Here is a 57,516-nt window from a genome sequence, read left to right on the forward strand (position 1 = left end):
GAATTCGTCCAGGGGGATAGTGGCTTTGATCTCAAACATGACTGACCACTTTTACTTATTGAGGTCCGGGGCCGGTGCGGAGAGGTTTGCGGAGGTTTGCCCCGTTGATTTGAGGGCTGCGAGTTTTTCTTCAATCAGGTTCATAATATAGGTCTGGAAATCTCCCATGGTCTCTTGGACAACCTGCAAATAATCCGGCTCCAGGGTTCTGATGATTTCCTCATAGGCCTCATAGGCAAGACTTTGGAAAACTTCTTTGCCGACAGAACCTTCTGCTACCGCTTTCAGCAGCTGTTTTTTGGTTGTCTGTTCAATTTTGTTGACTGATTTTCCGGCCACATCGTCCAGACGGGCCAGAGCATCATAAAAGAGCTTTCTGGTTGTTTCCTCCTGGACCTTAGCCGTCTCGGCCTGAAGCTTTTTGATCCCTTTTTGCAGATACATGCTGCCCAGTGCCCCAAGGAGGGTCAGCACTCCCAGGAGCAGGTTGACCATCACTTCAGTGGCCAGGTTTGTGATCTCGGTTGACATAACTCTTCCTCCTTAAACTTGGGTAAACAAAAATCCCAGTGGCTTATACTGGGATTTTAGCGGATGATGGTCCAAACCATCTACGAAAGTACTTTAGAAATCTAATTAATGACATTGGCCATGGTTCAGTTGGCAAGGCTTATTGCTTTGCCGGTACCGCCTTGGCCGGCCAGGATCTTCCGGATCCAGACTTCCGACAATCCATATTTGCGTGCTAATTCTTTATGGTTATGCCCTTTGAATTCAGCCTTAATCCGTTTGTTGCGGACTTCCTGGACCGCCGAATCCAGCTTGTGAAAATAAAAGGGACTCCCTTGGTATTTATCCGCCAGCTTTATGGTGGCTTCAAATCCTATGATCTCCACCATCTCCCGATAGCAGAAAGGCAGGTCCTCTGGTTTTATTTCATCCATCCATTCTTCATAATTCAAGCGCACCGGATTCCCTCCTTTCCCCTTACACGTCCCCCGTCCTGATGGCCTGGAGCACTGCCTGGGCAGTTTCTATCCGGCTCTCACCGCCATAGAGCTTGTAGAGTGGGATCTTCCTGCCTTCAATACTATAGGCCTCCTCGATACTGCCTACACCGTAAATTTTCCGGGCGGCGTTTATGACTTGAGGAGTAATGAGGGCAAGCCGGAGGGCGGGGGCTTGGAGCTTTTCCTGGAGAAAGGGGACGACTCTCTCTTCAGCCTCGCCGTAGTAGATAATTAAGGCGGGAAGACTCTGGCGTGAATCAGATGGAGGAGTTTCCTGACTGTTCCCCTCATCTTCCCTTCCCAAATAGCTGCAAATCCCCCTAATGTGAGCCTTGGCGATAGCTTCCAGCCATTGGTCCTGCCTGAGTTTGCTGTGATCCTGTTCATGGTCGATAAAACCGTTTTCCGTCAGGATAGCCGGCATCCTGGTTTCCCGCAGCACATAGAGGTTTTGAACCTTGACTCCCCGGTTAGGCCAGGCTCCGGCTTCGGCAAGGAGGGGCGCCATAATGTTGGCGCATTCCTCTGCTTTTCCGCCCCTGTCGATAATGAGGACCTCCGAACCGGTCCCTCCGCCTGCATTGACATGAATGGACACCATCAGATCGGCATTCCCCTCATTGGCAATCCGGCAGCGGGTACGCAGTGAGTCCAGTACCGTGGCACAGGGCCCGTCCACTTTATCCCCATCCCGGGTCATCATCACTTGAAATCCTCCTTGCTGCTCTAATCCCTGCCTCACCATTCCGGCCATCTTAAGGGTCAGGGTTTGTTCCAGCAAACCCTTAAAGGCGGCCCCTGTATCCGGGCCAATCCCGTTATGTCCCGGGTCAATACACACTTTTAACATTCTCTTTCCTCTCTTTCTTTTTCATCTTTCTGCCCCACCCTCTTCATAACGGCGCAAAATGTTGGTATAATAAAGTTGCTTCATAGATAACGAACATTGCAGCTATTTTGCCGCAAAAATTGCTGCCCGGGCGGTGGTATGAGAACCTTTCTTTGCCGATCCGGTAAGCTGTTCTCCCTTCACCAGACCTGTTCTGGATTGTTCTGTGGAAAGGTTTCCCAAAACCATTATACGCGTTATTTTTGACGTAATCAATATAAAAATTATCATATTTGACGCTAACGGGTTATACTTATACAAGTGGGGTGATGGTATTGTCTTCTTTCGGTGAGCGCCTGAAAAAACTCAGGGAAGAAAAAGGTCTTTCTTTAAGGCAAGTGGAAGCTGCCACCGGTATTACCAACAGTAATTTGAGTAAAATCGAACGAAATAGGGTAAGCCCTTCACTGGATGCCGCCTTATTGATTTCAGACTACCTTAATGTATCACTGGATTATTTAACAAAAGGCATCGTCAAATATAACGATGCCGGTGGTGAGCAAACGCAGGTATTGGAAATTTACACTTCTCTCGACGAAAATAATCGCTATGCCCTTAAAACCTATGCAGCCTTTCTCTTATCCGGCACCCGGCATAATCTGTGGGGAGGAACTTCAAGGCATAAGCACACCGGTATAGAACCGGAGGCTGAATCCTTAAAAGAGGAGCGCAGTGTGTATTTACCCCTCCTGGGCACTGCAGCCGCCGGCTTGCCCATCATGAGCGATGAATTATTGGAAGGATTTGTCCCTGTCCCGGCAGCAAGGATCAAAAAGAACACTTATTTAATCAAGGTGAAAGGTGACAGTATGATCGAAGCCGGCATCAACAACGGCGATCTGGTCATCGTCGCCCCCCAGCCTGGTGTGGAAAACGGCGAAATTGCCCTGGTAAAAATTGACGGTGAGGTGACGATCAAAAAGTTTTACCGGTACGATTTTGAAGTGAGATTAAAACCGGCCAACAGCTCTATGAAAGATATGGTTGTCACCGACCTGGCTAAGCTGAGGATCCTGGGCAAAGTGACCGGCATAATCTCTGCCGAAGAAGCCCGGCAGACTATCCAGCAGGAATTTAATGCAGACTGAATTAAATACTGACATAACCGGAGCCGGCCCCCATTTGGGAGCCGGCTCCTAAACTTGCTCTGCCTGACAGCAGCCAGCTAAAGTCTGCTGACACTTTCGGAAAAGTCTCATTAAGTCATTGAGAATAGTGATACTCCGCAACTTATTCCTTGTTTCTCTCCATATAATACAGAAAAGAATGGAGCCTGTCTTTCATGGTGGCAACACCTGATTCATCAAAGCCCAGCCTTAGAACCAGGCCATCCTCCTCACCCCCCAGCAAGTGCAGGACGGTCTGAGCATTTTCATAGAGGGAGGCCACTTCGATACAGGGAATCCCCTGCCTTTGCCAGTCCATGGTTTTGACCCGGCGATAGCGGCCATTGGCCCCGGCGAAATCAGGAATAAGGTCATCCGCACTGGCTAAGAGATCAGCAAAGCTGGGGGCAAAAGGGGTATTTTCCCCTAAGGCAGCGGAGAGCTGCTCCATTTGTGAGATATATCCGGCCACCACTCCCCGCTCTTTTTTGTTCTCACAGCGGGTGTACCACAGAAAACACAAGTATTCACTCAAGGGCATCGTGGCAATCTTTTTGCCCTTTTTCTCAACTTCTTTAAATAGTTCACCATTTAAATAGGCATTGTAGAGCACATAGGGTTCCCCCAGGACGGTTACCTTCCCGGCTTCCGGCTTTAGAGCCTGAACATCCCGGAGAGACTGAAGATCCTGAACTTCCCGGAGATCCCGACCAACCTCATGAGCGGCCTCCAGCAGATCTTCCATGGATAGGGAGGCAAGGCTCTTCAGTCTTTGGCGAAGATCTTCTCTGGTTGCCGCGGGGGCGGCCAGGATTAAATCCCCGGCCAGGATGCTGATAAAAAGCTGGGGGCATAAAGACGATTGAAAAGGCAAGGTTTCCAGGGTGGGGGAAATAATCGTGACGTGGTCCATATGCTCTCTGGCCAGGATATCGTAAATCACCCGGCTGTAGAGTCCGTCGATCTCTCCCCCTTCTGTGGCGGGGAGAATCACCTGCATCTTTTCCTGATCCTGAGCTTTGTGCAGCACATCTCCCAGCAGAGCCGTAAAGGATAAATATTCCTTGGCCAGGGTTTTGCTTTTCCCCAGATTAAGGCTGGAGACCGTGGTTGGCGGGAGCTCATGCCCCTCATAGCCATGCTTCTTCAGCGTATCCCCCAGCAAATCGGCATAAGGATACAGATGGGGGAAATAGACCGGTACACCCGGCTCAGGAGTTTTTCTTAAGGAAACTTCCCGCCTGGGCAGATCTTTAAGAAAATCCCGTTGCACTTCCCCGGGGGCGGGCCGATGCTCAAGGGTATTGATAAAGGCTTCAATACGGGTTATGACTCCCACTTTGGAATAATGTTCATCCACTTCAATATTCAGGTAAGGCTTATCTCCCATCTCCTGCCGGAAAAGATGGGAAATCATCGTATCCGGACCGCAGCCGTGGTTATTAAGATAGACTGCATAAAGATTGGGATGGTTCTTGATAATTTTGGCGCCACCGATAATGTGCTGGCCAAAAGGCCAATAGAGATTCTCATACTCATGGGACAGATCCAGATCATGACCGGGAAGATGTCCCAAAGTGATGACCTTATATCCTCTTTTGATAAACTCCTGGGGTATGCCCATATTGAGCACCGGATCACTGATGCCATAATTCCTGGTCATGATGACGATGACCTTTTCCTGATCCGGCAAAGAATCCAGCAGTTCCCGGCCGGCCTTTTCCACCTGAGCGGTATACCTGCGCACCCCCATGGCTCCTTCCGCCAGGGCTTTGACACAAAAGGGCTTCATTTTTCCCAAAGAAGTGCCGATCTCAATCATGGCTCCTGCCATAGCCGGCTTGCCGTAATCAAGGTTGAAGACAGGGTTGAGGAGCTGAATCCCCTTCTCTGCCAGTTTCAAGGTCTTGAAGACAAATTCCGGAGCCTTTTGCATATAGACACAGCTATAATTGTGATGCACCTTGGAGGTTTCATGTTTCATGGTCAGGATGCTGGGCAGGAAAATATAATCCACCCCTTTTTCCGCCAGTTCCTCCATATGACCGTAGATCAGCTTAACAGGATAGCAGGTTTCCGCCTGGGCATAGTTTTGAGCCAGAGCAATGGTCTTTTCATTGCTTTCAGCGGATAAAAGGACATTGAAGCCCAGGGATTCAAAGAAACCTTTGATCATAGGGAAGAATTTATGGATCACCAAAACATAGGGAACCCCGATGGTTTTCTTCTTCGGATCAATCCTTCCGGTATAATCCCCCAGCAGCATCTTTTTGGCCTCAGCGAAGTAGTTATGATGGCTAAAATCCTTATTATGGCTGCTGAGGCTGATTTCTAACCTTTCGGCCTTATCTTGTGCGGACTTGACCTTATTCTGCGGGGACAAGTCAAAGCCTTGGAAGCGGCTGGGGTTCACCCCGATACTTTCACCGGCCAGCAGGGCCACTCCATAGGCTCCGCTCACCGAGAAACAGGGAGACACCTGAACCCTGTCCCCGAAAATTCCCTGGAAGGCGGCCACTACCGCCGGGTTATAGCAAACCCCTCCCTGGAGAACGATCTCTTGGCCCACGGGCTTGTTCCCCACTACCTTATGGAGATAGTTGCGGATGACGGAGTGGCACAGCCCTGCCAAAATATCCGGTTTCTCCTCGCCGTTGGCCAAAGCCGCCCCGATATTGCTTTCGATAAATACAGTACAGCGTTCCCCCAGATCCAGAGGGGACTGGGCTTTTAAGGCGATCCCCCCATACTCTTCAATGGGGATGCCCAAGCGCAAGGCCTGTTCCTCGATGAAGGACCCGGTTCCTGCCGCACAGATTTTATTCATCTGAAAGTCGCTGACTTCTCCCTTCTGCAGGGAAATATATTTGGAGTCCTGCCCTCCGATCTCAAAGACCGTATCTGCATGAGGATTGACCTTCAAGGCGGCCTTTGCCTGAGCGGTGATTTCATCTTTAATCGTATCGGCCCCGATCATTTCCCCGATTAAATGACGTCCCGAACCGGTTACGCCTACAGCATCAATGATCAGTCTGCTTCCTAATCGCTCACCAAGGGAGGCCAGACCCTCCCGGACCATCCTTTGGGGATCCCCCTGGGTTCTCAGGTATTGAAAATCAAGGAGACGGCCTTCCCCATCGGCGACCACCAGGTTCGTGCTTGTGGAGCCCACGTCGATACCGAGGAGACAATGGGTCCCTTCCGCAATTTCCTGACATTGGGGATCCTCAGTCCTCGTCCCCTCCCTGAGAGCAAGAGGGCTAAGCCGGGGAAGTGAGGTTCCCAGTTTGACCTGGGCCTCTGTCCGGTGGAAGGAATGGATCAGCTTAGAGGCGGGCACAAGAAGCTGGTTGGCCGAGGCATACCGGGCTGCTCCCACAGCCTGGACAAAAATCAGGTCTTCGTCGGCGATTAACTCCTCATCGGTTAAGCCGAAAACATTCTTTACCCCTTGAATGACCCCTTTGTTCTTAAGAATTCCACCGCACAAGGCCAGGGGCTTTTCAATGGGCATCCCTTTGACAATGGTGGCTTTAAAGTTTTTGACGGCAGCATAGCATAAGCCTAAAAGGATATCGGCAACGGGCACCCCTTCCTGTTGCCGATGGATCATATCTGTTTTGGCGAAGACTGAGCAGCGGCCCGATAGTCTGGGAACTCCTTGAGCCTTGGCGATGATGGGGGAATAATCTTCAAGCTCAAGGCCTAGGCGGCGCATCTGATCCTCAAAAAAAGACCCTGTGCCCCCGGCGCAGCTCTCATTAACCCCATACAAGGGCAAAGCATGGCCGGAAAGCCTGGTTAAATACCGGGCATTTTGGGAGCCCATTTCAATCGCGGATTTCGCCTGGGGGCAGAGAACTTTCAGACCCAATTCAAGAGCAGGAATATCACTTACCTGACCAAACTCATCCCCGAGAACCTTGCCGTAAACTCCGGTCAGTGCCCCATACAGATGTTCTTCTGGATAGATTTCAGTCATTTCTTTAAGAATCCTGGCTGCCGCCACAAGGGCTTTTCCCCCATGGAGTTCATATCTCCTATACAGTATGGTTTGGGTTTCGGAAAGCAGGACAACTTTTACCGAAACATTCCCTATGTCTATCCCTAGACTATACATCGTCTATCTCTCCTTAATTTCGTGCCCTTATGGGTTGAACGAGACTTAATTCAGGGGGATTCATCCCCTTGATTATCAGTCGGGCCCATACTGGACTTACCCGCCCTTTGGCCCGCCGCCTATCGGGGCGGGGGACAAAGGCGGGTTAGCTCAGGGTTAGGAATTCTTAACCACCGTCAGCAGCATCTTAAAGGAAGTTATGGACTGTACCGCATGGGGAATTCCGGCCGGCATAACTATCCCTTCTCCCGCTTTAAGCCGGCAGCGGGTCTCAGCAATGGTGATTTCCGCTTCTCCGTCCATAATATAGACCATGGCATCTCCGGGAGCCGCATGGGTGCTCACCCCCTCCCCTTCCGCAAAGGCCAGAATGGTCAGGCCCACGCCGGGTTTTTGCGCAAGGGTCAAACTGGCTACTTTGCCTGGTTCGTATGCAACTAAGTCCAGAAACTTAAATGGGGCGGAGTGCTCAATATTTTTAATAAGTTTTTCAGTCATGTTTATCTCTCCTCATTGATCAATGTTATCTGCAGCATTTTAAACCGGCCTTTGCCTGCTATGGCATGGATTTTGTGAGCCGGAACCATCAACACATCCTCAGGGACTAAATCAATTTTTTGATCGTCAAAAGTGATGACTGCTTCACCCTGGAGGATAAGATACAGGGTATCGCCGAAATACTCCTCTTCACTGACGGATTCCCCATCAGCGAAACTAAATAAACTGATTTGTACACGGTCGCTCTGAGCAAGAGCCATGCTGAGCACTTGGTTTTCACGGGCTTTGATCAACGAAGCCAGGGGTAGGGGCCGCTCCTGGGGCAAATTCTTCAGCCTTGCCATGTGTTCTCCCTCCTTAATTTGCTTAATTTGCTTAATTCGTGATTGCCGCAATAATCTCACGCCGGATGTCCGTCAGCTCAGGTGAACCCGGATCCCGTCCTTCCGGTCCCGGCAGCATAAATTCTTTGCTGATTTCACTGGGCCTGGGGGATAAGACGATGATCCGGCTGGCAATGGTTAAGGCATCATCGATCTCATGGGTAATAAACAGCACTCCTTGTTTATGCTTTTGCCAAACTTTTAAGAGCAGATGGAGCATTTCCCTGCGCAAGCAATAATCAAGTCCCTGAAAGGGTTCGTCCATCAGGAGCAGATGGCTTTCATAGTAAAAGGAGCGGGCGATTCCACAGCGTTTTTTCATTCCTCCGGAAAGCTGGGCGGGATAATAGGTCTCAAATCCCCTTAAACCCACCGTATCGATCAGTTCCTGAATCACGGACCGATTCTCCTTGTCCCTGACCAGCCGGATATTGTCCCAGACGGTCCGCCAAGGCAGGAGCCGGTCATCCTGGAAGACATAGGCCATGGCCTCCGACCCTCCGGAAAGAGCTCCCTCATCGGATGTTTGGATGCCGGCAATAATATTGAGCAAGGTGGATTTTCCGCAGCCTGATGGTCCGATTAAGGCAACGATTTCACCATCTCTCACAGTGAAACTTACCTTTTTGAGGACCGGAAGGGTGCCGAAGGATTTACTGATCTCATGGAGTTGCAGCATAATTCTTTTCCTTCCTAAACAAGAACTTACCGATGAGGAAATCGGAAAGATAAAAGAGGAGCACAACGAGGATGGACCAGGCGATGATGCTCTCCGGTTCCACATTGAGCCGTCCCAGTTTGATCATCCCGCCAATCCCATCGCTGGTGGTCAGCACTTCGGCCATGACCGCGATCTTCCAGCCGCTCCCTAAGGCAATCTGGAAAGCGGATTTAAAATAAGGGAGTATGGAGGGAAGGATCACATGCCTTAACCTTTTCACCTTGGAAAAACGATAGAGTGAGGCCATTTCCAGCAGGTTTTTATCGATGCGCCGAAATCCTGCGCAGACGTTGATGGTGATCACCGGCAGGGTGGAAATGATGACGATAAAGACGGCAGGCTTGCCGTTGAACCCAAACCAGACCAGAGCCAAAACCACCCAGGAGACGGGGGGCACTGTCTGCATGATCCCGATCAGGGGGGACAGCACCCCTTTAACCTGCGGGAAGTTCCCCATTAAAATCCCCAGCACCAATCCCAGGCTCACCCCCAAAGATAAGCCGGCCAGGAGCCTTCCGGCGGTCAAGGGAATCATGGCATAAAGATCAGGACTTGTCAGTATTTTATGGATCTCCGCCAGGACACTGCCCATAGTGGGCACGATCAGGGGTGAAAAGTGCAACGTCAGCACTTTCCACAAACTGATGACCATGAGGAAAGACAGGAGTTTGTAACCGGAGTCCTTGGTCAGCAATCCTTTACTTTTCACCGTGCGCTCCCTTACTTACCATCATAATACAAGCCGTCGTCGGCAACCTTTCCCCCAATCATGGAGGGTTCAAAATCCCGGAGCAGCTCATAGAACATCTTCAGTTCTGTTTTGGAATCCTGGGCGCTTTGGAAGGTCAGCCCCATACTGGGCAAGGCTTTGGCCACCAGCTCTTTTTTCAATCCCAAATACTTTTCGGCCAGTTCACCCATTTGCTCAGGATGCTCATTAGCCCATTGGGTGGATTGGGCATAGGCTTCCTGGAATTGGGCTGTTAATTCCGGATGAGCGTCGATGAATTTCTGGGTTGTTCCGAAACCGGCATTAGGTATTTTGGTCTCTGTAGCGGTTACCCTTTGCCATTCCTCTTCGAAACTGAAGGCAACCCGCAATTGGGGGTTAGCCAGCAAGGCTCTTGTCACCTGGGGTTCGATGAGGGTTGCATAGGCAGCTTTGCCTGAAGCAAGGAGTGTGGCGATTTCCGGAGTTGAAGCATAGATGATCTCCAGGTCTTTACCTACTTCCAGACCGGCTTCATGGAGGAAATACTGGGTTAAAGCATCCGGCGGTGAGGACTGCAAGGGCACATACACTGTTTTCCCTTTCAGATCCTGCCATTCTTTTAAATCAGGGTCGGAGGTCAAAAAGTAAGTGACTCCCCAGGTGTTGACATTCATTAAACGCACGTCCAAACCTTTGTTATAGAGCTTGGAGACCACCGTCAGGGGAAAAGCAAACAATGCATGTTCGCCATCCTGAACCATAGCAATTAAGGTTTCCGGTTCATCCCAGATGGACAGCTCGATGTTCACATTCTCACCCAGGGCCTTGGTTTCTATCATATGCAGAACAGGCAGGGCCGGAGGTGCGGTGGGCACACCTACTTTAATGGTTATGGGTTCTGAGGCTGTTTCCTGAGTTCCTTGAGTTTCCTGGTTTTTGGGTCCTTCCGACTGGGCCGGCTGGGCAGTGCCGCAAGCCACTAAGGTCAAAATCAGGAAAAACATGATCAGTATTGGTATAGTCCTCGATAAGGTCTTTTTCATTGAAAATCCTCCCTTTTTGATATATACTAACACCAGGTTAGCTAAAGCTAACCCAAAGCGGTAAAATACGGTTAGCAAAAGCTAACCTCACTATAGTTTTAGCAGATTTTTGCCGGTAAATCGGTTGCTATAGCAACCCGGAGGAGGTCATATGAAAAAAATTGATTCCGTATTGCAATCAATGCCTCTCTTTAAAAATATCCAACCGGATAAATATACTAATGTTCTTTCCTGTCTGAACGGACGTATTCAAGACTATGCCAAAGGTGAGATCATCTATAGCCTGCAAGATCCCCTGAAAAGTGCCGGCATTGTTCTTGCCGGCCGGGTCAATATGTCCATGGTCAGTGTGACCGGCACCGAGCATTATGTTCAGCAATTTGATCCCGGAGATATTTTCGGTGAAGCTTTGGCTTGCCAGGCTGATCCTATGGACAACGGCGTATTGCAAATAACGGCTGTCCAGAAAAGCAGCGTCCTGTTTGTCTGTCTTTCCCAGCTTTATACGGAAAAGGCCCTGACTTGCCCCTATGCCTCGCAAGTGGCTTTAAATCTGCTTAAAGAAGTAGTGGATAATAATATCTTTCTGAGCAGAAAAGTAGAGATTTTATCTCAGAAAAAGATCAGGGACAGGATCTTCATTTATTTGCAATCCGTGGGCCGCTCCGGAAATACGGTGAATATCCCTTTCAACCGCCAGGAGTTGGCTAACTTTCTGGGGGTGGACCGCAGCGCCCTCTCCCGGGAGCTTTGTCTGATGCGGGATGAAGGGATGATCGATTTCTATAAAAATGAGATCATTCTTTTAAGAAATGATTTGATTTCTTAAAAGATACCGCTCCTTAGGCAAAATGGTGGAGGGACTGCCCCGTATGAGGCAATCCCTCCACCATTTTTAGCGGTTTCTTAAAAACATCTTCAGCTCAGGCCGCCCATCCACCATGGACCATGTGGTATCAAAGTTCCAGCCGGGGCCAAGCTCTTCATAGGTTGCTTGCTCGCTCAGCTCAGCAGCAGTCTTATTCTCTCCATCCAGGTTGTTGCTTCCGATTGAATCGGGCATCCTGGGAAATACTGTGGAGCCGTTGTCACCTGGGGTTAACTTATAAAGCATTCCGTCGTAGGCCAGATTTTTATCTATCATACCCTGAGGATAAATAGATAACGCCATCCTGCTGATATCCTTGCCTGAACCGGTAATTGCTGAAAAATCAGAAACATTCCCGCTAAAATACCCGGCCCCTAGGGTTAAACCGCCTATTTTGTCTGTACCACTGATCTTGCCGGAAGCATAACAGTTAGAGACGTCCCAGGCGTTTCTTACCAGGCCGCTGGTTTCATCGCCTCCGGAAACAGCCGCCCTGACCATGCTTCTGCTGATCTGCATTACATCGTCAGCGATCCCACTCACCTGATGCTCACCGGAGATATTTCCCGTAACCAGAACAGACCCGATAAATTGAGTACCCATCGTGAGGGCTGCAACATGTTGACGGCCTGTAACCTTTACATCAAGCAAGCCAACATTTTGGATTCCTGACCCGACCCGGCGGAGCAATGCCTGATAATCTTCATTGGGCCTGTTGATATACAGATTGCGGATCAAATGCCCTTTTCCATCAAACTTCTTAATGGATGCCTCGATGGGAACCCACCCTTCACCGGTATTATAAGGATAAACACCCAGATCAATATCCCCACCCAATTCAATATACATATCCTTTTCATCCACATGGTAACGCAGCGCATTTAATTCCTCAGCCGTAAAAATGATATAGGGATCAGCTTCAGTCCCTTTGCCATGGGAATAGCCTCGATACCCGGCTACCTGGAATCTAAGGGTGTGCGAACCTAAACTGGTAAGACCTTTCAAGGTGAACCATACTTCCTGCTCGACCCGGGCATCGCCTGTGGGGCCTTTCCCATGGTTAAGAACCAGATTCACCCTTGCTTTTCCCTGTTCAAAGGTTACGGGAATGGTGATGCCGGCCGTATAATCTGTCCCGGTAATAGCAGCTCCATTGACGGAACCGTAAGTCCCATCACCGGCTTCGATGACGTTGGCGACGGTGAGCTCCAAAACTCCGTTAACATCCGCGGCTGTCTTCCCGGCTTTATCTTTGAGCGTCAACATCAATGGATTGACCTCACCAGCCACCGGATACGGAGTTCCCTCCGGGTCAACGGCAATGGCATAAGAAACCGCTGTAAATTCCTTGGCACCGGGGACGGGAACGAACTGAGGGCTATTTAGTCTTATGCCGTTGACTGTACCATAACCAGACATAACACTTTGGGTTCCGGCAGCTTCAGCATGAGCAACAGAAGTATGGGCATCTGTTCTTAAAACAGCATTGCCTGTTATTTTTAAATGATCGATCTTACTCATCTGCGTCAAGGATAATTGATTCGTACCGGCCGCAAGCACATTTTTCAGCACGGCCTGGTTGTGCACACTGACACCGGCATCGCCAAGGAGGGAGATTTCATCATATACTCCCCCATCCAATACCAGGTTCAACCGGCTGTGGACCTTGACCTGCTCAAAGTAACCCCTCAGCGTCAATAGTTGACCGTTTTCCGCCCATATCTCCAGCCGCTTGATGGCGTTGGGAGCCGAGGTAATGTCCAAAGGCATATCCGGCTTCAAATAATCAGGGATTGCTTCTGAGCCATGGTCATAAGCCATCTTATCCACCACCACCGGCTGATTGAATATCCCGGAAAACGTCAGCTGCCACTGCCTGCCAAGCACCCTTTCCACTTGAATCTGCCCCACGCCATTGCCGGAAGCGAATTCGATGGCCGCAAGCTGTTCTCTGGCATTCTCAGCTTTCAGGCACCCTTCAAAATCCAGATGAATGCCCTCCGCTTCCTCTTTCGTATAAATTGTCAGACCATATTGGCCGTTGCGATCGATATGAATTCCGTTGTCGCTATAGGACTGAATCACCATCCTCTGGCTTTGAACCATATCGATCCGGGTATTGGCTGCGTTTTCAGGATTGGTATAGATTTTTCCCCGCACCGTGACATTTTCCAGAACAGCTCCCTGTCCCCTGATAAACAGATCCCGCTCGATGACCGCATTTTTTATGGTTATGCTGTCACCCTGCAGCAGGACACTGCCCTCAAAAACCTGGATATCTGCTGAATCCGGTGAACCAAGGACGCTCCCCGGCTCCCCATAGCTCACCAGGGATGGGGTCTGTTGGAATCTTGCCGGGAGCGATGAGTCGATCGCTCCTTCCCCGCCGAGAATAATCGGTTTGATTATTTCCGGATGACCATCCAGATAAGACCCGACTGTCGGACTAAGGGTTTTCTCCGTAAGGATGAGCGGGGAGGATGTTCTGGCGATCAAACTTGAACCGACCAGAGAATCCACTAAATGTTCATTAAGTCCGTTGGCAAAATAAGTGCCTTGACTGAAATCGAGCTGATGTTTAAAGTTCTCAATAATTCTAAGATTCGTCTCAAACCGGTTGGCTCCCCCGATTCTCGTCGGATCAGGCAGGGCCTTCTCCACTGTTGGGGAAACGGCACCCACGCCGCCGATGACATAGGTTTTGGCGATCTGCTCCTGATTGATAAAACCGCCGGTATCAGGTGATAGTGTATTGGCAGCAGTCAGCAAAACCGGCCAGCCGTTGACGGCTGCAATCGGTGCGATAGTCAGAGCATCGGCATTGGATAAAGATGTAGTTACCACTACAGTGTCCAATTCCCTGGTCTTCTTAATCTCCTGAGCGATATTAACGGCCGTTTCATAACGGTCAGCACCGCCTAATGGGACGATGTTGATCTTCAGTGCCGAGAGTTCATCCAGAACCGCTTGTTTAATGACTCCCTGTCCGCTGGTGATATAGACAGTTTTTGTTTCCAGCCTTTTGAGCTGCTCTCCGGCAAAACTGTTTAGGCTATGGCCGGAGGTCAAAAGAATGGGCATATCCTTGGTTCGTGCCAAAGGAGCCGCTGTCAATGCATCCACCAGGTTGGCATCCATACCCGCGGAAAGAATGACGGAATCAGATTTGTCCCAGCCTCTTTGCGCGATCAGAGCCGCTGTTTCATAGCGATCCGCTCCCGAGATCCGAGCCTGGTTTGATTCTTTGCCGGCGGTATTGAGCGCCAACATATTTGCGGGGAATAGTGATAAAAGGATAATCATAACCACTAAAAACCTGCATCCGGCACGAATTTTAGTCATTTTTTCCCTACTTTCCTCAATCTGAATGAGAGCCGCAAATATTAAAAGCCACTTAAAATTCTAAAGAAATTTAAGCAGTTTTCATAGGCTATATTTATTCCATTTGATCCGTCATTAACTGCAGCACCCAAATTATGCAATCTGCCTGTTTCCCCTAAACAAGACTATCCTCCGGCAAAACCCCTTTAAGCTTCTGCCAGCCTGTTGTAAATAAAAGCCCCTTAAAAATAATCAAAAAATAATTTCGCATTAATAATTTGCTAATATTTACCTTTCGTCCAACACTACTATATTAATATTTTTATATCAGCATTTGTGGTGATAGTTGTCACAATCCCATAAAATACACTAAATTAAAAGGAGGGCAGAGTATAGAATCCGGTTAAACCGTTTAAGTGACGATTTAGAATCAAGGAGGTTATTAAGAAATGGCAAGTCTTTTCGACAGAATCACCCATTCCAGAATTAGCCGCCGAAGGTTTATCCAGGCAAGTGCTGCCGCAGCAGCCGGCTTATCCCTTGCCGGTTGTGGAAATTCCTTAACAACGGCAAACGCTGATAAAATGACGTCTCAGGAAGGGAAATGGATTACAGCCGCCTGTTGGCATAACTGGGGCGGACGGTGTCTCAACAAGGCCTATGTGGTGGACGGTGTGGTGGTGCGGCAAAAAACCGATGATACCCATCCGGACAACCCGAATTATTTCCAGCAAAGAGCTTGCCTGAGAGGGCGTGCCCAAAGAAATCAGGTCTTTGGAGCCGATCCGGGAAAAGGAGATTTAAAGCATAAAGATGGACTGCCTCACTTTAAAAAGGCAGTCCATCTTTTGCTTTAATTCAGTTGCAGAATTTTGATCTATGGATTTTAGCTGAGGGCATCCTCCAGCAAAACGCCTTTAAACACATAGGCTGCCGGCCCGGTCATGTACACCCGGTTATCCTCTCCCCACTCAATCAGGAGATCACCCCCCGGCAAATGAACAGTGACCTTGCGCTCAGTCCTGCCGTTGAGGACGGCGGCCACTACTGAAGCGCAGGCTCCTGTTCCGCAGGCCAGCGTCGGGCCCGCTCCCCGCTCCCATACCTTCATGGTCAATTCCCGGGGGCTGTTGACGATGATAAACTCCACATTGGTTTTGCGGGGAAAGAGAGGATGTTTTTCAATGGCCGGGCCGATCCGCTCAAAATCAAGGGTTTCGTAATCTTCCACAAAGATCACGCAGTGAGGGTTGCCCATGGACACTGCCGTAAATTCGAATTCCTGCCCATCCACATCGAGCTTGGCTCCCACTACAGGATCGCCCTGAATAAGTACCGGAACCTGTTCCGACTTCAGGATCGGCTCCCCCATATCCACCCGCACCCCGGTGACTTGATCTCCGGTGATGATGAGCTGCAGGGTAAGAATCCCGGCTAAGGTCTCCACCTGGAGGGGGTTTTTGGTAACATAACCCTGATCATAGATATAACGGGCAAAACAACGAATGCCATTGCCGCACATCTCCGGCTCTGAGCCATCCGAATTCAGGATGCGCATCCTGGCGTCCGCTTTTGCCGAGGGCAGGACGACAATCAGCCCATCTCCCCCCACTCCGAACTGGCGGTGGCAAAGCCTGCGGGCCAACTCCGGATAATCGGGAAACTCGGCAGGGGTACCCTGAAAGTGATCGATAAAGACAAAATCATTGCCCAGGCCGTGCATTTTGATGATTTCCATAGCTAACTTCAACTCCTTACCCATGATCTTGGGCGGTTTTTTCCTAGGGGAGGATGATGGAGGCGAACAGATCCGGCACCAGGTAATAAGCCATGATCGTGATTAATACAAAAATAAGGGCTAATTTGAAGACTTTTTTTATAATTAAGGAAACCGTGAAGATCGCTAATAAGCCAACGACAATATAGGATAGTGTATCAATATTATCTGCCAAAACAAATCCTAACAAAAATTCAAACATGATCGTCCTCCTCTTGCCTTGAATAGTTTATCCTGAAATCAATGAAATAGTTACATCATGATTCTTCTAGGTATTCTGCATTACGGACAAAAATCCTTTTTAAATGCGGGCCTCACTCGGGCACTTTCTATTTTACAGCAGAAGACGGCCTCTGGCATCTGCCAGCCGCCGTCTCATGTTATCCCCGGACTGTCTTACTGCGACAGCCCCCCATAGGCAAGTAGATATTAACGAGGAGAAGAATCATACAGGATATACATGCACTTTCATGCCGTTATTCCGGGTCTCTACGTCCATCTGTAATTTATGCAAAGGGAGTTCCTTTTCAAACCATTTGGGAATATGGCTGCAGGTGATTTCCAGCCGGGCAAAAGCTGCTTCCTTGAAAAAGGGTATTAATACTTCCCGGGAATTGAGGGGCTTGTTATGGGCCATGACATCTCTTAAATCTACCGAATAATATCCTGCTTTGCCGGCAATGGGCTGAATCAGCTCTGAGGTTCCATCGCGGTCTTCCTGCCGGTAACAATAAAAATGTTCAATCTGAGGAATGAAGTCCTGAGGGCGTCCTTCGATCATCCACAGGGCGACGCCGAAACCTTCAAAAATAACGCGATAGAAACCATGGGTAGGTCCGGCTGCTATTACCTTGCAATCTCCCAGCCAATGTACCATTTGACTAAGGCGGAAGCGCAGTCCGGCCATGGATTCGTGGTTGCCCGGTGTCCAATCAAATTTTTGATCGGCAACCCAGGTATCACCTGTTCTTTCGTATATATAAAGCTCTGCTTTTTCAGAGAAACCGGCGGTAACGCCGGTTTCATTGACTAATACCGCAATTTTCATAGTCCCTCCTTGGCCGGAGCATTCCTGAATCAGCAGGAACACCCATTACAATCTCCCGTGCAATTAAAACCCGACCGATCAAAATCGGGCAGAATCAGGAACTTACAATCCGCAATGTCATAAGTGAACCGCTCCACTCCGTCATCAATCGTCACCATGTTACCCGCAAAAGACAAGGCCAGGGGCAGCTTGGCAACCGTATCGTCCATAAGCCCCATTCTGGTTCGTGAGGAGATAATTTTTCTGCCCGCGCCGGCACTCTGCACCACAATATCTCCTGATGTCTTAAGCTGAACAAGCTTCCCTTTCCGGTCAAAGCGAATGGAGTTAAAATCGGCATCCACTGCCAGGGCGTTGACGTCAAAAGCCGGAACCGGACCAATGGGTGTATTCAGTACAACAGGTACCGCCGGTTCAAAAGATTCCAGATTGCCGTTGTCATGCAATCTCACTCCAATCCGGCCTGAAAAATCTCCCCCGGGGGTATGCAGGGGAACCACTGCGCCCGGCCAAAAAATCAGGCTTTTCAGCTTACCGTCAGGATAGAAGCGCAGCCCGTTCAGTTTCACCGTAATCCTTCCGAACGCTAAGGGAAATTCATAGACCTGGGCCAACTCCCCTTCTTCCTCCTCGGACCAGGCAAACCCGATTTGCCCGTTCAGCGGAAATACGCTGTCGATAGCTCCATCTTCATAAAATGTCACCAATTCGGCAGGGAAGGGGCCGATGGGAGTCGGGATTTCTGTCTGGGCTTCCAGATAAATGCTGCGCAGGCTGCCATTGGCATAAAAGGAAAGGGACTTCAGCTCTTTTTCACGCACGCCTGGCCGGGAATACCGCGGCACCAGCGCACCGGCCGATGTCTGAAGGACATTTTCTTCGTTTACCCTGCATTCGCATACATTGCCGTTGGCATAGAGGGTGCAACTGGTTATTCCGTTCAGGACCGGTGCTTCATTCACTGGGATTCATCTCCTTTGCTTATCCTTTGCTTACTTGCTGCAAACCGCCGTGAAACAGTGCCTCCGGTTCAGACCGGTTCTCTTTGGCGGTCAGGAAATCCGGCTTCATCTTGTAAACGGCCACCGGATTGTCATCCAAGGCGGAACGGTATTTTTCGATCAAGGCACTGCCCGGCATTGGCTTAAAAAATCCGGGCATCAATTTATTCAGAAGCTGCTGCAAGGCGGCCGCAGACTGCTTAAAATCCTCTACCCGCTGAACTGTACCAAACAGCATCACACTCATGTAGGCCGTATCCACCTTGCAGGGAACAGGATCGGTTACCGTACCGGCCTCTTCATACACTGTAAAGCACACCTTGGGATTTTCATCAAGAAGCTTGACCTTTTTGCCCGAACCCATCCCGTGAAAGTAGATGCAGCCGTCCATCCACACAAAATTGACCGGCACGGCATAAGGGTATTCCCCCGCATTCATTCCCACGATACCGACCCGGGAGTGCCGGAGAAACCCTTCAATCCGCTTCGGATCGGTACAGATCCTACTGGTATAGCGTATTTGTTCCATATTAAAGCTCACCCCTTTTAAAGCTCACCCCTTTGCCACAGGGTCATCAGCCGGGATAGAAACTGCTCCATCCAGATCTGATCCTGGGCAATATATTCGGGATGGGCCAGGAGCTCCTCAGCCGGTTGTACTGTATCGGCCGGAACCAACTCATCACCGCAGTTCTCGATCAAACCCCCGATGATGTCCTCTGTGTTCTCTAAATGATATTGGAAACCGAATACCCGATCCCCGTAGAGAAATGCCTGGTTGGGGCAGGCTTCGCTGGTTGCCAGAAGTACCGCTCCCTCAGGCAGGGTACTGAAGGTGTCTCCATGCCACTGAAACACCATCGGATGTTCAGGAAAAAAGTCAAACAGCGGCATTTTCCGGGCTGTGTCCAGCAAACGGACAGGCAGCCAGCCAATCTCCTTCTGAGGATTGGGAGTTACCTTTCCCCCCAGAGCACCCGCAATCAGCTGAGCGCCCAGGCACAGTCCGATGACAACCTTGCCCCTCTCCACCGCCGCCCTGATGAACTTTTTTTCCGCAATCAGCCAGGGGTACTCTGCTTCTTCATCAATGTTCATAGGGCCGCCCATGATGATCAGCCAGTCCAGGTCCTCCAGCTCCGGAAAATGAGGATCGGCATAGACATGGGTGGCGGTTACGGTGTGTCCATGGTCCGCTGCCCATGTCAAAATGCTGCCTGGGTTCTCAAAGGGAACATGCTGTATATAATGCAGCTTCATAGATATCCTCCTTCTCAGATCCGCCTACCAGACATTGAGGATCCATTCTTTGTTCTTCTTGTGCTCCATATCGGCAAATAAGGCATTGGCCATGCTCTCTGCCAGATGGATGGCCCCTGCGTAACCCACCACCGGGTGCCGGTACATTCCGGCCCGGTCGTAGACAGGAAAACCGACCCGCACCATGGGGATGTCGTAATCAATGGCAATAAACCGCCCCTTGGAATGGCCCAGGATAAGATCGAGCTCCAGACCCTGGTTCTTGATCCGATCTTCCAAGGTCCATAGATCGGCATTGGTTACGATCTCCAGATCATAATAGACATTTTTTTGCAAGGCCTGGATTCTGGGATCATGCTTGTAATTGGAATTATCGTCACCCAGCAAAAGCAGCACCGGCTTCATTTCCAGATCCAGGCAGAACTCGGCCAGGCCCACCACCAGGTCGGGATTGCCATAGATAGCTACCCGTTTTTCCGCAAAAAACATATGGGTCAGATCCGTAAGGGCATCCAAGGCAATTCCCCGTTCCCAGGCCAGGCTTTCCGGAATGGGTTTTCCGGTCAGCCTACTAAGGTTCTTTAAAAAGGTATCCGTATTGCGGATGCCGATAGGGGTAGGGCCGATGACGGCCGGGACCCCAAATTCTTTTTCAAGATACTGAGCGGCTTTTCCTCCTTCATAGCGGTTAAGGGCGATGGTTCCTTTGGCATTGGCCGTCCCTCTGAGATCCTCCACTGTCGTATCTCCATGGGAAACTACATTGCCTGCAGGCATCAGTGGGGAATCGAAATTCTCAATTTCAAACAGTACGGTGGCCTCCACCTTCATCTGCTCCAGCAAGTGCTTAAGGGCCGTCACATCCCCCGGATTGGCCCAACCGGTGATCAAATTGATCTTCTCGCTGGGCTCACCTTTTTCCGCAAAGTAGCTGACGAAATCCTTCAGAGCCACATCGTAGCCGGTAATCATGCTGCCCACAAAGCTGGGGGTATGGATGGGAATCAAATGGACTTCCCGTCCCGGATATTTTTCCTGCAAAAGTCCTTCGTTGAGTTTACGCACCACGCCGTCGATATCATCCCCGATGACCTCGGTGGAGCAGGTGGAAATGATCGGAACCACTTTAACATGAGGATAGCGCATCAGCAGCACGTCTACCGCTTCTTCTACCCGGTTCAGCGCTCCGAATACCGCACCGTCTTCATGAACCGAGGAGGATGCCAGTTCAAAACTCTCTTTAAAGTGCTGGGAAAACAGCAGCCGGACAAACATGACGCATCCTTGTCCTCCATGGACAATGCCGATGCAATCTTTGATACCGATGCTGACGTATTGGGCACCGGCCGGCTGGCAGGTAAAAATCGGATTGATAGTCCCGGCGCGTTCTTTTGCTTTCAATTCACAAACCATCTTTTCTCCTCCTCTCTTCATCAATATCAATAATGAATGTCTTTAAGCTCCAGGTTCAAAGAACCGTTGATGGTCAGAAAATCCAGACGCTCTTTCAAATCCTGCATGATTTCTTTCTTTTGCCGGGTATCCATTTCCGCAAGCCAGGCAAAACGCTCCGTAAAGGCATCGGCCATGCATAGGGCATCCGCCCAGTAACACCGCTGCTCAGGTGTGTCAAGGACAATCTCTTCATCACAGAGCAGCTGAGAAGTGATTTTGAGGATATTCTCGTTTTGCCGCTCCCGGTCCCAGGACCGGGAGTGAAATTGCCACAGGCATTTTTTCATGATGTAGTCCAGAAGCAGCTCCATGCGTTGCCTTTTTAATTCGTCGCTCATCTGATCACCGCCTTATATTGCGGATGCCAGGGATTTTTCCCTGGGGAACTCCGGATAGACCTTCTTTTCCAAGTCTGGGAGACTGTCATACTTCCCGGTATATTCTCTCAACACTGGAGAGTTTTTGATTTCATCACTTAAGTTGGCATCGGAAAGCATGCGTTTGGTCACAAATCCTTGGTCTGTCGGAATCTCATCCTTGGTTATGTCCAGCATGGACAGTTGATGAATGGGGGAGTAAATCGCATTATAGACATCCCGGGCAAAGCGCACCCACCCTTCATATCCTTTCCAGGGGCCATTGTGGTAAGCATGGGCATTGAGATAAGGAACCCGGACCTTCTTGGCAACTTCCCCGGGGCGTTTTCCGGTAAAGATCACGTCAGGCTGGAGCATTTCCATGGCTTCCAGACCTTCCAGTTCATTGGGATCGTCAATGGCCAGGGCGCCTTCCTCGCAGCGGGATATTCCCTTTTCCATGTCTCCCTGATGGCCGAATTTGGTATAGACCGATACGACCTCCACGCCCATTTCTTCATGAATAACATTAGCCCAGTGCCAGAGCTTGGAACCGCCCGGCCATAAACAAACTTTCTTGCCTTGCAGACGCGCTTTATACCAATCCAGCTCCGGTTTCCAGCGTGCCGTTTCTTCCTCAATGATGGCCTTGGCCCGCTCCTCAATCCCGAAAAACAGCCCTATTTTCCGCAGCGAGCCGGACAGCGGCTCAAAGCCGAACCCGTCAATGTCCAGACGGGGGATACCATAACGCACCCGCAGCTCGTTACAGATATATTCGGCGGAGCGGGCGCATTCCAGGACATTGAGCTGGGCTCTGTGCATAGCGCGCAGCTCGTCATAAGAGCCGTTGCCTGTAAAGGTGGAAAGCACCTGGATGCCCATACGTTTAAAATAATCTCCCATGACGACCTGATCGCCCTGAATATTATATTCACCGACATAGTTGATCACATAATCACTGGTGATCTCAGGCTCAACCGTGCCTACTTTCTGGTTCACCCAGGCGATGTTGATTTTATGGTGCCCCCCCGATTGGCTGGGTCCCCCAAAACCCGGTGAGTTACAGACAAAGATATCCACTTCGGGCATTTCTTCCATGATTTCATTGGCCAGTGCATTGATATCATCCCCAATCAGAGCGGAGGCACAGGTTTGATAGATGGTCATTCTCTTGATATGGGGGAAGGCTTTGAACGCCTCAATAATGTTCTTCCGCAGCAGATCTTCCGCCCCAAACACAATATGCTTTTCCTTCATATCGGTGGCAAAGGTATACTTGATCTGAAAGTTATCGTTGTCACTGATATAACGCTTGGTCTGCCAGGTATCATAGGTGCAGCCCACCGGGCCGTGACTGATATGGATGACATCTTTCATAGGAGTGCCGATCACGTGTTTGGCACCGCAATAAGCGCAGCCACGCTCGGAAATTGTCCCTGGTATGGTGTTGAGGTATCCCAAAGGCAAAGCCATCGACAGGTCTTCACCGGGTCCTTTGATCACGGCATGCTTCTCCCTTTCGGGGATGCATTCGCTGCATTTAAAAAGATGATATGGCATGAACAGCCCTCCTTTTTGCTAGAGTATGGCCTTGGCTCCTGTTTCTCCGGTACGCACCCGCAAGGCCTCATCAACAGGACATTCAAAGATCTTTCCGTCTCCAAACTGGCCGGTTTTATTAACCTGAATAATGGCCTGCACCACGGTATCCACCTCTTGATCCTGGACAACCACGGATATCTGGCGTTTAGGTATATATTTCATTCCCCGGCTTGGGGCCTGTTCCCCAATCTGTGGCCGGTACTCAATATCCACCTCACCCATGATTCCCCGCTGCTTGCCCCGTCCCAGTACCGGAATGGCGGTGATACTATTGATACCGATGGCTTCCAGGGCCGCTTTAGTTTTGGCAACCATTTTAGGCCGGATAATGGCAATCACTTCTTTCATACTCCGTACCCCCTATAGCTCTTCGGCACTTGTACGGACGGTAAACACCCTGTCTACCGGAGAAACGAACACTTTACCGTCACCGAAGCTGCCGGTATAGGCTTTATATTGGATGATCTTCAACACGTGTTCCACTTCCTCATCCTCAACAACCGTCATCAGGATGGTCTTCGGCAATTCGTCATAATGCACCGAGCCCCGCTGAATACCCTTTTGTTTACCCCGTCCGAAGGCATTGACCTTTGTCATTGAGATAAAGCCGGCATCCGCCAGGCTGTCGGCTATGCTATCCACTGCCTCGGGACGAAGGATCGCTTTGATCATTTTCATACGCTTAGCCCCTTTCCCCCTGCCGTTTAATCCGCGATTCCGTACTTAACCACCATCTTCTCCAGCTCATCCATGGTGAGCGGCTGCGGAATAACAAACTCTTGGTTCTCAATAATTTTCCGGGCTAATTCCCCATATTCCTGAGCCTGGTTCTCATTGGAATCATAATCCACTACGGTTTTTTTATTAAACTCGGCGATTTGAACCACGTTATCACGAGGAACAAAATGGATCATCCTGGTCCCGATAGCCGCTGTAAACTCTTCCAGGAATTCCCGCTCTTTATCCACTTTACGGCTGTTGCAAATGATTCCGCCTAAGCGGACCCCGCTTTGTTTGGCGTATTTAAGCAATCCCTTGCAGATATTGTTGGCGGCGTAGATTGCCATCATCTCCCCTGAAGCCACAATGTACACTTCCTCAGCCTTACCGTCACGGATCGGCATGGCAAATCCTCCGCATACCACATCACCCAGTACATCGAAGAAGACAAAATCCAGGTCGCTGGAATAAGCTCCGTTGGCTTCCATGAGATCAATAGCAGTGATGACTCCACGGCCTGCACAGCCAACTCCCGGCTCCGGACCACCTGATTCTACACAGTGAATGCCCCGATAACCGACTTTGATAACCTTGTCATTGGTAACCTTCTCCGCCCCTTCCTGACGCAGTACATCCATTAAGGTTTCCTGGGGTTTCCCCCCCAATATCAGGCGGGTCGAGTCCGCCTTGGGATCGCAGCCGTGAATAAAGACCTTCTTATCGTAAAAATGGGCCATGGCTGCCGCCGTGTTCTGCTGGGTCGTGGATTTCCCGATACCGCCTTTACCGTAGAATGCGATTTTTCTTGTCATGTCTCTCTACCTCCACAGATCAGATTTTTATAAAAAAGGAGTTATTCCGCCACAGGCCTCACGCCTGGCATGGAATAACTCCTTTGTTACCACAACCGTTTTTATTTTTATGCAGAAACTCTTCCCAATAAATAGTTAGAGACGATTATTGAGTTTAACGTTTATATTAGTTTGTCACAAAACACCATTCATAAATCTAAATGTTTATTATGTTTTTATCTTGTTTTGTTTATTCTACACATTATCATTACTAATGTCAACCCTCGATTTAATATTATTCACGACTGTTTTTGTCATTTTGTTTACGTTTGTTCACTTTATGTATTTCTAATAATTTCTTTTTACCGTTACACTGCGTTCATCACCTTGTGTCGCACTATTTCATGTGATAAAATAAATAAAACAAATATAAACGGACATTAAGGAAAGGATCGTCACTATGGAAGATATACTTCTAAGCGCTCAAGAAGTTGCGGATATGCTTAAGATAGCCCGCAACACCGTCTATGAACTGATCAAGCGCGGGGAACTTCCTTCTTCAAAAGTAGGAAAGCAAATGCGGGTCCATAAGCAAGAAGTTGAGAACTATCTCTCCCGGACCAAAAACGTCTCTCCTTCCGTTGCCGCCATTGCTTCGGCAACCCAGGACTATCCTAAAACCCAGCCCAACATTATTCCCTATCCTCAACCCTTTATTGAAACTACGCGAGGACATGAATTTATCATTTGCGGACAAGACACTTCTCTTGATATCTTGATCAGCCACCTGAGCATCAACGATGATATGCTGCAGATTTACCGTTCTTACCTGGGCAGCTATAACGGTATCTACGCCCTCTATCAAGGGCGGGTTAATGTTGCCACCTCGCATTTATGGGACGGGGACCAAAACGAATACAATGTTTCTTATGTCAAAAAGATGATGCCCGGTATTCCCACTCTGATCATGCGGATCGGCGAACGCATGCACGGCTTCTACGTAAAAAAAGGGAATCCCAAAGGGATCACGGGCTGGAAAGATTTAAAACGGGACGATATTATCATGGTTAATCGGGAAAAAGGCAGCGGCACCCGGGTACTTCTGGATGAAAAGCTGCGCTTGTCTGGAATACGCTGTGAAAACATCCAAGGATACACCAACGAACACAAATCCCATGTTGCCGTCGCCATGGCCGTTTCACAGGGACTTGCTGATGTGGCCTTGGGCAGCGAGGCGGGGCACAGAAAAGTAGGCGGAGTGGAATTTCTCCCCATGCAGCCCGAATGTTATGATCTGATCATCCATAAAGCTGATGCGGATAAGCAGCCTTATCGGCGGATTCTGGATATTATCGGTTCGTCTTCATTCAAACGGGATCTTGAAACCTTGGGCGGCTACAATACTTCGGAAACAGGGAGAATCATCTGGTAGTTGATTAAAAAGCACTTGGCTTCCCTGGATACGGATAACAAGAAAACGACCTTATCCCACTTTTGTGGTAAGATGAGGTCGTTTTCTCATTATCCATTATACACGAATTTCCACAAAGACCAGGATAGGATCACTGGGATATTCAGCACCTTATCCGAACCTTATCGCTGGGTGATCTCGCTGTAGCGATAGCCTCTATCCGCCTCAACTCTTGTATAAAGGCCCACGCCCTCAACCTGCCTGGCCGTGAGAATATCCAGAGCGGTCTCCATCTCTGCGGCGGGTATGCGCAGACAGATCCCGCAGCCGGCGCTGATTTGGGCGGGCAGGGGCATGACTTTCACCTGGAGTTTTTCCGCCAGCAGATATTGCTCAGACTTGATCGCCCAGTTGGTGTTTTTAAAGGTAATAATATATTCCATGCTTATCAACCATACTCTTCCGCAATAGTTTTCAGGGCCCTGCTCCCGGCTTCAATTTCCTCCTCAGTATTGAAATAGGAAAAGGAAAATCTGACCATCCCCGTTTCCACGGTCTTGAACCGCTGATGGAGAAGGGGAGCGCAGTGGCTGCCGGCCCGGGTGGCGATCCCGTATTTTTCCCAAAGCAGCCCGGCCAGGTCAGAGGCCAGGAGTCCGTCTATATTCAAGGCAACCACCGGCAGCCGGTCACCGCCGGAGAAATCCCCGTAAAGCCTGAGGCCTTTGATCTCTTGGATGCCGTCCACAAACAATTGGGTCAGGCGGTTTTCTCTGCTGTGAATCGCCTCGATGCCTGTATTGAGAATAAACTCCACCCCTTTTTGCAGGCCGTAAAGGCTGTGGCTGTTCAGGGTTCCCGCCTCAAAGACGTCGGGCATCTCACTTTGCTGGAACTTGGCAAAGCTGTGTACCCCTGCGCCCCCGGTCTTGACAATCTCAAAGGGCAGCCGGCGGTTGACAATGATCCCCCCCGTGCCCTGAGGGCCGAACAGGCCCTTATGGCCCGTAAAGCAGAGCACATCGGCCATGTCCCCGCTGACGGGAATCAGCCCCATGGTCTGGGAAACATCCAGAATCATGGTCAGATCATGAGCCCGGCAGAGGTCATAGAGCTGTTTGACTTCCGTAACATTGCCGGTAACATTGGACCCATGGGTACAGATCAGAAAGCGGGTTTCCGGCCGGATCAGCTCCTCAAAAGCATCCCATTGCAAAACCCCGTTTTCATCACAGTTGATGAAATCCAGCCGGCATCCTTTGAGATAGAGGGGCCTTAAGACCGAATTATGCTCCGTCACGGTGGTAATGACGGCGTCCTCCTGCTTCACCAGGCCGCCGATGACCAGATTGAGACTCTCGGTGGAAGAGGAGGTAAAGGCTATATTCAGGGGCTCGTCGGAGCCGACCAAAGCGGCGATGGCCGCTCTGGTCCTGTAGATTTCCCGGCTGGCCGTCATGGCGGCATCGTAAAAGGAACGGCTGGCATTGCCAAAATGATTGATGGCGTAAGCTACCGCTTCACCGACTTCCGGCGGCTTGATGAGGGTTGTCGCGCTATTGTCAAAATAGATCACAGCCGGTCACACCCCGCTTATCGAATAATTGGATTTTTGAGCGGCACAGACGCAGGCCCCGATGGCTCCGGCGTATAAAGCCTGGGAACAGGATTTAACCTCATAGCCGATATATTGGGCTATGGTCTCTACGAGCAGCCCGGATTGGGAGAGGCCGCCGGTCATCAGGATCGGTTTGCCTGCTGTGAACTCCAGCTTGCCCGCCTGCTGCTGTATTTTGCGGGCAATGGATTGGAGAACCCCGGCCATGATTTGGGCCCGGTCCTTCTGCATGGCCAGGAGTCCGATTATCTCCGATTCCGCAAAAACTGTACACATGCTGTTGATGGAGACCGCCTGGTGGGGATCGGTGAATTCATCGATCTGGTCCAGGGGGATCTCCAGGGTATCGCAGGCCATTTTCAAAAAACGGCCTGTTCCGGCGGCGCATTTATCGTTCATCAGAAAGTTGACCGGCTTCCCGGCCTGAATCTGAATGACCTTGCTGTCCTGGCCGCCGATGTCGATGATGCCCTGAATATCCGGCATCAGATAGATGCCGCCGTAAGCATGGCAGGTGATTTCCGTCATGGTATAGTCGGCAAAATCGATGGCTTCCCGGCCGTAGCCTGTGGCTGCAACCAGGATTTCCCGGCTGTCCAGATCATTTCTTTCCTTTAAAACGGCCAGGCTTTCCTCGGCGGAGGTTTTGGGGTTCCAGCCGGTTTTTACGGCCAGAGTATCAAGGAGCCCCTCTTCGCTCATCACCACGGCTTTACACTGAGTGGAGCCTGAATCGATGCCGACAAAGATCTTTTTCACGAAAGCATCTCAATGAACGCAGCCAACCGGGTTTTAAGCTGGGCGGCGTCCGAAGTGGAATAGTCGGTCTCCACGCTGATAAAGGGCACATCCTCTTTTTGCATGTGCTTGCGGATCTGAGTGGTTTCCAGATTGTAGGTGTGGCAGGCCTGGAGGGTCATTTCCACAACGCCGTCCACCTTGAATTCCCGGACCAGCCGGCTCAGCAGCTCCAGGCGGTTGGGGTTAGGGGTCATGACGGAGCAGCCGATCTGCAGATAACGGTCGGCGATCGCCCGGTAAGGATCGATGGTTTCGTCAACCAGGCGCTCCACGGGTTTAACCCCGATACAGTTTTCATAAGCCACGACCACGCCGCCGGACTCTTCGATGGCTCTGACCACCTTCTCGGTGACTCCGGCCAAAGGACAGCCTGTGATCAGGATTCGTTTGGCGGCGGGGGAAACATTTTCCACGCCCTTAGCCTGATCGGCTTTGACTTTGTCAATGGTTTCCCTGATTTCCCGGTTTTTGACCTCCGGGTCGAACTTGAACTGGGAGCCGTAGAGGACTTTAAGCTGTTCCGCCCCGGTGATGGGAGGAGGACAGGATTTGCTGAGCTCGTAAAATTCTTTGAGGAGCTTACGTTCCTCATTTTTTACCTTGATGGCCTTTTTGATACCTTCTTCGGTGATGGTTACTCCGAAATCCTGCTCGATTCTGTCCTTCAGGCGCAGAACTTCTTTATACCACAATTCCTGGGAGGCTTCATCCTGTTGGGTCTGAGGAAGCTGCATGACATGGAGGTTTTTGAATTCCCCTAAAAGCTCATACATTTTTTTCTTGCCGTCGCAGGTGGTTTCACCGATCATCAGATCGGAAAAAAACATATAAGGACATTTGTCGGTGATGGCAAAGCCGTAGCTGGATTTGACCAGGGGACAGAGGTTTCTGGGCAGCTCTTTTTCTGCTTCAGGGATGGTTTCGTCGCTGAAAGCGCAAAGCCCGACAGGCACGGCTCCCGCAGCGAGGACCAATTCCACCGGGGCGTAGGTACAGAACACCCCTGCCACTTTCTTTCCCTGCTCTTTTAAATTTTTGACCGCAATGAACCCTTGTTTCCGCGCCTCAGCAAAGCTTTCAAATTGGCTAGGCAGCTGAATTTCACTCATATTTAGACCGCCTTTCGTTTATTTTTTTGAATATTAAATCGTCTATCCTCCCTAATCATAAAGACGGGTCTTGGCCCATGCAATACTTATTGACATAGTGCTCCAAAATACTATAGGAGGATGGTCATCTATAGGAAATATCAATAGATGAAGCTAAAGCAGTACCTATGAGCCTATCAACGCTCATTTTCTCATTTGTTTCACCGCCCTTTTGCACTACAACCCCCGCAAAATATTAAGTCCGCAAACCCTTGTATTTACAGGGCTTGCGGACCATTCTCTTCTTCTTTGCTTCCGAAAACAAGATCCAGATCCTCCGGTCGGTTCCAGCCATCGACTAAACAAGTCATCCCGCCATTGGTTTAGAGATCGGCAAACACACGTTTAAGCTCTATCGCCAAGTCCGGGAAAATACCGACACTGATATTGTCCTCTTCCGTATAGGTCTCGGGCCTGCCGTAGCTGCCGTCCTGCAGCTTGAAGACACTGACCACTTTCTGTTCAGGCTCCACAATCCAATATTCGCGGACGCCGGCCTTTTCGTAAGCGTTAAATTTTGAAACTTTGTCAAATTTCCCGGTGGAGATGGACGATACTTCAACCACAAGCTCCGGCACCCCGAAATAGCCCGTCCCTTTAAGTCTGGTTTTATCGCAGATTACGGTCAGGTCAGGCTGAAAGACATAGGTTGCGTCTTCATCTGCTTCTGCAGCCAGCGGCAGCCGCAGATCGAATGGTGCGCCAAAGATATGGCAGGGTTTATCTGCCAAATAATTACTGAACTGCCTGAACAGTTCCCCGGAAATCGCCTGATGCTGCCAAGTGGGTGCGGACTGCAGAAGAGGAGTGCCGTCAATAATCTCCCAGCGTTCCTCTCCGGGCCACGTAAGATAGTCGGCATACGTATGCTTTTTATTCGCCTTTGGTATGGACATAAAACCAGCCCCCCTGAAAACTTGTTCTTGATCATTATTATATACTTTATTTTATTTAATTTAAACAGAACCGTTCAGGAGCACTTGCCGCTGTTTTTTCAGTCATGAATCCAAGCGCGCTTAACCTACCCTGTCAGTCAGCTAAATGGTATTTTCAGCAAGCTCAATGACGCGCACATCCAGTTCTTTTGCGGTAGCCATTCGGATCATTTGTGCCGTATTGCTTTTCGGGTTGCCTCCAGAAACAGCCCGGGGATTTCTTGCTTCTTTTCCGCCGCCAGCATTGTAAATTCCGAATTTGTTCCTTTGTCCATGTCACTGAGAAAGCCGGTAAAGCCATCAGCAATGGCCTGCTCAATTTCCCGGCGAAGGGCTTGTCGAACGTACTGGATTTTCTCCATGGGTATTGCGCGGGGTCCGGTAATACAACAAGCTTTCATACACTCCATCCTTTCTGGGATTATTCTTACTTATAATCATAAATATCTATATATAATACAGATTATTCTATATCATAAGCAGTTCGTCTCTTTTCTTCAAGTCTGTAAACTTATACCAAGAGGTGATGATATGTCCAAATCATGGGATATTAATGATAAACGCTTTATCCAAATCGGCTTAAAAATCGCGTATTATCGAAAACTGAATGAAATGACCCAGGATCAGCTTGCGGAGCGGATCGGAATTACGTCGAAATATTTATCACAGGTGGAAACCCCATCCTGCGTACAGCCGATTTCTTTAAAAACTCTGTTTGCCATAGCGGATTTATTCCATGTTCCGCCTCACAAGTTTCTGGAATTTGATAAGGACTAACCAGAAGAACAGTTCAATTACTATCTCTTTTTATAAAAAAACCATGATCATTCCTATATTGAAGTATGGCCAACAGCTTACCGACATGTTCTATCTGAAAAAAGTATTTTACTGAAATTATTGAAAAAAAATAAAAAACGGTGCTCAAAACTGGTCAAGCCAATGTTTTTGAGCACCGTTTGTTCTGTTATCATGTTAGTTTTTTGTCAGATGCTTAAAGGGATGAGTTCCTCAGAAAACTGTTGCCTATTTTCCACCCACCATGATTTCTTTGCCCCGCCAGGTATTGCGTACTAAACGGTATAAGCCAATCAAAATGGATGGACCGCCGGCTACCGCTAAAATCAATGCCCATTGCCAGCCCATTAAAGGTGTAGTTTTAAAAATAGCCTGAAGGGATGGGATGTAAATGACACTGAGCTGCATCAGGGTGGAGCCGATCACTGCCGCTACCAGATAAGGATTGGAGAAGATTCCCACTTCGAAAATGCCCCGGGTTTCCGATTTGCAGTCAAAGACATGGAAGAGCTGGGAGAATACCAGGGTGGTAAAGGCCATGGTCCGGGCCGCCAGCATATTCACTCCTAAGAACAGGGCAATCACAAAGACCAGCAGGGAGCCTAAACCAATGATCAGACCGCGAACCATGATCTTCCGTGCCAACCCCCGGGCAAAGATACTCTCTCCGGGTTCCCGGGGCTTGCGGTTCATAATATCTTTATCCATGCCGTCCACACCTAAAGCCATGGCCGGCAAACCATCGGTCACCAGGTTAACCCAGAGAATCTGGATAGCCAGCAAGGGCAAGGGCAACCCTACCAAAGCGGCCAGGAACATGACCAGGACTTCACCGATATTACAGGAGAGCAGATAGCGGATAAACTTGCGGATATTATCGTAGATGGCCCGGCCCTCTTCCACGGCGGCCACAATAGTGGCGAAATTATCATCGGCCAGGACCATGGCCGAGGCTTCTTTGGTGACGTCGGTCCCCGTCTTGCCCATGGAGATCCCGATATCCGCCTCTTTGACGGCGGGAGCATCATTGACTCCGTCCCCGGTCATGGCCACCACTTGATCGTTCTTCTTGAGGGCACGGACGATCCTGAGTTTATCCTTGGGTGTAACCCGGGCGTAGACGGATATATTCATGACTTCCTTTTCCAGCGCTTCATCGGACATCCGGTCCAGATCGGAGCCGGTCAGTATGCCATCGCCATTGCCTTTGAGAATTCCCAGTTCCCGGGCCACAGCCTCTGCTGTAAGGCGGTGATCCCCTGTGATCATGACCGGCTTGATGCCGGCCCTTCGGCACACTTTAATCGCTTTGGCCGCGCTGGCCCGGGGCGGGTCAATCATCCCCATAAGCCCTACGAAAGTCAAATCTTCCTCTACCCGTTCGTCAATCCGCTCGTTTTCCTGCAAGGGTTTCTCGGCTAAGGCCAGGACCCTTAAAGCTTTTTTAGCCATCTCATCATTGGCCCTCAGAATAGCTCTTCTTCTCAGCTCATTCAATTCCACAATGCCTTCGGAAGTCAGCTCATGGCGGCAGCGCCTCAGGATCTCATCAGGAGCGCCCTTGACATAGGCCTTCTTTTCCCGTTTGCCCTTATAGATCACGCTCATGCGCTTGCGATCCGAGTCAAAGGGAATTTCCCCAACCCGCTCTTCCTTGCGCTCCAGGGTTTCCCGCCAGATTCCCGCCTTGGCGGCGGCAACCAGCAGAGCGCCCTCCGTAGGGTCTCCTTCGATTCCCCAGGGGGAATCCTTGCCCGCAGCCCGGAACATCCCCGCCACCTGCACCCCCTTGCGGTTCAGGGAGGAATTATTGCACAGGGAAGCAATTTTCAGGGCGGACTGTAAGGGGCCTTTTTCCTTGGTGGGATCCGCCCCATGGAAGTCTCCTTTAGGATCATAGCCTTGTCCGGTTACGGCAACCATTTTGCGATCTGTATAGATTTGGCGTACGGTCATTTCATTTTGAGTCAGGGTCCCGGTTTTATCGGAACAGATGACTGTGGCACAACCCAGGGTCTCCACAGCAGGGAGCTTGCGGATGATGGCTTTGCGCTTCACCATTCTTTGCACCCCGATGGCCAGAGCCACGGTGACAATAGCCGGCAGCCCTTCCGGAATGGCCGCTACAGCCAGGGAGACCCCGGCCAGGAACATCTTATAGAAGCCTTCCCCCCGCAGAACCCCGGTCAGGACCACAATAGCGCAGACGATAATACTGATAATGACCAAATATTTGCCCAGCTGGGCCAGGCGCTTCTGCAGAGGAGTCTCTTCCTCTTCCACACTCTGGATCATACCGGCAATGACGCCCATTTCTGTCTCCATACCTGTAGCCACTACCACGCCGGCTCCCCGGCCGCTGACCAAAGCGGTGCCCATATACCCCATATTCACCCGATCCGCCATGGGGGTCAGCTCATCGGTCAAAGGAGCCAACCGCTTGGCCACCGGGTGGGATTCTCCGGTCAAAGCGGATTCCTCCACTTCCACATTCACGGCCTGAATCCAGCGGATGTCGGCAGGAATCCGATCCCCGGCCTCCAGAAGAACGATATCTCCCGGAACAAGGTCCGCCGCGGGAATTCTGCTTTCCAGCCCATCCCGCAAGACCCGGGCTTCCGGGGCCGTTAAGGATTTCAAGGATTCAATAGAGCGTTCCGCCCGGAATTCCTGGATAAAGCCCAGGACTGCATTCAGGACCAGGATGGCCATAATCGTTACGGCATCGGCGATTTCTCCTAAGAGTGCGGAAACGATGGTCGCAGCCAACAGAACCAAGACCATAAAATCCTTGAATTGTCCGAGAAAGAGAAAGACAGGATGAACCCCTTTTTTGGTCTCCAGAATGTTTCTCCCCACTTCGCCCAGCCGCCGGTTAACCTCCTTCAGGTTTAACCCTTTGCCGGGATGCACCTCCAAAGCCTTAACCACATCCAGCCAGGGCAAAACATGCCATGCTTGCTGCCTCATTTCTCTATCGTCCTCCTTTGGACTGTTGTCCAACCTTTTTGTACATGCTTATTCAGGAGGAGCAGGAAAAATACCCAAGATTTGTGTTATACTATGGACAATCCGCATTTTGTTGCCCAGAAGCTTAGGGGATGCCGAGCATGGCTCCCTTAGCGGTTTGAGTGAAACCTTCCAACTCAGAGAGGAGATTATATATGGCCTTAGACGGCATTACCCTGCATCATTTGGTTCAGGAATTAGCCCCCCAACTGGCGGGGGCCCGCATTGATAAGATCACCCAGCCGGAGAAAGAGGAAATCCATCTCCAGCTGCGCAGCCAGGGCCAGTCCTACCGGCTCCTGCTCAATATCTCTGCCACCGCGGCACGGCTGCATCTTTCCCAAACAAGCAAGAAGAACCCTGCTTCCCCTCCCATGTTCTGCATGATCCTGCGCAAACATATCGAGGGAGGCAAGATCCTGGCCCTGGAGCAGTTAGGGTTGGAACGGATCGTCCTGCTCACCGTGCAAAACTATAACGAGTATGGGGATTTGGCCACCCTTCATCTTTATCTGGAGATCATGGGCAAGCACAGCAATCTTATTTTAGTGGATCCCCAAAGCGGCCTGATCCTCGACGGATTAAAGCGCTACTCCCATGCTTTAAGCCGTCATCGTGAGGTGCTGCCCGGACGCCTTTACCTTGCCCCTCCTTCTCAAGGAAAGGCCGATCCTCTGGAACTTGAGGAAGAGTGGCGCACCATTCTCTTCCGGGATGGACTCAGCGAAAAAGTTGTCGATTTGCTGGTCAGGCACTACGCGGGAATCAGCCCGGAGCTGGCCCGGGAAATCATGACCCGGTCCGGATTGGCGCAGACGATCACCCTGGATCAGTGCGGGGATATTGACCTCTCCCGGATTTTCCAGGCTTACACCCTTTTAGCCAATCCAGCTCATACTCCTCCTTTGGTGCCCACCCTCTATTATCAGGGAGCGATTAAACTCAACCGCCCCACCCCTCTTCCCACTGCCTTTACCCTTCTGCCCTTCCAACAGTACCAAGGCCTTCCTGCCCAGAGCTTCGCCACCCTGGCTGAAGCCGTGGAGAGTTTTTACCAGAGCAAAGCCTCCAGCAACACCCTGGAGGCCAAACGGGGTTCCCTGCGCAAAATCATTCAGGAGCAGCTCCAGCATCTGCACAAGAAAAAAGGCATCTATGAGGATACCTTGGCCACGGCCGCCAAAGGACTGAACTATCAGCGCTGGGGAGAGCTGCTCACAGCCAACCTTTACCGTCTTGAACTGGGGATGAAGGAGATTGTGGCGGAGGATTATAATGAGGAATCCCTGCCCCAAGTAACGATTCCCCTGGACCCTCAGCTCACAGGTATCGAAAACTCCCAACGCTATTACCGGCTTTATAATAAGGCCAAAGCCACCATTCAAAAAACAACGCCTCTTAAAGACGCTGTGGAGGAGGAAATCGCTTATCTTAATTCCGTTCTTTTAAGCCTGGAGCAAGCCACTGTACCCTCTGAGCTGGATGAGGTTCATAAGGAACTAATTGAGGAAAACTATTTGTCCGGCAAACACCATGGCAAGCCCTTGGCAGGGGAAGGAAAAAGCCTGAGCAAAAATAAGCAGAACGGCAAACCTCATAAAAAAGGTAAGCAGGGCCAAGGCGGCAAGGATGCCAAAGGGGCTAAGCAGGGAACTAAACAAGGCTCTAAAGCAGAATCCCCCCAACCCAAAATCTACGTTTCCAGTCAAAACCGCCCCATTCTGGTGGGCAAAAACAATCGTCAGAATGATTGGCTGACCCTGAAAAAGGGCCGTCCCCAAGACCTCTGGCTCCACACCAAGAACATCCCCGGCTCCCATGTGCTGATTCCCCTGGAAGAGGGTGAAGAGTTCCCCGATGACGCCACTTTGGAAGAGGCGGCTGCCCTGGCCATCCATTTCAGTCAGGCCAAAGGCTCCACTTTGGTTCCGGTGGATTATACTCATGTGAAGAATATTAAAAAACCCAATGCCGCCAAGCCGGGCATGGTTATCTATGATAAGAACTGGACCCTCTATCTGACCCCCCAAGAGGAGATTGTGGAACGTTTGCTGGCCAGCGAGGGAGAGGAAATGCCTTGACGGCCAGGCAGCTTCACTTATAGTTTCATTTATAATGAAACATTTCAACAATAACGACTAAAATTGCGAAAGCCTGCAGAATCCAAAACATGGAGCCTGCAGGCTTTTCCCATTCATTTTACTTGTTCACAGTGTAGCGCAGCCACACACTTCCCCCTTCTTTGATTTCGGCGCTTTTTAACGTAAAACCGACGGGGATATCTGAAGCCAGACCGCCTCTTGTCTCAAATAAGGCGGGAGTTTCCGAGGAACCGTCAGCGGCCGCAGCGATCAGAATACTCAGCTCGTCGCACATGCCGGCCTGAATAAAGGACCAGTTCAAAACGCCCCCACCGCCCAGCATCAAGGTTTGAATACCAAAGAGGTTTTTGAGCTTGGCCATGGCCAGGGCATAATCCAGAAAATCCTTACCGGCGATGATGTAGGAGATGCCCAGCTTGCGCAGCAATGCTTTATAGGCATTGCCGGCCTTTTCGGTCAGCACTTCAAGCACATGAGCAGTCGTATCCTCATAAGCAAGTTGGCTGCTTTCCCAGCCCAGCTTACCGGAAGGATCCACCGATACATAATACATGGGCGCATTGGGCAAAGCCACAAAGTCTCCTTCCGGGAGCGGGGGAGCGTCTTCATCCAGAACAGGTTGCTTGTAGAAGGTAAAATTATCATCTGTGGTCACACGGCCGGACAGCCAACCTTGATGCTGGTAATGGGGATTGCTGCCGAAAGCAATGTTGTAAAACGCTTTACCGGCGGCCTCTCCTTCAGGGGTATCCATATATGCCCCCATAATTTTACCGTCGAGAGAAGTCATCATATGGCAGAAAATATAAGGTCTGTTCATCATCTTGCTTTCCTCCTTCCCTTTTCATAAATACCATTGTCTAACGGCCAATCCTCATATTAATGATCATGATATGGTTTCCACCGCCGGCCCTGTCAGCGATATGATTTTCTATAAACCTCCACGCAGTCCTCATGAGTCATTTCATAGGGATTTGCTGCGAACAGCCCGCCCATGGTCTCACGGGCATTGGCTGCCAATTTGTCGAACTCATCGGGAGTCATGCCGTAATCGCTCATTTTCAGGTCGGCCACACCGCAGTCCTCCTGAAGCTTAACCAGCATGGTGATAAAATCTTTCGGCCTGGCAGCATCCTTCATGCCCAAGGCCTGGGCCATACGGATAAAGCGCTGATCGCAGGCATGTTTTTCGATAAAGAATTCATAAAAGGCCCGGGAAATCATAATCAGTCCCGCACCGTGAGGAAGCTCGGGGTGATAGGCGGACATGGCGTGCTCCAAAGAATGTTCTGCCGTCGTCACGCTGACCGTCATCACCACACCGGAGAGGGTGTTGGCAAAAGCCATCCCTTCCCGGGCCTCCATGTCCCTGCCATCCCGGCAGGCACGGACCAAATAGTTCCCCACGTTCTCAATCGCCGTCAGGGCATACATATCGCTCATCGCACTGGCAAATTTGGAAATATAGCCCTCGGTGGCGTGGAACAGGGCATCAAATCCTTGGTAGGCGGTAAACTTGGGGGGCACGGACACCATGAGTTCAGGGTCAATGATCGACAATACCGGGAAGCTGGAATCATAGCCGCCGACACCGATTTTTTCATTGGTTTCCTCGTTGGTCACAACGCCCCATTGGTCCGCCTCGCTGCCGGTTCCGGCCGTGGTCGTAATGCAGACGAGGGGCAGGGGCTCATGGCGGAGGGCCAGCCCTTTGCCTGTTTTGCCCCCCACATAATCCCACAGGTCGCCGTCGTTGGTCGCCATCATAGCTATGGCTTTGGCCGCATCCATGACACTGCCGCCACCTAAAGCCACGATAAAATCACAGCCGTTGTCATGAGCAGATTTTGCCCCCTCCATCACGACGGTCTTGGTGGGGTTGGCCCCGACTCTATCGAACACAGCCGTTGCCACCCCGGCGAGGCGAAGCTGCTCCTGTGTGCGGTCCAGGGCGCCGTTTTCCCGGACAGACTTGCCGTTGGAGATAGTAATCAGCGCTTTTTTACCGGGCATTTTTTGCTGATGCAGCTCCCTCAGGCGACCGCTGCCAAAGACAAGACGGGTAGGTACGTACATATTAAACATGGTTATTTCCTCCTGTTGCTTGTTTATATTCTTCATCCGTCACGGGCAAAAGCCAGGTTGCCCCGCCCTTCCGGGTGTTAGGGCTGATACCGATATGGGTGAATGAACTATCCGGTGCGGCCCCATGCCAATGCTCCACCTGGGGCGGAATTTCCACCACATCGCCCCGTTGCAGCCGCCGGGCCGGCTGATCTTTTTCCTGATAGTAGCCGATGCCGTCGGTGCAAAGCAGGATTTGCCCACCGGGATGACTGTGCCAGTCATTCCGGCAGCCGGGCTCAAATATTACGTCATACACCTGGCAGTTATAAGTGCCGCTTCTATCAGGCACGAGCATGTTAACAAAGGCTGCGCCGGTGAAATTGGCGGCAGCCTGACTGCCCTTTGGGAAAACTTCCTTGTTTGGCATACGAATTCTCCTTCTTTCCTGTTCCATGAAGCTTGACAGAAATCCACAAATTCTATACTGTCTATGATAGAACCTAAAGTCAGGTTTAGATCAAGTAAGATTTCAAAAAAATTTCGGGAGGTTCGATCATGCAGCAGTATTCCATCGGGGAAGTGGCGGACATTGCCGGTGTCGCCATCTCCACCCTGCGTTATTATGACCGTGAAGGCTTGTTCCCAAATTTGGACCGCAGCCACGGCGGGACCCGGAAATTCACCGATACGGAGATCGAAACCCTTGGCATCATTGAGTGTTTAAAAACTTCCGGATTATCGATCAAAGAAATCAAGCTGTTTCTGGATTGGTGCCAAGAAGGCAACCGCTCTTTGCAGAAAAGGAGAAATCTATTTTATGAGCGTCTTGAGGTTGTAACCAAGCAAATGGAGGAACTGCAAAAGACCCTGAACACCCTCCGCTTTAAATGTTGGTATTATGATACGGCCCTGGCCGCCGGGACCGAAGAGGTGCCGAAAAATTTGCCGCCGGAGGAAATCCCGGAGGATATCCTGGCCTATCAGCGTTCCGGCTGCCTGAACAACAGCGGTCATAAGCACCTTTAGGACCTGCATTTTATGGCCTTTCATGCTAAAGCCTGCTCACCTTAATCCTAAGAAAGAGAAGAAAGAGCAAGCCCTTGATGATGCCCACCTTCCTGGATAGTGGGGAGACATCATGAGGAACTTGCTCATTTAACTTAACTTTGCTCATTCGACTTAACTTTTTTCTCTTCCCAGCCCTCTTTTTTTCCAGCCGGCTTCCCTAAACAGCGGAATGAAACCCCCAGTTAAGAAGGGCGACCAGGGCCGCAGCATAGACAATCATCTCGATAACAATTAAGGTGATGCTGTTTTTAAATCTGGATTCGGACATCACGTTCACTCCTTAGTTTTATCCTTGCTGAGTACATTGGGCTCCCTCTCGATTCTTTCCAGCTCAATGGGATGGTCTTCTTCCATTTCCTCACGGGTCAATGTTCCCACATACCAGGCTTTGCTCATAGGAAAGTATCTGTTATTGAAATGGACATTGTAGAAATGCCAGATAAAAATCGCACTGATCGCTAAAATGGCTTCATCTGTATGAGCATAGCGGGATGAATCGATCACCCAGCGGGGTAAGAACAGGGTGAAGAACTGAGGATACCACATCATCAGGCCCGAACCGGCCATGATAACCATTCCCCAGAACACTGCCCAATAGTCGAATTTTTCCTTATAAGAATAACGGTCAAATCGCGCCGGTTCCTTTTTGAAGCCGAAGAAATAACCGAGATTCTGGATCAGATCCTTGAAATCTTTGAAGGTGGGGACGATGGCCCAGGATTTCTTTTTGCCTCCCAGGGGGACCACTACCAGATAAATCAGATGGTAAACACTGGCGAAGATCATGAGCACCCCTCCCAGCAGGTGCACGTAAAAGAGATTATCAAAACCGCCAAACAAAGAGACAACGCCCTGGGATAGTCTGCTTTGTTCAAATTTTATAGGCAGCCCTGTTATGGTCAGGACAAAAAAACTGATAAACATGCCCATATGCTGAATACGCTGATGGATATCAAAACGCTGATAAACCTGCTCCTTACCCATTCCGATCAACTCCTCCTGCGCTTTTGCAGTATGGTTCGCAACTCACGGTACAACTGCAATTCAATATGAATCACCAATAAGGTCATGGCAATCATGGTCAGCCACACAAAGAACTTGGCCGTATAATACATGGGTTTTCCCGGACCCATGGCCGACAGCTCGAAATGCTCCGTCCCTTGGGCAAAACCCGGAGAAGGGTTATCATGGCATTTAGCACAGGTCTGGGGGACATTCTCCTTAGCCACTTGAGAATTAGGGTTATCCTGGCTTAATACTTCATGGGCACTGTGGCAGTCCACACAGCTGGCGGAGCGCTGGCTGCCCAGGAATACGGCTTTGCCATGAAAACTATGCTGATAACTATCCTCTACCCGCCCGGTATGGCAGGTGGTGCACATGGCAACGCTTTTCTTCTTATCTACCTTCGCGCTTTCCGGGTGAGGGTAGGTCGTCACATCACTGTGACAGCTTGTACAGCTCAGGGAGCTGTGAACAGAGCTTTTAAACTCATTGGCTACATCGGCATGGCACTGATTGCAGTTGAGTTGAGCAAGGACCTCCGCCCCATTGGCAAACAACCAAAAACTAAAGAAAAATGTAAAAATAATTCCCTTAAACGCCCATCGCTTTTTCTTGTTCATCGTCCCTACCTCGTCTTCCGGATTCTGATTCCATGGGCAGCCCCTTGGCTGTCTATGCCCACAGCATCGTTAGTTTACCTTGAATTCCCGATGAATATGCACGGACAGCTATTTAAGCTGTTTAGGGCGCCAAGCCATCTTCTTCGACTCTTTGCCCCGCTAAACGAGGCGGCGGGACTGCCTGCCGCGCACGAAAAGCCGCCCCTAAGGACGGCCTCTGGTCATGGTTTAAATTCCTGGGGAGGGCATCTCAGACCCGTGGCCAAGGACAGGCCAAGACTGCCGGCAACAGATTTTACCGGCAGTCCGACAGATAGGACCATGGATGAGAACAGCCCCGCAGATAGGGACTGCTCCGCTAAGCAGGATCCCTTACACCTGAGGCGGGTCATAAAGGTCATTGGTTTGGGTATCAACGACCTTTATATCCCTGATCCCCAGCAGAGAACCGCCGGCAGTTAAAAACAGATCACTTTCAATCAGGGAATTCATAACAGCCACCGCTTCGGCCTGCTGCAAATCATCTTTGGGATTAGGGATGGTTATGGAAAACGTCTTTCCTCCCGTAGTGGTAAAGGTTAATCTCACCACCTTAGTGGTTGTGATCGCCATGGTCTCACCTCCTCCCCACCTGGATTTTTCCCGTACTCTTTAAGCTTTTCTTACTCCTCAAGGAGCTCGAAGGTTTTCCGGTTCAGGACATCCAGCACCGAGTACTGGGATAAACTGAACAAGGCGTGGGCCGCATTATAAATCGCCTGTTCATCAGCGTCGAACCGCAAACCGTTCAGGCTCTTCTGCCTGGTTACCGGGGCTCCCAAGGGGGTGAGCCCGGCTTGGTATACGATGACCAGGGCTGAGCTCAAAGGGGTGGATGTTACCGCCATGCTATACCGCCTCCTTTCCGGTGGATTGATGCGGTTTAGACCGCCTCTACAATGTATGGGCCTGCTTTGTCCGAGGTTACCCGGAGCGGCAAGTTTTTTCTGAGGGGCGGGAGACTGACGGGCTTAGCCTTGTGGCAAAGATAGGCGTGACAAGGCTAAGCTGCGCCCCCAAACTTATCTACCGGTTCTTTAATGCCAAAGGACCTGTCCGAAATAGGTACGCGCGTACCTATTTCGGACAGGTCCTGCCTTTTCTGCCAGTCATTGGGGTCCTTCTCTGCTCATATGATGTGAAAGAAGGAAAAGAAAGGAGCGGTGTAGCCATGAATTCTGCTGTCCCGGAACGCACCTCCCTGATCATTGCCGTGGAAATCAACAGCATCAAGGACCAGACGGAAAAATTAGTGCTGCATAATTTTATTGAGATCGGCCGTCGTCTGCATGAGGCCAAGGCTTTGCTCCCTCATGGGGAGTGGCTGCAGTGGCTGGAGGAATCGGTGGACTTTTCCCCTAACAGAGCCGCCAAGCTGATGCGCCTCTATGATGCTTACGGTCTCCCTCACTCCTCCCCGCTTGACTCCGACGCACAGGATCAGGTGCTGTCCAAGTTAAGCTATACCCAGGCCCTGATCCTTCTGGGCGTCCCGGAAGAAGAACGGACACAGCTCATCCTCGATCTGGATATTGAAAACATGAGCACCCGGGAACTGAAGAAGGCCGTGGACAAACAAAAACAAATCCAACAGGAAAAAGAACAGGCCGAGCAGGAAAATACGGCCCTCCGGCAAGCTCTGGACGGAGTCAAGGAGGAAAACACCGAGCTGGCCAAGGAGCGGGACAGCCTGAAGCAGGAAGCGGTAGAGCTGCGCAAGACTCAGCAGGCCTTGCAGGAGAACGTAGAGAAAGCCGCACTTCAGAATAAAAAGCTCAAAGAAAACATGAATTATAAGAGCTATCAAAGGGTGCGCAACGACCTGGCCGCCGCCCAAACCAAGCTGTTCACCAGCCAGGTCGCCTTCAAATACGAAGCTCTGGAAAGAGCCTTTAAGGAACTGTCCTATGAGCTGGATCTGCTGGCCAATCTTGATGCTCAGGTCCATGCCGGATATATGAGCAAGCTGAATGACTTTTTGCTCAAAGCCATGCGGGGGAGAATGCAGGGCTGAGGTTCAGCCCAGTGAGCCCTTTTTTCACGTTGGTTTCACAACTGCCGAATAGGGATGATCTTCCCTGTCCTTTGCCCAGCGCTCTGAGCTATTTTGGTGGTACAAAATGAAGGTAATGGAATTTACAAGCCGCGACTCATCGTCCAGCTCTCCCGCTCCATCTTGATACTTCATAGACGGGTTTTTTCTCAAAACCTTTTCGTGCCATTGCCCCTGCTCCGGGGTGAGCGGTAGAGGATGACTAGATTTAGACCTCCTGCCACGTCATTTTATCTGTTACAATTTTTTACTTTTTCATCAAATAAGAGTCTGTCCGAAATAGGTACGCGCGTACCAATTTCGGACAGACTCTTTCCTCCGCATAATTACTCTTTCCTGTATTACATATTTTATTGAGCCTTTAGCATTGTGATCTCTCCTGGGCAACAACTACCGCCGACGCAATCACATCAAGTTTTCGATGTATAGATTTATTATCCATCTGCAATGATAGAACATCAATTTCCAATCTTTCAAGATTGGCTTGTATCTCTTTCTGTCCGGCTTTTAGCCGTTCCTGCTTCTCCCTAATCTGATTGGCTTCAATCCCTTATATGTGAGCTAACAACAGTGACGTTAGGATCTTCTGTCTCCAGGACTATCTGTTTCAATCCCTCATAGGTAAGCTAACAACGGAAAGACATTGGAAAATAAACAAGTAGAAGTTGTGTTTCAATCCCTCATAGGTAAGCTAACACCAAGGACTCGGTTAATAGCAGAAGAACATGAAAGAAGTTTCAATCCCTCATAGGTAAGCTAACAACGCAATTTGTCCCCCTCATCCTTGGCTACCCCAACAGAGTTTCAATCCCTTATAGGTAAGCTAACAACAATCCACGGTGGCTTGCTGCTCGGCTTCATTGAACATTGTTTCAATCCCTTATAGGTAAGCTAACAACTCGGGATTAGAATTACCATTGGAGTTAGATATTGAGTTTCAATCCCTCATAGGTAAGCTAACAACTGGGGATGTGTTGCGGGAATCTTCGCCGTTAGTCGAGGTTTCAATCCCTCATAGGTAAGCTAACAACGCTGGTGTAGATGATGGGGAGCTGCTTACGGTAGCGGGTTTCAATCCCTCATAGGTAAGCTAACAACAATGGCAATTGCGCTATTTTTGTCCGCTATCCGGAGTTTCAATCCCTCATAGGTAAGCTAACAACCAAAGACGATTATGGCTACTGCAATTGACGAAGTGTAGTTTCAATCCCTCATAGGTAAGCTAACAACCTAAACTCCCGGCGTGAGAAAGGATGGATGAAGATGAGGTTTCAATCCCTCATAGGTAAGCTAACAACAGGATTCCCTTGCCAGCCTTTCAGTGTGGCTGGAAAGGTTTCAATCCCTCATAGGTATGCTAACAACCCTGGATAATTGGCTCACTGGGTTGGTTTCCAGGGTTGAGTTTCAATCCCTCATAGGTAAGCTAACAACTTTGTTTTGGGGGAGGGGCGAATGCTTAAATCATGGTTTCAATCCCTCATAGGTAAGCTAACAACCAGTATTAAAAAAGCAGTATTGGACAGGCGGGAGATGTTTCAATCCCTCATAGGTAAGCTAACAACTCTGTTGTATCCATCAAGTCGGGCGCGGAGTTCAGTTTCAATCCCTCATAGGTAAGCTAACAACCTCCTCATGCGGTCTTTGCCTTGAACTTATTTACGAAAGTTTCAATCCCTCATAGGTAAGCTAACAACTATCAAAGAGATGCGCGAGGATGCCGTTGATTATGAAAAGTTTCAATCCCTCATAGGTAAGCTAACAACCCAATCCATCCATGAGCCAATGCCGACACTAACCGTGTTTCAATCCCTCATAGGTAAGCTAACAACGTGAAGTTTTGATAGGTCAGACCCGCCGTACCAAGGTTTCAATTCCTCATAGGTAAGCTAACAACTAATAACCAAAACTCGACGATGCAGCTGAGTGTGACTGAGTTTCAATTCCTCATAGGTAAGCTAACAACCCATTTTTCCCGCATAAAATCAACATCTACAGCTCCCTGGAGCCGTCTCAAAAATTCCACTATTCTCTGCAGGCCGCTTACTAAGCGACATCCCTTGTCGTCGATCTCCAGGGATTTTTACCTTACTGCACATCGACGACAATTTCATATGATTAAATTCTGGCCTCCTTTTCGCAAGCCCATGATCTCCCGCTCAGAATAGCGGGTCGTCCTCAGTGTATAAATAATAACCGAATCTTCTTCCGGCACTATAATCCTGTCCAGCTCCATCTTCAGCTTTGCCAGATTGCTTTCCGAAATCTCTCCCTCAAAGACAGAATTCTGCACCCAGTTCAGGTACTTTCTGCACCGCTTCAGTGCTTTGGCTACCCGCTTTTCCCCCATATCATAGACTAAGATCACAAACATAAGTATACCTCATCTTCCGGATTTTCTCTCCCCCAAATTTATGCCTATCCCTTTCAAAAGTCGCTGCATACCGTCTATTCGATAGTGTGCTCTCAACTCTTCACCACTGGCTGACAAAAGGCTCGTAGTCTTTCTCACCCATGAGATGCTTTTCCAGCTTGTACAGCTCAAGACGAAGCAAGCGCCGATAAGACACCGGGGTGCCTATATCCCGGTGGTTGATGGTGGTTTTCAAACGGTTTTCCAGCTCCTCAACAAAAACCCTCCGTCCGTTCTCCTTCAGCATCAAGCCCCCGGACTCCTTTTTAAAATCGCTCTTTTTGAGCATCTTTTTCCCGATCAGAGTAAAAATCACCCGATCCACCAAAATCGGTTTAAAGATTTCCGCCACATCCAAATTCAAACTAAACCGGCGAAAATTAGTGGTATGAAGATAGCCGATGCGCGGATCCAGATGAGTTTTATAAATTTCACTCAACACTGTGGAGTAAACAATGGAATTGCCGAAGCTGATCAAGGTATTCATTGCATTTTTAGGAGGCCGCTTTGAACGCCCCTCGAACACAAATTCCGGGTGGCCATGAATTGCGTCAAAGGCCTTATAATAATGTTCCCTGATATTCCCTTCAAAAGCCATCAGTTCAGGAATCGTGCCGGCAGCTCCTATACCTTCACTCAGTTTTTCTATCTCTGTTAACCGTGACCCCACCTCCTTGCCCCGATTGGCATAATATTTGAGAACCTGCCTGATATTCAAAAAAGCACCGGTCACAAATTGCCGCGCCAGCAGCAGCCTTCTTTCCTCATTCAGGTAAGCTTCAGCCTGCTTCAGTATCATATACCCTGAGTTATAGTGTTCCCGGGGATAAAAGGTACCGCTGTAATAACCATAATTATTAAAGTAATGAATGATAATCTCCTTTTGCGTGCAGAACTCCAGAAATCGTTTATTAATATCCACCTCCCCAAAGACCATCAACTCGGAGGTATCTTCCACAGGGATATATTTTTGCTCCCCCTCCTCATTGACGAAGAAAATCGTATTATCCTTCCGCCGGAGCTGACCATTGGAGAAGATATATAAGGTTTTTTTCACAATTCCACCTCCATTTTAACCAAACCAAGTGCCGCTGACTCAAGTCTTGACAGCACTGTGCACACGCACTAAGCCCAGCAAAATTCCTTATAGGCACAATTTCTGCAGAAATGAATCTTTTGGGGCTGGGGAGGCCTTTCCAGAAGGGCGATCCCTCTGATCTTTTCCATGGTTTCCAGCAGTTCCTTCTCCATGTCTTCTGTGAGTGCCACCTCTTCTTTCTTGCGCTCTTTGGGAAAAAATAGTTCCCCTTTGGCTTCGATACCCCGCTCTTTCAGCTCTAAAAGATAAAATCCCAATTGCATCCTGGCACTTTTGGCGTATTTGGAGCTTTTCTTAACTTCTCCAATGACCAAACCCTCTTTATCCTGACGTACGATATCCAGCCGGATATTGCCCAAGGAGATCTCCTTGTTTTTATCCCTGGCATAACTCATCTCATGGATGAACCGTCCCAAATCCAGATTAGGGTCGTCCTCATCCGGATTGACCTGGTGGAGCATCAGCCAGACCTCCCTGGGGCAGCAATAATAATACCAAATATGGGTCCCGGTAAGATTAAACTCCGGATGCTCCATAAACCCTCTCCCTCCCCACTGCTTAAATTATGGCGTCAAACCCTTCCACAGCCCGTTTGGCCAGGCCTGCCACCGGATCATAATCATTCCCGCTCCACAAGCAGGGTATCCTGTTCTTTAGATAGAGTTCTTTGCCCACCAAGGAAAAAGCCAGCTTAGCCGGAACATTGACCACATAATGATTCAGCAGGATCATAAATTCTTTTCTGCCCTTGAAGGACAGGCGGGAATAATAATCCCTGTCTTCGTAGCAAGCATAAACATCTTCCGCCTCATAAAGTCCCAACCGCTCCTGCAGCTCTACAAACCGCTGCGGGAAATAGGCTTGCTCCTCTTCTTCGGTCTGCCAGGGAACAAACACCGGCAATTTAAAGTAATCCTCCCCAAAGGGTTTGAACTGTTGTCCCAGCAAGGGCCAATTCCCTTCATAAGCATCAATAATCGCCTGCTTGCCCGTCTCGTAAGAGTTGCGGGCGAACATCCTCCTATAATACTCCTTGATCAGCTCCAACAGTTCCGACTCCAGCCATACATCCTGCTTCTGCAAAAGTTCATCGGTGAGCTTCTGCAGTTCAGAGGGGTAAATGAAGCCGCGGGTATTTTTCTCTCCTCCCCTTAAAAAGGTCATCAGAGTCAAAATCCCCCGCCTCCCGGAACCATTGCGGTTGACCCGTCCTGCTGCCTGAATAAGGGAAGGAAGGATAGGCAAGGCCCGCATGATATGATCAAAGCTGAGATCAACCCCCGCTTCGATAATCTGTGTGGAGACCACATACTGGCCTTCCCGCTTGTTCTCCGCCTGAAAGTGCCTGATTTTCTCGATTTCCACCCGTTTATGGAGAGGAATCATCATGCCGTGCAACAGCTTCAGTTGAGACGGCTCTACCCTGGCGGCCAATTGTTTATAGACCAGATAGGCATCGGCAATGGTGTTGAGAATGGCTGCCTGAGATAAGCCCCTTTCATCCGCTGCCAGGATTTCGCTTCGCTTCAGCAGGTAGTCGGCCACTCCCTGTTCATCCATCTTCCTTTTCTGCTCCACCTGATAACGTTCAATTTGCTGTACAGGGTTTACAGCCAGGCAACCCGGCTGTTCCGACAAACCGTAATCAAAAGGAGGCATGGTGGCGGACAAAAAGAAAATGCGCAGATTATATAATTGGGCGACGGACTCCAAACCGCACAAAAAAACATTCCAGCTTTCAGGAGCAAAGATCTGGGGTTCATCAATAATCACCACGCTATTGTGGAGATAAGCCCGCCGCAGAGTATCCTGAGCCTTGCCCGGGAACAGGGCCTTGGACCACTGCTGGAAGCTGGTGCAAATCACGGGATTGGCCCAGGCCTCCATCATCAGTTGACCGGAATGAAACTGTCCTTCCTCTTCCCGGTCTTCATCTTTCTGCTTTTCTTCCAGCACGGCCAAGGAGTGATGCTCCAGGACAGAGGCACCCATGGCCTTTTCCATCACACCGCTGGTCTGCTCCAGGATGGACAGGTAAGGCGCTACATAAATGATTCTTTCATAGCCTTGTTCTCTTCCCAGCCAGGCGGCGATTTTCAGAGCCGTGATGGTCTTGCCATAGCCAGTGGGCATCTCCAGGGTATAGATTCTGCGCTGGGGATCCCTTGCCAGCTGGTTAAGAACCTGCCTTTGCGCCTGGCTGCGAATGTCTGCCATGACCTGCTCCCCATTATTCCGGCAGAATTCATCCAGTGCCCGGTCATGCCGGATGTGATCCTCTTGACTAAATCCGACCCTTTCCATAGGGGCAACGTGAAACCGATCCCCGGCAATCAGGGCTGTGGTTAATTCCCGCCAAAAAGTCAATTGAGCCATTGCCTTGCCGTAATCGGGGGAATATCCCAAATCCAAACCATCCGATGCCTCTTGGAGCACATCATAAAGCCGGTCGATCCATTGGTCCAAAGCTTCAGCCGTTATGGGGACCTGGCGAAGCTCAGGATAGATTTGTTCTATGAACTTGGTGATACCGGGCAAATCCATCTCTTCCCAAGCCCCTGCTCCTATCCAATGCTTCTCATCAAGATGCTTCAACGCCCCATGGTGATCGGCTATATCCCGGGTCAGCCATAGCCAGAAAACGGCATATGAGGACCACTTACTTTCCTGTTGCAGCAGGTGAAAACCCAAATACGAAAAAAGAAAGGCGCCTTCAGGAGCATGATTCGGTCCCCCCTTATTCTCTCCCCGGATGTAACTCTGCCACTTTCTATGGGCCTTGGCCATATCATGACAAACCCCGGCCAATCCGGCCAAGCGGATGAATATACGGTCATGGCAGTAGGGGCAGCATTGGCTTTTCAGCCGTTGTTCCACTGCCTCCTTAACCCCGAGCAAATGGTCCTTCAACAGATGTGTTCTGCCCTGCTCATCGGGCCGGGCAATACATTGAGCAAAGGGAATCAAACGGGACATCTTCAAGCCTCCTTGAACTGAGCAGGTCTATCATCCTGCTCCCGGATCTTTCATCGCCGTATGGTATCACAGGGATTATATAAAAAGCCCTCTCTATTCTTAGGTATTTCGACCATAAATTGTAAAATCCTTTAATATTTTTATCTTTCAATATCTTCTTTTGAGAATATTCTTTTGAGGCGAATCCCGAAAGCTATCGGCATTATTTAATGTTGAACCGAGCCTTGCCGGGTTAGGGCTTCTCTCCAAATAGGAAAAAGCACCCGCAAACGAGTGCTCGTATGTAAATACTTTATTCTGTAACAGAAAAGGTTTGCAGAGCGGTCGGCTTTTCCTCCGGAAGGAGATGATACCATGGAAGTATACGAGGCTTTAGCACTAATGATCTCTATTGGAACATTAGTCGCCTTATTATTTACCTCCGATAAACGGAAATAGACCGCTCATCCTGCAAAAGTGATGCGGTCTATCCGTGTTAACTTAAAGCCGTCCGCCCTTTAAGCGGCTGTTGCAAGGAGCCATGTTAGCGCATGGCTCTTCTTTGATTTTATTATACCACATCTTGAAGGAGAATATGGCTATTTATATTTTTGGTCAGTTTATTTTATATTGTCAGATTTATACCGATGTTTCGCCTCCATCCCCGGGCAAAGCCGACCGCGGAGCTGCCAGCTGGGTATGTATTACATTGCTAATTTTGATTCTAAAATTTCTATTCTCTTACGAAGTTCGTTCAACTCAGTTTTATCATCCCTTAATTCCTGAATGGCTCTCCATGTCATATCCACCTTTTTACTAATCGCCTGAGTTTCAGATTTTAAAGAACCTATTTCGGGTTTTAAAGAACCTATCTCAGATTTTAAAGAACTTATCTCAGCTTTTAAGCCTCTATCCATTGCCGTTAATCTGTCTAAAATCAAATCTAATTTATCATCCATGCCTTATCCCTCCTAATTTTTATGTTACCACAAGGATATATGTAATACAATGCCAGGAGCTGCAGCCAGCGAAATGTATTACATATATTCTTTAAACTCTGTTCACAGGCCTTAAGGGAATTATCAAGGGTCTTGAAACTTTTTTCAAGATAACGAACATCAAACAAAGCCCTACCAAGTTCATATTTCAATTCCTTATAGGTAAGCTAACAACTAGTCAAACCCTTTTAGAAAATAGCAATGATAAGGGTTTCAATTCCTTATAGGTAAGCTAACAACAGGATTACCTTGACAGCGGTTTTTATGATGGTGGATGGTTTCAATTCCTTATAGGTAAGCTAACAACGGGGAAGGAGGCGCAGTCATGCATAACATGCATAAATGTTTCAATTCCTTATAGGTAAGCTAACAACTGTTTGCCAAGAGTGCGGCAGCATCATTACTGATCAGAAGTTTCAATTCCTTATAGGTAAGCTAACAACTGAATTGCTGCTGGTATTTTTTCCTCGGTTCCTAAGGTTTCAATTCCTTATAGGTAAGCTAACAACAAAAGGCGTTACTTCGCGGTAGTCTTTCCCGCACCAAGGTTTCAATTCCTTATAGGTAAGCTAACAACGATTTAGCGCTGTCGTACACGCGGGTTAGGTCGAAGTTTCAATTCCTTATAGGTAAGCTAACAACAAGTACTTGTTCTTACATCACAGTCGCACCCCATGGTAGTTTCAATTCCTTATAGGTAAGCTAACAACCATCGGTTGGCACTATATAACACCGCTTTTGACATGTTTCAATTCCTTATAGGTAAGCTAACAACTATCTTTTCTCGCTTACGTTCCCACGTCTTCTTTTTATGTTTCAATTCCTTATAGGTAAGCTAACAACCCAATTGTAGCTGCCCACCAGAAGGCTGAGGAGGAGTTTCAATTCCTTATAGGTAAGCTAACAACGAGTTTTCTTCGCCAGATGCTAGAGGAAGCCAAAATAAGGTTTCAATTCCTTATAGGTAAGCTAACAACCCATTTCGCCCGCATTAAATAAGCCATTACAACCATTGACCAAGATTAACCAAATCAGCCATTTTCTCTTTAGTCCGCTTACCAAGCCCCATTCTTTGTCGTCGATCCCCGGGGATTTTTACCTTACTGCACATCGACGACAACTTCAATGTAACGCTTATGCTCTTTCTTGTCTTATAATTAAACGTTTCTCTGATAAGCTTTCCTCTGTCCTCTTTCGATACTGTCCCTAACAATTCTAATCAGGTATTCAGGCTTGCTCTATCTCCTAGCTCCGAAAAGTAGGCTAATGCTGCCACTAATGACGTTCTTACATAAGCGCTATGTTTTTGAAATAATGTTCTATCTACGCTGAATCCCCTGCTCTCTGCAAATTGACAGCAGAAGGTCACTACAGTTCTTGTATTCCCTTCTCGAAAGCAATGTATCTTCCAGGGCTCCTCCATATACTTTGAAAATTTCACAGCCTTTTCATCAAGGCTGAATTTATCCCATGCAACATCCCTCATTGTGTCAAGGACCTTTTTTGCCGTTGGTTCAATTTCGTCAACGGGGTGAATATTCAATTGAAATAAGGGTCATGCATCTTGCTTTTTCCCTTTCATCCTATACTTTTGATCCAAGTGTTTCAAAATGTCCTGCTCCGTAATCTCCCCTCTTTTCTCTTTTTCCACAAGCTCCAAAAACTCTTCAGAGGGTTCGAGTCCATCCACTTTAATAATTCCTAATGCATAATCCCATGCATCTGATTTAGTCAAGTTTACACACCCCTTCCTAGGACTTTACTTATGTTAATAGTATATCAGTATCTCCTGCAATACTTCCACGCTAAATTCAATTTGGTTGGAGTCAAGTAAACGTGAGCAAACCTTTTCTTTCCTGTCGTTGTAATTAAAGGGCCCTTTGTTGTTTTAGAAGGCAAAAACAACAAAGCTTATAAACTGTATTCCTTAGCTTTATTCTCTGCGTTCCAACCTAAGCATCGAAATTCGCTGATACACATAGTAACCGCTAGAATGGATTTGCCTGCACCCACTTCGTAATGGTCAGCTCCAGTGGATCGAGGCTTGCTTGTAAAGATTTGTACCAATGTTTCGCCTCATCCCCGGGCAAACAGCTCGCCGCCGCAAGAAAGGCCCTTTTTAACCATGGTGGCATTTGATTAACAGCTCTTTTGCGGCTTTTGAACCAAGAATGTTGTTGAGCCCGGCCTAGAGCCAAGATCAATTTTCTTTGTGAGAATTCATCATGATAACTATTATATAGACTCACAAATCTTCCTTCATTGTCCCACTCACGGTCCTTTGTAAATGTGTCAAAAACCCATAAGCGATGATATTCAAGGTGAGATACTATGGAATCCTCAAGCAGCTGAATAAGCTTTGTGCCAATTTCATGCTTATCTGCCGTATTTAATGACCTAAGATTCGTGATATATGTAATCACCTCTTTAAATACAGGATACAATTGATTGATGTTATTTAATACAAAATCGACGGATTCCTCACTATCGATCTGTTTTAATCTCTTCAAGATAAAGCGAACCAATGAGATATCAATGGTCTCCATTTCCAGTACCTGCTCCTCCAGAATACCCATTAAATTCAGGCTATCTATTTGCGCCTGGACATCTGATTCTAAATCATCATAATCAATATTTTCATATCGATTTTCTATCCCCAGACTGTCTAAAATTTGATAAAACTTTGCACTTAAACTACTCAATTCCTGGCTATTTTCTCTTTGGAGATAGCGATTATAAAACTCATCCACAGGTAAGATTCTGGTTTTATGCTGCTGTAAAGTAAGTCCATGATTTTCAAATAGGATATTGGCCAGTAAAGCCAAGTTCTCGTGGGCCTCACGTTCATTTTGGCAAAAAATCCTATAATCATCTACGTAACGGCAATGCTTGACTCCTTCACTTAACAAACCTCTATCCACATCATCTATAACTAATTCAGCTAATAACCTGGATGCAGCGGAACCAACGGGTATGCCGTAGGATACACTAAAATTCCAATTTTTTATCATGGAAGTAATGGCCTTTACATGGTTGTTTTTGCGTGTGCATTCACTCAATGCATTCTCTAGGGGATGAAAGTAGATCCGCGGATAGAAATCTGCGATATCCGCTATCACAACATAATTGTATTGATTGCTTTCCACCAATTCTCCACAATAGTCTTGAAATAGATCCCATGAATAGTCAGTATCATACATTCTGCCACTTTCTTCTGGAGCAAACCTATGGGAAAATGCGATATTCTGCTCTTTGGGGATTCGGGCTGATTCTATATCCTTACCGATTTCCATTACTAAGGAGGTAAAAACAATAGCTTCCAATGGGTCCAGTTGAGTTGCTATGCGAAATCCATATCTATGCTTTGGGGTCAGGCATCTTCTATACGGTCTTGGCATCCACTGAAGTATATCTTGACTCCTTAACCAAGGCCGAATAACTTGTTCCCAGCTATAACGAATGGCTTCAAATTCAAATGGCACTGGGAAAATATCAGTATCTCCATATTTCTCAATATGCAATAATGCCCAATCTAAGTTTTTCTCTGTTAACTTTAGCATTTATGCTCCCCTCTCTGAAAATCAGTTGTGATGCCCAGTATCTTGAGTTCTGATATCCAATGTGCATCTTTTATCATCCTGGAAGGGCCACCGCATGGCATTAGGGCAATCCCACCCTTGTCATTCTCTATTACCCCACAGGTAAGCTAACAACCCGAGGATGTTCTGTCGAGAATGGACGAGTTGATTTCGTTTCAATTCCTCATAGGTAAGCTAACAACAGAGAATGGAGAACAGGTACAAAATCAGTTACGACAGTTTCAATTCCTCATAGGTAAGCTAACAACTGGATTTACAGCCGAGGTACCTCTTTGCCATATATGTTTCAATCCCTCATAGGTAAGCTAACAACCAAAATGACCTATGTGCTTATCGCCCCAAAGCCTATGTTTCAATCCCTCATAGGTAAGCTAACAACCCATTTTACCGCATAAAATCAGCATTTATGGCTTAACAAGTTCAGCCCAGAGAATCCGCGTTTTCCCCACAAACCGCTTGTTAAGCCATAGTCATTGCCGTCGGTCTCCAGGCATTTTTACCTTACTGCACACCGACGACAATTTCATATAGCAAAATAATCTCCGCTCATTAAGCCAAGGCCATTAAACAAGACATACCAAGTCCTCTCCGAACTGCGCCACTCTGAGATCCAAAGGCGAATCCAGGTCATCACTTTTAGGGATAAACGCAATAGGCTTCCCATCTTTCTCATAAAGGAAATCCACTGATTTCTCAAAGGTCCGCTGCCCTTTATACTCATACAAATACCCACCTGCCCGGCAATAGTAGCGCTCCGCCTTGAGAACGATCTCCCGGATAAGAGCCGTAGGTACAACTGTCCTCATCTCAATTTCCTTTCCCTCCGCCACCGGATAGGATACTTCCGGGTAGACCCTATAGAGTATCGGCTTAGTCAGGGCATAGGCAGTACCTAAATAAGTAGTATACACCGACCTTTCCCCAGTGAGAAAATCCAGCAACTGTTCCGTATACTCTTCCCCGGTATAATAAATGCGATAGCCGGGATTGACTAACAATTCAATAGTGGTGGGACGGTTAAAGGTGCTTCCCGGATCTTTCCCCAGCATGGACATCTGCTGAGCTACGGTTCGTACCGGACGCAGCAGCTCAATACCCACCCGGTCGGTGGTCACAAAATCCTCAATCCCCAGAATCGCCCCCACCAGCCCTTTGGCCGCTGTAGGTGTAATAAAGGGATAGGTCAGCTGGGTTGCCGTGGTGTCGGGGCGGCGGAAATGACCTACAGTGCCCAGGACATCAAATGCCAATCCTTTCATAACCTTCTCCTTTTAGTATAGTGTTGTTCTTCATAAGCGCAGCTTACCATAAAGGCTGCAGCCAGGGGGCGATATCTCCGCTGATGGTCACTCCCGGATGAGCCCAAATCCGGCATTGGGCTATCTTATCCTGCTTCTCTGCGACAGCTGCTAAAAGCCGGGTCAAATCGAAGGAAACATCCTGAAGAGATGAAGGCAGCTTTCCAGCAGCTTTCCAGGCCGTGGTATCGGGAGACATGGTGATCAGATCTTCCAAATAACCGATCCGGTAAAAGGGATCGCTATATTCAATATGGACCAATATCAGGGGCTGCTGCTGTCCTCTTCCCCGGGCCTGGCGGTGCTGGGTGCCCTGCCACAGTGCCCGGAGCAGCAATTCCTGATCCTCAGCAGTCATTCCCGAGTGCTCCGCCGCCTTAGCGTTGATCACCGCCGGCATGGCAAACACGGCAAAGGGTACTGTATAGCTGGTCCAGATAGTCCCCTGAGTCTTTCCCTCTCCGTCAGCGGTGGAATCCATACTGGGCATGACCACCGTTCCTTGCACATATTGGGTGTCCACAGGGTGAAGGGAGTGGGCCCACCCAAATTGAACCGGTCCGGTAAGGTTGAACTTAGGCTTCACCGAGTAGACGATACCGAAGGTGCGCACATCGAAGCAATGTTCAATCAGGACACTCTTCATGTCTTCCTTGGCCTTTTTCTCTTTCCCCACGCTTTTCGCAATTCCTTCCGCCAAACTGCCCCGGCCAAGCAGCTTCCCTTTGTCATTCACCTTTTCCTGGACAAAGATATGGTTTTTCTGGTCCTTACCGCCGTCCTGCTCCAGAGCAATCACAAAATCCCTCACATCTCTTTTAATGCTCACATCGCTTAAAGAGATACGCCCATCCTCTTCGGGAAACAGCCGCCTGGCGTCACTGTCATTCAAAGGATCCCGGTTGGGTATCCCATCCTTCACCGACTTGACAAACAAAATCTCGCCGCTATTCATTATCCCTGCCTCCATCCTCTTCCTTAACTTCAGGATCACTTTTAGTTCCACCATCGTTGTTCTTATCCGATTTATAGAGCAAATAGCCCGACCAAAAAGCGGTCATAAAGGTATCCTTTTCCGGAATCAATTCCTGCTCCTTTTCCAAAAACCCCAGCAGAGTTTGAGCCAGCATAGGTCGGAAATTGCTCCCCAGCTTCATGGACCATTGCTGGGCCAGCTCTTCGCAGCGCAGCAAGCCATTCTTCCAGATCATTGCCGGCGTCAATTTGCTGCCGAATTTCATCACCCGCTGTTTGAGAAAATCCTTACCCGTCTTTTGGTAATACGAGTTGGAAAACTGCTTCAGCAATAAACCGGCAGCAAAGCCCAATTGCTCTGCCTTGGCCAGATGACTCAGCTCCAGCTTCCCCTGGGCATACAACGCTTTGAATTCATCCCAATCCGCCAAAGTTCTCACTCCCCCTTGCTTGTGCAAAATCTTCTCTTCATATTCCTTTAAAAAATATAGAAAGCTATAATGGAACACGAGCTCCTGGAGCATTTGCCCCCGATCTTCCTTATTGGCCAATTCATTGAGCTTTCGGGCAGTGGCCATGTGCAGCCGCTCCCATCTGAGGGGCTCCTTGTGAAAAACACGCCGCAGACTCGCCCACACATAGCCTGGACCATACACATTAGCCAGCAGGGCCGGAAGATTCTGGGTGCGATAGACAGGTTGTTCCCTTACTCCAAAGGCCTCCTGAATTTTGCCTGTTTCTCGCGCGCTTAACCGATACAGTATTTTTTCCACCTGGCCGGCTACACTGGGGATCACATCCTCGATCATAGCCCGGATGTGCAT

At 49.1% G+C, this 57,516-nt stretch carries 55 protein-coding genes, 1 pseudogene and 2 CRISPR repeat arrays (1 of these 58 cut by a window edge); of the genes and pseudogenes, 9 read left to right on the plus strand and 47 right to left on the minus strand.

From position 1 onward, the window contains the following. Positions 1-51 precede the first annotated feature (51 nt). From BUA14_RS12095 to BUA14_RS12105, 3 genes are all read right to left on the minus strand, one after another. The gene (locus BUA14_RS12095; protein WP_072772815.1) at positions 52-531 is read right to left on the minus strand and encodes a guanylate kinase; all 480 of its coding nucleotides are present in this window, start codon (positions 529-531) and stop codon (positions 52-54) included. Between the two features lie 125 nt (positions 532-656). Further along, positions 657-968 (minus strand): Mor transcription activator family protein, encoded by a 312-nt coding sequence (locus BUA14_RS12100; protein WP_084078573.1) that lies wholly within the window; start codon positions 966-968, stop codon positions 657-659. A 19-nt stretch (positions 969-987) separates the two neighbouring features. Then, a complete protein-coding gene (locus tag BUA14_RS12105; RefSeq protein ID WP_072772816.1) occupies positions 988-1,860 on the minus strand; it encodes an N-acetylmuramoyl-L-alanine amidase in 873 nt (290 codons plus the stop codon). 314 nt (positions 1,861-2,174) lie between these two features. Here BUA14_RS12105 and BUA14_RS12110 point away from each other — a divergent pair, with 314 nt between their 5' ends. Next, positions 2,175-2,987, plus strand: coding sequence for a helix-turn-helix domain-containing protein (locus tag BUA14_RS12110; protein WP_072772817.1), 813 nt, complete (start codon positions 2,175-2,177; stop codon positions 2,985-2,987). A 142-nt stretch (positions 2,988-3,129) separates the two neighbouring features. On the opposite strand, the gene BUA14_RS12115 is transcribed toward BUA14_RS12110, so the two are convergent. The 6 genes from BUA14_RS12115 to BUA14_RS12140 form a co-directional block, all read right to left on the minus strand. Further along, positions 3,130-7,125 carry an acyl-CoA dehydratase activase gene (locus tag BUA14_RS12115; RefSeq protein WP_072772818.1) on the minus strand — a complete coding sequence of 1,332 codons (3,996 nt, stop codon included), beginning with the start codon at positions 7,123-7,125 and terminating at the stop codon, positions 3,130-3,132. A gap of 156 nt (positions 7,126-7,281) precedes the next feature. Next, complete coding sequence (locus tag BUA14_RS12120; RefSeq protein WP_072772819.1) at positions 7,282-7,623, minus strand: cupin domain-containing protein; 342 nt, start codon at positions 7,621-7,623, stop codon at positions 7,282-7,284. 2 nt (positions 7,624-7,625) lie between these two features. After that, a complete protein-coding gene (locus BUA14_RS12125; RefSeq protein ID WP_072772820.1) occupies positions 7,626-7,967 on the minus strand; it encodes a cupin domain-containing protein in 342 nt (113 codons plus the stop codon). A gap of 31 nt (positions 7,968-7,998) precedes the next feature. Beyond that, positions 7,999-8,685 (minus strand): ABC transporter ATP-binding protein, encoded by a 687-nt coding sequence (locus tag BUA14_RS12130; protein WP_072772821.1) that lies wholly within the window; start codon positions 8,683-8,685, stop codon positions 7,999-8,001. Next, positions 8,669-9,436 (minus strand): ABC transporter permease, encoded by a 768-nt coding sequence (locus BUA14_RS12135; protein ID WP_072772822.1) that lies wholly within the window; start codon positions 9,434-9,436, stop codon positions 8,669-8,671. Before BUA14_RS12135 ends, BUA14_RS12130 begins: the two co-directional genes overlap by 17 nt. 11 nt (positions 9,437-9,447) lie before the next feature. Beyond that, positions 9,448-10,482 carry an ABC transporter substrate-binding protein gene (locus tag BUA14_RS12140; protein WP_072772823.1) on the minus strand — a complete coding sequence of 345 codons (1,035 nt, stop codon included), beginning with the start codon at positions 10,480-10,482 and terminating at the stop codon, positions 9,448-9,450. A 151-nt stretch (positions 10,483-10,633) separates the two neighbouring features. Here BUA14_RS12140 and BUA14_RS12145 point away from each other — a divergent pair, with 151 nt between their 5' ends. After that, positions 10,634-11,311: a Crp/Fnr family transcriptional regulator gene (locus BUA14_RS12145; protein ID WP_072772824.1), complete on the plus strand. Its 678-nt coding sequence runs from the start codon at positions 10,634-10,636 to the stop codon at positions 11,309-11,311. A 66-nt stretch (positions 11,312-11,377) separates the two neighbouring features. Here the strand turns inward: BUA14_RS12145 and BUA14_RS12150 are convergent, their stop codons facing one another. Then, a complete protein-coding gene (locus tag BUA14_RS12150; RefSeq protein WP_072772825.1) occupies positions 11,378-14,692 on the minus strand; it encodes a cell wall-binding repeat-containing protein in 3,315 nt (1,104 codons plus the stop codon). 428 nt (positions 14,693-15,120) lie between these two features. Here BUA14_RS12150 and BUA14_RS12155 point away from each other — a divergent pair. Then, positions 15,121-15,495: pseudogene (locus tag BUA14_RS12155) on the plus strand (twin-arginine translocation signal domain-containing protein); the annotation flags it as partial. A gap of 62 nt (positions 15,496-15,557) precedes the next feature. Here BUA14_RS12155 and dapF read toward each other — a convergent pair. The 12 genes from dapF to nifH form a co-directional block, all read right to left on the minus strand. Continuing rightward, positions 15,558-16,409, minus strand: a complete 852-nt coding sequence (dapF, locus tag BUA14_RS12160) for a diaminopimelate epimerase (RefSeq protein WP_178371680.1) — start codon at positions 16,407-16,409, stop codon at positions 15,558-15,560. 43 nt (positions 16,410-16,452) lie between these two features. Next, entirely contained in the window at positions 16,453-16,650 is a 198-nt protein-coding gene (locus BUA14_RS12165; RefSeq protein WP_072772827.1) for a hypothetical protein, read from the minus strand. Positions 16,651-16,893: 243 nt separating this feature from the next. After that, positions 16,894-17,496, minus strand: coding sequence for a Fe-only nitrogenase accessory AnfO family protein (locus BUA14_RS12170; protein WP_143153454.1), 603 nt, complete (start codon positions 17,494-17,496; stop codon positions 16,894-16,896). Between the two features lie 29 nt (positions 17,497-17,525). After that, on the minus strand, positions 17,526-18,458 hold the full coding sequence (locus BUA14_RS12175; protein ID WP_084078577.1) for a hypothetical protein: 933 nt from the start codon (positions 18,456-18,458) through the stop codon (positions 17,526-17,528). A 19-nt stretch (positions 18,459-18,477) separates the two neighbouring features. Further along, positions 18,478-19,026 (minus strand): pyridoxamine 5'-phosphate oxidase family protein, encoded by a 549-nt coding sequence (locus BUA14_RS12180; protein WP_072772830.1) that lies wholly within the window; start codon positions 19,024-19,026, stop codon positions 18,478-18,480. A gap of 17 nt (positions 19,027-19,043) precedes the next feature. Continuing rightward, positions 19,044-19,757: a type 1 glutamine amidotransferase gene (locus BUA14_RS12185; protein WP_072772831.1), complete on the minus strand. Its 714-nt coding sequence runs from the start codon at positions 19,755-19,757 to the stop codon at positions 19,044-19,046. Positions 19,758-19,781: 24 nt separating this feature from the next. Further along, complete coding sequence (gene anfK / locus BUA14_RS12190; RefSeq protein ID WP_072772832.1) at positions 19,782-21,170, minus strand: Fe-only nitrogenase subunit beta; 1,389 nt, start codon at positions 21,168-21,170, stop codon at positions 19,782-19,784. Between the two features lie 26 nt (positions 21,171-21,196). Beyond that, a complete protein-coding gene (gene anfG, locus BUA14_RS12195) occupies positions 21,197-21,550 on the minus strand; it encodes a Fe-only nitrogenase subunit delta (protein WP_072772833.1) in 354 nt (117 codons plus the stop codon). Positions 21,551-21,562: 12 nt separating this feature from the next. After that, positions 21,563-23,131: a nitrogenase iron-iron protein, alpha chain gene (anfD, locus tag BUA14_RS12200; RefSeq protein WP_072772834.1), complete on the minus strand. Its 1,569-nt coding sequence runs from the start codon at positions 23,129-23,131 to the stop codon at positions 21,563-21,565. Positions 23,132-23,149: 18 nt separating this feature from the next. Continuing rightward, positions 23,150-23,521 (minus strand): P-II family nitrogen regulator, encoded by a 372-nt coding sequence (locus BUA14_RS12205; protein ID WP_072772835.1) that lies wholly within the window; start codon positions 23,519-23,521, stop codon positions 23,150-23,152. A gap of 12 nt (positions 23,522-23,533) precedes the next feature. Continuing rightward, positions 23,534-23,851 carry a P-II family nitrogen regulator gene (locus BUA14_RS12210; protein WP_072772836.1) on the minus strand — a complete coding sequence of 106 codons (318 nt, stop codon included), beginning with the start codon at positions 23,849-23,851 and terminating at the stop codon, positions 23,534-23,536. A gap of 26 nt (positions 23,852-23,877) precedes the next feature. Further along, complete coding sequence (gene nifH / locus BUA14_RS12215) at positions 23,878-24,705, minus strand: nitrogenase iron protein (RefSeq protein ID WP_072772837.1); 828 nt, start codon at positions 24,703-24,705, stop codon at positions 23,878-23,880. A gap of 439 nt (positions 24,706-25,144) precedes the next feature. Here nifH and BUA14_RS12220 point away from each other — a divergent pair, with 439 nt between their 5' ends. Then, complete coding sequence (locus BUA14_RS12220; RefSeq protein WP_072772838.1) at positions 25,145-26,116, plus strand: helix-turn-helix transcriptional regulator; 972 nt, start codon at positions 25,145-25,147, stop codon at positions 26,114-26,116. 161 nt (positions 26,117-26,277) lie between these two features. On the opposite strand, the gene BUA14_RS12225 is transcribed toward BUA14_RS12220, so the two are convergent. The 6 genes from BUA14_RS12225 to BUA14_RS12250 all read right to left on the minus strand — a co-directional run bounded on the left by BUA14_RS12225 (position 26,278) and on the right by BUA14_RS12250 (position 30,998). Continuing rightward, a complete protein-coding gene (locus BUA14_RS12225; RefSeq protein WP_072772918.1) occupies positions 26,278-26,538 on the minus strand; it encodes a putative Se/S carrier protein in 261 nt (86 codons plus the stop codon). Between the two features lie 5 nt (positions 26,539-26,543). After that, complete coding sequence (locus BUA14_RS12230; protein WP_072772839.1) at positions 26,544-27,671, minus strand: aminotransferase class V-fold PLP-dependent enzyme; 1,128 nt, start codon at positions 27,669-27,671, stop codon at positions 26,544-26,546. Between the two features lie 6 nt (positions 27,672-27,677). Then, the gene (locus BUA14_RS12235; RefSeq protein ID WP_072772840.1) at positions 27,678-28,472 is read right to left on the minus strand and encodes an acyl-CoA dehydratase activase; all 795 of its coding nucleotides are present in this window, start codon (positions 28,470-28,472) and stop codon (positions 27,678-27,680) included. Next, positions 28,469-29,623 carry a double-cubane-cluster-containing anaerobic reductase gene (locus tag BUA14_RS12240; protein WP_072772841.1) on the minus strand — a complete coding sequence of 385 codons (1,155 nt, stop codon included), beginning with the start codon at positions 29,621-29,623 and terminating at the stop codon, positions 28,469-28,471. The genes BUA14_RS12235 and BUA14_RS12240 overlap by 4 nt, the downstream gene beginning before the upstream one ends. A gap of 362 nt (positions 29,624-29,985) precedes the next feature. After that, positions 29,986-30,558: a Uma2 family endonuclease gene (locus tag BUA14_RS12245; RefSeq protein ID WP_072772842.1), complete on the minus strand. Its 573-nt coding sequence runs from the start codon at positions 30,556-30,558 to the stop codon at positions 29,986-29,988. Between the two features lie 206 nt (positions 30,559-30,764). After that, entirely contained in the window at positions 30,765-30,998 is a 234-nt protein-coding gene (locus BUA14_RS12250; RefSeq protein WP_072772843.1) for a hypothetical protein, read from the minus strand. 130 nt (positions 30,999-31,128) lie between these two features. Here BUA14_RS12250 and BUA14_RS12255 point away from each other — a divergent pair, with 130 nt between their 5' ends. Then, positions 31,129-31,374, plus strand: coding sequence for a helix-turn-helix domain-containing protein (locus tag BUA14_RS12255; RefSeq protein ID WP_072772844.1), 246 nt, complete (start codon positions 31,129-31,131; stop codon positions 31,372-31,374). Between the two features lie 246 nt (positions 31,375-31,620). Here the strand turns inward: BUA14_RS12255 and BUA14_RS12260 are convergent, their stop codons facing one another. Continuing rightward, positions 31,621-34,362: a calcium-transporting P-type ATPase, PMR1-type gene (locus BUA14_RS12260; protein ID WP_072772845.1), complete on the minus strand. Its 2,742-nt coding sequence runs from the start codon at positions 34,360-34,362 to the stop codon at positions 31,621-31,623. Positions 34,363-34,556: 194 nt separating this feature from the next. On the opposite strand from BUA14_RS12260, the gene BUA14_RS12265 reads away from it, so the two are divergent. Beyond that, positions 34,557-36,482 (plus strand): Rqc2 family fibronectin-binding protein, encoded by a 1,926-nt coding sequence (locus tag BUA14_RS12265; protein WP_072772846.1) that lies wholly within the window; start codon positions 34,557-34,559, stop codon positions 36,480-36,482. 118 nt (positions 36,483-36,600) lie between these two features. On the opposite strand, the gene BUA14_RS12270 is transcribed toward BUA14_RS12265, so the two are convergent. The 3 genes from BUA14_RS12270 to BUA14_RS12280 form a co-directional block, all read right to left on the minus strand. Continuing rightward, complete coding sequence (locus tag BUA14_RS12270) at positions 36,601-37,326, minus strand: RibD family protein (protein ID WP_242954640.1); 726 nt, start codon at positions 37,324-37,326, stop codon at positions 36,601-36,603. Between the two features lie 92 nt (positions 37,327-37,418). Further along, positions 37,419-38,588, minus strand: a complete 1,170-nt coding sequence (locus BUA14_RS12275) for an iron-containing alcohol dehydrogenase (protein ID WP_242954641.1) — start codon at positions 38,586-38,588, stop codon at positions 37,419-37,421. Beyond that, positions 38,581-38,997, minus strand: a complete 417-nt coding sequence (locus tag BUA14_RS12280; protein WP_072772848.1) for a cupin domain-containing protein — start codon at positions 38,995-38,997, stop codon at positions 38,581-38,583. Before BUA14_RS12280 ends, BUA14_RS12275 begins: the two co-directional genes overlap by 8 nt. Positions 38,998-39,125: 128 nt before the next feature. Between BUA14_RS12280 and BUA14_RS12285 the strand changes: the two genes are divergently transcribed. Then, positions 39,126-39,596 (plus strand): MerR family transcriptional regulator, encoded by a 471-nt coding sequence (locus BUA14_RS12285; protein ID WP_072772849.1) that lies wholly within the window; start codon positions 39,126-39,128, stop codon positions 39,594-39,596. A gap of 315 nt (positions 39,597-39,911) precedes the next feature. Here BUA14_RS12285 and BUA14_RS12290 read toward each other — a convergent pair whose 3' ends face one another. The 4 genes from BUA14_RS12290 to BUA14_RS12305 all read right to left on the minus strand — a co-directional run bounded on the left by BUA14_RS12290 (position 39,912) and on the right by BUA14_RS12305 (position 42,150). After that, a complete protein-coding gene (locus BUA14_RS12290; RefSeq protein ID WP_005811924.1) occupies positions 39,912-40,622 on the minus strand; it encodes a formate dehydrogenase subunit gamma in 711 nt (236 codons plus the stop codon). A 5-nt stretch (positions 40,623-40,627) separates the two neighbouring features. Then, positions 40,628-41,263: a cytochrome c3 family protein gene (locus tag BUA14_RS12295; RefSeq protein ID WP_072772850.1), complete on the minus strand. Its 636-nt coding sequence runs from the start codon at positions 41,261-41,263 to the stop codon at positions 40,628-40,630. 372 nt (positions 41,264-41,635) lie between these two features. After that, positions 41,636-41,875 (minus strand): DUF2922 domain-containing protein, encoded by a 240-nt coding sequence (locus BUA14_RS12300; protein ID WP_015944881.1) that lies wholly within the window; start codon positions 41,873-41,875, stop codon positions 41,636-41,638. A gap of 50 nt (positions 41,876-41,925) precedes the next feature. Beyond that, positions 41,926-42,150, minus strand: a complete 225-nt coding sequence (locus tag BUA14_RS12305) for a DUF1659 domain-containing protein (RefSeq protein ID WP_005811933.1) — start codon at positions 42,148-42,150, stop codon at positions 41,926-41,928. Between the two features lie 323 nt (positions 42,151-42,473). Here BUA14_RS12305 and BUA14_RS12310 point away from each other — a divergent pair, with 323 nt between their 5' ends. Next, the gene (locus BUA14_RS12310) at positions 42,474-43,316 is read left to right on the plus strand and encodes a DUF3102 domain-containing protein (RefSeq protein ID WP_072772920.1); all 843 of its coding nucleotides are present in this window, start codon (positions 42,474-42,476) and stop codon (positions 43,314-43,316) included. A gap of 578 nt (positions 43,317-43,894) precedes the next feature. After that, a CRISPR array of direct repeats spans positions 43,895-45,321; the repeat unit is 30 nt; unit sequence GTTTCAATCCCTCATAGGTAAGCTAACAAC. Between the two features lie 144 nt (positions 45,322-45,465). Here the strand turns inward: BUA14_RS12310 and cas2 are convergent. The 4 genes from cas2 to BUA14_RS12330 all read right to left on the minus strand — a co-directional run bounded on the left by cas2 (position 45,466) and on the right by BUA14_RS12330 (position 49,843). After that, positions 45,466-45,729, minus strand: coding sequence for a CRISPR-associated endonuclease Cas2 (cas2, locus tag BUA14_RS12315; RefSeq protein WP_005817554.1), 264 nt, complete (start codon positions 45,727-45,729; stop codon positions 45,466-45,468). Between the two features lie 100 nt (positions 45,730-45,829). Beyond that, positions 45,830-46,825, minus strand: a complete 996-nt coding sequence (gene cas1b / locus BUA14_RS12320) for a type I-B CRISPR-associated endonuclease Cas1b (RefSeq protein WP_072772851.1) — start codon at positions 46,823-46,825, stop codon at positions 45,830-45,832. Between the two features lie 68 nt (positions 46,826-46,893). After that, entirely contained in the window at positions 46,894-47,403 is a 510-nt protein-coding gene (cas4, locus tag BUA14_RS12325; protein WP_072772852.1) for a CRISPR-associated protein Cas4, read from the minus strand. 22 nt (positions 47,404-47,425) lie between these two features. Beyond that, positions 47,426-49,843, minus strand: coding sequence for a CRISPR-associated helicase/endonuclease Cas3 (locus BUA14_RS12330; RefSeq protein ID WP_072772853.1), 2,418 nt, complete (start codon positions 49,841-49,843; stop codon positions 47,426-47,428). Between the two features lie 354 nt (positions 49,844-50,197). Between BUA14_RS12330 and BUA14_RS28980 the strand changes: the two genes are divergently transcribed. Next, a complete protein-coding gene (locus BUA14_RS28980) occupies positions 50,198-50,281 on the plus strand; it encodes a putative holin-like toxin (RefSeq protein WP_427846688.1) in 84 nt (27 codons plus the stop codon). A 245-nt stretch (positions 50,282-50,526) separates the two neighbouring features. On the opposite strand, the gene BUA14_RS12335 is transcribed toward BUA14_RS28980, so the two are convergent. The 7 genes from BUA14_RS12335 to BUA14_RS12370 form a co-directional block, all read right to left on the minus strand. Continuing rightward, positions 50,527-50,781, minus strand: coding sequence for a hypothetical protein (locus BUA14_RS12335; protein WP_011460584.1), 255 nt, complete (start codon positions 50,779-50,781; stop codon positions 50,527-50,529). Between the two features lie 184 nt (positions 50,782-50,965). Further along, positions 50,966-51,797: direct repeats of the CRISPR family, unit length 30 nt; unit sequence GTTTCAATTCCTTATAGGTAAGCTAACAAC. A 242-nt stretch (positions 51,798-52,039) separates the two neighbouring features. Then, on the minus strand, positions 52,040-52,306 hold the full coding sequence (locus tag BUA14_RS12345) for a Fic family protein (protein WP_242954642.1): 267 nt from the start codon (positions 52,304-52,306) through the stop codon (positions 52,040-52,042). Positions 52,307-52,375: 69 nt separating this feature from the next. Beyond that, positions 52,376-52,555: an antitoxin VbhA family protein gene (locus BUA14_RS12350; protein ID WP_072772856.1), complete on the minus strand. Its 180-nt coding sequence runs from the start codon at positions 52,553-52,555 to the stop codon at positions 52,376-52,378. 253 nt (positions 52,556-52,808) lie between these two features. Further along, a complete protein-coding gene (locus BUA14_RS12355; protein WP_072772857.1) occupies positions 52,809-54,380 on the minus strand; it encodes an RNA-directed DNA polymerase in 1,572 nt (523 codons plus the stop codon). A gap of 602 nt (positions 54,381-54,982) precedes the next feature. After that, a complete protein-coding gene (gene cas5, locus BUA14_RS12360) occupies positions 54,983-55,678 on the minus strand; it encodes a CRISPR-associated protein Cas5 (protein WP_072772858.1) in 696 nt (231 codons plus the stop codon). A 43-nt stretch (positions 55,679-55,721) separates the two neighbouring features. After that, positions 55,722-56,672, minus strand: a complete 951-nt coding sequence (locus tag BUA14_RS12365; RefSeq protein WP_072772859.1) for a CRISPR-associated protein — start codon at positions 56,670-56,672, stop codon at positions 55,722-55,724. Next, positions 56,665-57,516 carry the 3' end of a hypothetical protein gene (locus BUA14_RS12370; RefSeq protein ID WP_072772860.1) on the minus strand. The gene runs 1,206 nt beyond the window's last position, so 852 of the gene's 2,058 nt are visible here — the last part of the coding sequence; the start codon falls outside the window, past its right edge — the gene reads right to left on this strand; it ends in the stop codon at positions 56,665-56,667. Before BUA14_RS12370 ends, BUA14_RS12365 begins: the two co-directional genes overlap by 8 nt.

This window comes from Desulfitobacterium chlororespirans DSM 11544 (assembly GCF_900143285.1).
Classification (GTDB): domain Bacteria; phylum Bacillota; class Desulfitobacteriia; order Desulfitobacteriales; family Desulfitobacteriaceae; genus Desulfitobacterium; species Desulfitobacterium chlororespirans.

Excerpts from the sequence above, each read along its gene's own strand:
- BUA14_RS12280 (WP_072772848.1), bottom strand. The coding sequence starts at position 38,997 with ATGCCAAACAAGGAAGTTTTCCCAAAGGGCAGTCAGGCTGCCGCCAAT.
- BUA14_RS12145 (WP_072772824.1), top strand. The coding sequence starts at position 10,634 with ATGAAAAAAATTGATTCCGTATTGCAATCAATGCCTCTCTTTAAAAAT.
- BUA14_RS12210 (WP_072772836.1), bottom strand. The coding sequence starts at position 23,851 with ATGAAAATGATCAAAGCGATCCTTCGTCCCGAGGCAGTGGATAGCATA.
- BUA14_RS12130 (WP_072772821.1), bottom strand. The coding sequence starts at position 8,685 with ATGCTGCAACTCCATGAGATCAGTAAATCCTTCGGCACCCTTCCGGTC.
- BUA14_RS12365 (WP_072772859.1), bottom strand. The coding sequence starts at position 56,672 with ATGAATAGCGGCGAGATTTTGTTTGTCAAGTCGGTGAAGGATGGGATA.
- BUA14_RS12205 (WP_072772835.1), bottom strand. The coding sequence starts at position 23,521 with ATGAAAGAAGTGATTGCCATTATCCGGCCTAAAATGGTTGCCAAAACT.
- BUA14_RS12120 (WP_072772819.1), bottom strand. The coding sequence starts at position 7,623 with ATGACTGAAAAACTTATTAAAAATATTGAGCACTCCGCCCCATTTAAG.
- BUA14_RS12095 (WP_072772815.1), bottom strand. The coding sequence starts at position 531 with ATGTCAACCGAGATCACAAACCTGGCCACTGAAGTGATGGTCAACCTG.
- BUA14_RS12330 (WP_072772853.1), bottom strand. The coding sequence starts at position 49,843 with ATGTCCCGTTTGATTCCCTTTGCTCAATGTATTGCCCGGCCCGATGAG.
- BUA14_RS12335 (WP_011460584.1), bottom strand. The coding sequence starts at position 50,781 with ATGGATGATAAATTAGATTTGATTTTAGACAGATTAACGGCAATGGAT.
- anfK (WP_072772832.1), bottom strand. The coding sequence starts at position 21,170 with ATGGTTTGTGAATTGAAAGCAAAAGAACGCGCCGGGACTATCAATCCG.
- BUA14_RS12355 (WP_072772857.1), bottom strand. The coding sequence starts at position 54,380 with ATGCTAAAGTTAACAGAGAAAAACTTAGATTGGGCATTATTGCATATT.
- BUA14_RS12185 (WP_072772831.1), bottom strand. The coding sequence starts at position 19,757 with ATGAAGCTGCATTATATACAGCATGTTCCCTTTGAGAACCCAGGCAGC.
- BUA14_RS12270 (WP_242954640.1), bottom strand. The coding sequence starts at position 37,326 with ATGATGAACAGACCTTATATTTTCTGCCATATGATGACTTCTCTCGAC.
- BUA14_RS12245 (WP_072772842.1), bottom strand. The coding sequence starts at position 30,558 with ATGTCCATACCAAAGGCGAATAAAAAGCATACGTATGCCGACTATCTT.
- BUA14_RS12310 (WP_072772920.1), top strand. The coding sequence starts at position 42,474 with ATGAATTCTGCTGTCCCGGAACGCACCTCCCTGATCATTGCCGTGGAA.
- BUA14_RS12150 (WP_072772825.1), bottom strand. The coding sequence starts at position 14,692 with ATGACTAAAATTCGTGCCGGATGCAGGTTTTTAGTGGTTATGATTATC.
- BUA14_RS12265 (WP_072772846.1), top strand. The coding sequence starts at position 34,557 with ATGGCCTTAGACGGCATTACCCTGCATCATTTGGTTCAGGAATTAGCC.
- BUA14_RS12180 (WP_072772830.1), bottom strand. The coding sequence starts at position 19,026 with ATGGAACAAATACGCTATACCAGTAGGATCTGTACCGATCCGAAGCGG.
- BUA14_RS12275 (WP_242954641.1), bottom strand. The coding sequence starts at position 38,588 with ATGTTTAATATGTACGTACCTACCCGTCTTGTCTTTGGCAGCGGTCGC.
- BUA14_RS12305 (WP_005811933.1), bottom strand. The coding sequence starts at position 42,150 with ATGGCGGTAACATCCACCCCTTTGAGCTCAGCCCTGGTCATCGTATAC.
- cas4 (WP_072772852.1), bottom strand. The coding sequence starts at position 47,403 with ATGGAGCATCCGGAGTTTAATCTTACCGGGACCCATATTTGGTATTAT.
- BUA14_RS12260 (WP_072772845.1), bottom strand. The coding sequence starts at position 34,362 with ATGAGGCAGCAAGCATGGCATGTTTTGCCCTGGCTGGATGTGGTTAAG.
- anfD (WP_072772834.1), bottom strand. The coding sequence starts at position 23,131 with ATGCCATATCATCTTTTTAAATGCAGCGAATGCATCCCCGAAAGGGAG.
- BUA14_RS12250 (WP_072772843.1), bottom strand. The coding sequence starts at position 30,998 with ATGAAAGCTTGTTGTATTACCGGACCCCGCGCAATACCCATGGAGAAA.
- BUA14_RS12295 (WP_072772850.1), bottom strand. The coding sequence starts at position 41,263 with ATGAACAAGAAAAAGCGATGGGCGTTTAAGGGAATTATTTTTACATTT.
- BUA14_RS28980 (WP_427846688.1), top strand. The coding sequence starts at position 50,198 with ATGGAAGTATACGAGGCTTTAGCACTAATGATCTCTATTGGAACATTA.
- BUA14_RS12255 (WP_072772844.1), top strand. The coding sequence starts at position 31,129 with ATGTCCAAATCATGGGATATTAATGATAAACGCTTTATCCAAATCGGC.
- BUA14_RS12105 (WP_072772816.1), bottom strand. The coding sequence starts at position 1,860 with ATGTTAAAAGTGTGTATTGACCCGGGACATAACGGGATTGGCCCGGAT.
- BUA14_RS12240 (WP_072772841.1), bottom strand. The coding sequence starts at position 29,623 with ATGAGTGAAATTCAGCTGCCTAGCCAATTTGAAAGCTTTGCTGAGGCG.
- BUA14_RS12165 (WP_072772827.1), bottom strand. The coding sequence starts at position 16,650 with ATGTTTGAATTTTTGTTAGGATTTGTTTTGGCAGATAATATTGATACA.
- BUA14_RS12115 (WP_072772818.1), bottom strand. The coding sequence starts at position 7,125 with ATGTATAGTCTAGGGATAGACATAGGGAATGTTTCGGTAAAAGTTGTC.
- BUA14_RS12140 (WP_072772823.1), bottom strand. The coding sequence starts at position 10,482 with ATGAAAAAGACCTTATCGAGGACTATACCAATACTGATCATGTTTTTC.
- cas2 (WP_005817554.1), bottom strand. The coding sequence starts at position 45,729 with ATGTTTGTGATCTTAGTCTATGATATGGGGGAAAAGCGGGTAGCCAAA.
- cas5 (WP_072772858.1), bottom strand. The coding sequence starts at position 55,678 with ATGAAAGGATTGGCATTTGATGTCCTGGGCACTGTAGGTCATTTCCGC.
- BUA14_RS12300 (WP_015944881.1), bottom strand. The coding sequence starts at position 41,875 with ATGGCGATCACAACCACTAAGGTGGTGAGATTAACCTTTACCACTACG.
- dapF (WP_178371680.1), bottom strand. The coding sequence starts at position 16,409 with ATGGAAATCATCAAAATGCACGGCCTGGGCAATGATTTTGTCTTTATC.
- BUA14_RS12285 (WP_072772849.1), top strand. The coding sequence starts at position 39,126 with ATGCAGCAGTATTCCATCGGGGAAGTGGCGGACATTGCCGGTGTCGCC.
- BUA14_RS12225 (WP_072772918.1), bottom strand. The coding sequence starts at position 26,538 with ATGGAATATATTATTACCTTTAAAAACACCAACTGGGCGATCAAGTCT.
- BUA14_RS12220 (WP_072772838.1), top strand. The coding sequence starts at position 25,145 with ATGGAAGATATACTTCTAAGCGCTCAAGAAGTTGCGGATATGCTTAAG.
- nifH (WP_072772837.1), bottom strand. The coding sequence starts at position 24,705 with ATGACAAGAAAAATCGCATTCTACGGTAAAGGCGGTATCGGGAAATCC.
- BUA14_RS12170 (WP_143153454.1), bottom strand. The coding sequence starts at position 17,496 with ATGAAAATTGCGGTATTAGTCAATGAAACCGGCGTTACCGCCGGTTTC.
- BUA14_RS12345 (WP_242954642.1), bottom strand. The coding sequence starts at position 52,306 with ATGAGGGATGTTGCATGGGATAAATTCAGCCTTGATGAAAAGGCTGTG.
- BUA14_RS12290 (WP_005811924.1), bottom strand. The coding sequence starts at position 40,622 with ATGGGTAAGGAGCAGGTTTATCAGCGTTTTGATATCCATCAGCGTATT.
- anfG (WP_072772833.1), bottom strand. The coding sequence starts at position 21,550 with ATGAGCGACGAATTAAAAAGGCAACGCATGGAGCTGCTTCTGGACTAC.
- BUA14_RS12125 (WP_072772820.1), bottom strand. The coding sequence starts at position 7,967 with ATGGCAAGGCTGAAGAATTTGCCCCAGGAGCGGCCCCTACCCCTGGCT.